Annotated in this window: 43 protein-coding genes and 1 pseudogene (1 of these 44 running past the window's edge); 26 read left to right on the forward strand and 18 right to left on the reverse strand. The window is 62.7% G+C overall.

The features are described 5' to 3' along the window. The coding region (locus PRZ03_RS07495) for an IS5 family transposase (RefSeq protein ID WP_273599713.1) at positions 1 to 758 on the reverse strand (758 nt) is incomplete at its 3' end. Positions 759 to 1,196: 438 nt separating this feature from the next. On the opposite strand from PRZ03_RS07495, the gene PRZ03_RS07500 reads away from it, so the two are divergent. Next, positions 1,197 to 1,700 (forward strand): DinB family protein, encoded by a 504-nt coding sequence (locus tag PRZ03_RS07500; protein WP_273599714.1) that lies wholly within the window; start codon positions 1,197 to 1,199, stop codon positions 1,698 to 1,700. Positions 1,701 to 2,068: 368 nt separating this feature from the next. Then, positions 2,069 to 3,331 carry a M28 family metallopeptidase gene (locus PRZ03_RS07505; RefSeq protein ID WP_273599715.1) on the forward strand — a complete coding sequence of 421 codons (1,263 nt, stop codon included), beginning with the start codon at positions 2,069 to 2,071 and terminating at the stop codon, positions 3,329 to 3,331. A 27-nt stretch (positions 3,332 to 3,358) separates the two neighbouring features. Here the strand turns inward: PRZ03_RS07505 and PRZ03_RS07510 are convergent, their stop codons facing one another. The 3 genes from PRZ03_RS07510 to PRZ03_RS07520 form a co-directional block, all read right to left on the reverse strand. After that, positions 3,359 to 5,827, reverse strand: coding sequence for an alpha/beta hydrolase family protein (locus tag PRZ03_RS07510; protein ID WP_273599716.1), 2,469 nt, complete (start codon positions 5,825 to 5,827; stop codon positions 3,359 to 3,361). Between the two features lie 14 nt (positions 5,828 to 5,841). After that, a complete protein-coding gene (locus tag PRZ03_RS07515; RefSeq protein WP_273599717.1) occupies positions 5,842 to 6,879 on the reverse strand; it encodes an AEC family transporter in 1,038 nt (345 codons plus the stop codon). A 74-nt stretch (positions 6,880 to 6,953) separates the two neighbouring features. Further along, positions 6,954 to 8,510 (reverse strand): alkaline phosphatase D family protein, encoded by a 1,557-nt coding sequence (locus PRZ03_RS07520; protein WP_273599718.1) that lies wholly within the window; start codon positions 8,508 to 8,510, stop codon positions 6,954 to 6,956. 58 nt (positions 8,511 to 8,568) lie between these two features. On the opposite strand from PRZ03_RS07520, the gene PRZ03_RS07525 reads away from it, so the two are divergent. The 5 genes from PRZ03_RS07525 (at position 8,569) to PRZ03_RS07545 (ending at position 16,888) form a co-directional block, all read left to right on the forward strand. Beyond that, positions 8,569 to 10,647, forward strand: coding sequence for an ATP-dependent helicase (locus tag PRZ03_RS07525; protein WP_273599719.1), 2,079 nt, complete (start codon positions 8,569 to 8,571; stop codon positions 10,645 to 10,647). 155 nt (positions 10,648 to 10,802) lie between these two features. After that, positions 10,803 to 13,088, forward strand: a complete 2,286-nt coding sequence (locus PRZ03_RS07530) for a SulP family inorganic anion transporter (RefSeq protein WP_273599720.1) — start codon at positions 10,803 to 10,805, stop codon at positions 13,086 to 13,088. Between the two features lie 44 nt (positions 13,089 to 13,132). Beyond that, positions 13,133 to 13,609 (forward strand): FKBP-type peptidyl-prolyl cis-trans isomerase, encoded by a 477-nt coding sequence (locus PRZ03_RS07535; RefSeq protein ID WP_273599721.1) that lies wholly within the window; start codon positions 13,133 to 13,135, stop codon positions 13,607 to 13,609. A gap of 861 nt (positions 13,610 to 14,470) precedes the next feature. Beyond that, complete coding sequence (locus PRZ03_RS07540) at positions 14,471 to 15,829, forward strand: metal-dependent hydrolase family protein (RefSeq protein ID WP_273599722.1); 1,359 nt, start codon at positions 14,471 to 14,473, stop codon at positions 15,827 to 15,829. 618 nt (positions 15,830 to 16,447) lie between these two features. After that, positions 16,448 to 16,888 carry a hypothetical protein gene (locus PRZ03_RS07545; protein WP_263533579.1) on the forward strand — a complete coding sequence of 147 codons (441 nt, stop codon included), beginning with the start codon at positions 16,448 to 16,450 and terminating at the stop codon, positions 16,886 to 16,888. 195 nt (positions 16,889 to 17,083) lie between these two features. Here PRZ03_RS07545 and PRZ03_RS07550 read toward each other — a convergent pair whose 3' ends face one another. The 8 genes from PRZ03_RS07550 to PRZ03_RS07585 all read right to left on the reverse strand — a co-directional run bounded on the left by PRZ03_RS07550 (position 17,084) and on the right by PRZ03_RS07585 (position 27,845). After that, the gene (locus PRZ03_RS07550) at positions 17,084 to 17,728 is read right to left on the reverse strand and encodes a hypothetical protein (RefSeq protein WP_273599723.1); all 645 of its coding nucleotides are present in this window, start codon (positions 17,726 to 17,728) and stop codon (positions 17,084 to 17,086) included. A gap of 165 nt (positions 17,729 to 17,893) precedes the next feature. Continuing rightward, entirely contained in the window at positions 17,894 to 18,841 is a 948-nt protein-coding gene (locus tag PRZ03_RS07555) for a carbohydrate kinase family protein (RefSeq protein ID WP_273599724.1), read from the reverse strand. Further along, positions 18,838 to 20,085 carry an AGE family epimerase/isomerase gene (locus tag PRZ03_RS07560; protein ID WP_273599725.1) on the reverse strand — a complete coding sequence of 416 codons (1,248 nt, stop codon included), beginning with the start codon at positions 20,083 to 20,085 and terminating at the stop codon, positions 18,838 to 18,840. The genes PRZ03_RS07555 and PRZ03_RS07560 overlap by 4 nt, the downstream gene beginning before the upstream one ends. 346 nt (positions 20,086 to 20,431) lie before the next feature. Further along, complete coding sequence (locus PRZ03_RS07565; protein WP_273599726.1) at positions 20,432 to 24,028, reverse strand: ABC transporter permease/M1 family aminopeptidase; 3,597 nt, start codon at positions 24,026 to 24,028, stop codon at positions 20,432 to 20,434. Positions 24,029 to 24,039: 11 nt separating this feature from the next. After that, positions 24,040 to 24,942: an ABC transporter ATP-binding protein gene (locus PRZ03_RS07570; RefSeq protein WP_273599727.1), complete on the reverse strand. Its 903-nt coding sequence runs from the start codon at positions 24,940 to 24,942 to the stop codon at positions 24,040 to 24,042. 168 nt (positions 24,943 to 25,110) lie between these two features. Beyond that, positions 25,111 to 25,986 carry a LytR/AlgR family response regulator transcription factor gene (locus tag PRZ03_RS07575; RefSeq protein ID WP_273599728.1) on the reverse strand — a complete coding sequence of 292 codons (876 nt, stop codon included), beginning with the start codon at positions 25,984 to 25,986 and terminating at the stop codon, positions 25,111 to 25,113. 9 nt (positions 25,987 to 25,995) lie between these two features. Further along, positions 25,996 to 26,421, reverse strand: a complete 426-nt coding sequence (locus PRZ03_RS07580) for a hypothetical protein (protein WP_273599729.1) — start codon at positions 26,419 to 26,421, stop codon at positions 25,996 to 25,998. Then, entirely contained in the window at positions 26,418 to 27,845 is a 1,428-nt protein-coding gene (locus PRZ03_RS07585; RefSeq protein WP_273599730.1) for a sensor histidine kinase, read from the reverse strand. Before PRZ03_RS07585 ends, PRZ03_RS07580 begins: the two co-directional genes overlap by 4 nt. 317 nt (positions 27,846 to 28,162) lie before the next feature. Here PRZ03_RS07585 and PRZ03_RS07590 point away from each other — a divergent pair, with 317 nt between their 5' ends. The 3 genes from PRZ03_RS07590 to PRZ03_RS07600 all read left to right on the forward strand — a co-directional run bounded on the left by PRZ03_RS07590 (position 28,163) and on the right by PRZ03_RS07600 (position 31,494). Beyond that, a complete protein-coding gene (locus tag PRZ03_RS07590; RefSeq protein ID WP_273599731.1) occupies positions 28,163 to 28,837 on the forward strand; it encodes a DVUA0089 family protein in 675 nt (224 codons plus the stop codon). Between the two features lie 101 nt (positions 28,838 to 28,938). Next, positions 28,939 to 30,147, forward strand: coding sequence for a DNRLRE domain-containing protein (locus PRZ03_RS07595; protein WP_273599732.1), 1,209 nt, complete (start codon positions 28,939 to 28,941; stop codon positions 30,145 to 30,147). 636 nt (positions 30,148 to 30,783) lie between these two features. Further along, positions 30,784 to 31,494, forward strand: coding sequence for a PEP-CTERM sorting domain-containing protein (locus tag PRZ03_RS07600; protein WP_273599733.1), 711 nt, complete (start codon positions 30,784 to 30,786; stop codon positions 31,492 to 31,494). Between the two features lie 73 nt (positions 31,495 to 31,567). Here PRZ03_RS07600 and PRZ03_RS07605 read toward each other — a convergent pair whose 3' ends face one another. From PRZ03_RS07605 to PRZ03_RS07615, 3 genes are all read right to left on the reverse strand, one after another. Continuing rightward, positions 31,568 to 32,137, reverse strand: coding sequence for a YceI family protein (locus PRZ03_RS07605; protein WP_273599734.1), 570 nt, complete (start codon positions 32,135 to 32,137; stop codon positions 31,568 to 31,570). Between the two features lie 64 nt (positions 32,138 to 32,201). Further along, on the reverse strand, positions 32,202 to 32,762 hold the full coding sequence (locus PRZ03_RS07610; protein ID WP_273599735.1) for a YceI family protein: 561 nt from the start codon (positions 32,760 to 32,762) through the stop codon (positions 32,202 to 32,204). After that, positions 32,759 to 33,343, reverse strand: coding sequence for a cytochrome b (locus tag PRZ03_RS07615; RefSeq protein ID WP_273599736.1), 585 nt, complete (start codon positions 33,341 to 33,343; stop codon positions 32,759 to 32,761). Before PRZ03_RS07615 ends, PRZ03_RS07610 begins: the two co-directional genes overlap by 4 nt. Positions 33,344 to 33,523: 180 nt before the next feature. On the opposite strand from PRZ03_RS07615, the gene PRZ03_RS07620 reads away from it, so the two are divergent. Further along, a complete protein-coding gene (locus PRZ03_RS07620) occupies positions 33,524 to 34,111 on the forward strand; it encodes an HD domain-containing protein (protein ID WP_263533605.1) in 588 nt (195 codons plus the stop codon). Between the two features lie 255 nt (positions 34,112 to 34,366). Here PRZ03_RS07620 and PRZ03_RS07625 read toward each other — a convergent pair whose 3' ends face one another. Further along, positions 34,367 to 35,317, reverse strand: a complete 951-nt coding sequence (locus PRZ03_RS07625) for an MBL fold metallo-hydrolase (RefSeq protein WP_273599737.1) — start codon at positions 35,315 to 35,317, stop codon at positions 34,367 to 34,369. A 305-nt stretch (positions 35,318 to 35,622) separates the two neighbouring features. Here PRZ03_RS07625 and PRZ03_RS07630 point away from each other — a divergent pair, with 305 nt between their 5' ends. The 9 genes from PRZ03_RS07630 to PRZ03_RS07670 all read left to right on the forward strand — a co-directional run bounded on the left by PRZ03_RS07630 (position 35,623) and on the right by PRZ03_RS07670 (position 48,732). Continuing rightward, positions 35,623 to 36,999, forward strand: coding sequence for a TolC family protein (locus PRZ03_RS07630; RefSeq protein WP_273599738.1), 1,377 nt, complete (start codon positions 35,623 to 35,625; stop codon positions 36,997 to 36,999). 15 nt (positions 37,000 to 37,014) lie between these two features. Further along, a complete protein-coding gene (locus tag PRZ03_RS07635) occupies positions 37,015 to 37,986 on the forward strand; it encodes an HlyD family secretion protein (protein WP_273599739.1) in 972 nt (323 codons plus the stop codon). Positions 37,987 to 37,989: 3 nt separating this feature from the next. Beyond that, positions 37,990 to 39,144 (forward strand): ABC transporter permease, encoded by a 1,155-nt coding sequence (locus tag PRZ03_RS07640; protein ID WP_273599740.1) that lies wholly within the window; start codon positions 37,990 to 37,992, stop codon positions 39,142 to 39,144. Between the two features lie 20 nt (positions 39,145 to 39,164). Further along, complete coding sequence (locus tag PRZ03_RS07645; RefSeq protein WP_273599741.1) at positions 39,165 to 40,289, forward strand: ABC transporter permease; 1,125 nt, start codon at positions 39,165 to 39,167, stop codon at positions 40,287 to 40,289. 200 nt (positions 40,290 to 40,489) lie between these two features. Next, a complete protein-coding gene (locus PRZ03_RS07650) occupies positions 40,490 to 42,778 on the forward strand; it encodes an Orn/Lys/Arg family decarboxylase (RefSeq protein ID WP_273599742.1) in 2,289 nt (762 codons plus the stop codon). 66 nt (positions 42,779 to 42,844) lie between these two features. After that, positions 42,845 to 44,182, forward strand: coding sequence for a putrescine-ornithine antiporter (gene potE / locus PRZ03_RS07655; RefSeq protein ID WP_273599743.1), 1,338 nt, complete (start codon positions 42,845 to 42,847; stop codon positions 44,180 to 44,182). A 23-nt stretch (positions 44,183 to 44,205) separates the two neighbouring features. Then, a complete protein-coding gene (locus tag PRZ03_RS07660) occupies positions 44,206 to 45,120 on the forward strand; it encodes an amino acid ABC transporter substrate-binding protein (protein WP_273599744.1) in 915 nt (304 codons plus the stop codon). Between the two features lie 40 nt (positions 45,121 to 45,160). Beyond that, entirely contained in the window at positions 45,161 to 47,464 is a 2,304-nt protein-coding gene (locus PRZ03_RS07665; RefSeq protein ID WP_273599745.1) for an Orn/Lys/Arg family decarboxylase, read from the forward strand. A gap of 146 nt (positions 47,465 to 47,610) precedes the next feature. Next, positions 47,611 to 48,732 carry a hypothetical protein gene (locus tag PRZ03_RS07670; protein WP_273599746.1) on the forward strand — a complete coding sequence of 374 codons (1,122 nt, stop codon included), beginning with the start codon at positions 47,611 to 47,613 and terminating at the stop codon, positions 48,730 to 48,732. A 77-nt stretch (positions 48,733 to 48,809) separates the two neighbouring features. On the opposite strand, the gene PRZ03_RS07675 is transcribed toward PRZ03_RS07670, so the two are convergent. Beyond that, entirely contained in the window at positions 48,810 to 52,379 is a 3,570-nt protein-coding gene (locus PRZ03_RS07675; RefSeq protein WP_273599747.1) for an indolepyruvate ferredoxin oxidoreductase family protein, read from the reverse strand. A 288-nt stretch (positions 52,380 to 52,667) separates the two neighbouring features. On the opposite strand from PRZ03_RS07675, the gene PRZ03_RS07680 reads away from it, so the two are divergent. The 5 genes and pseudogenes from PRZ03_RS07680 to PRZ03_RS07700 all read left to right on the forward strand — a co-directional run bounded on the left by PRZ03_RS07680 (position 52,668) and on the right by PRZ03_RS07700 (position 56,917). Beyond that, positions 52,668 to 53,171 carry an Lrp/AsnC family transcriptional regulator gene (locus tag PRZ03_RS07680; protein ID WP_273600069.1) on the forward strand — a complete coding sequence of 168 codons (504 nt, stop codon included), beginning with the start codon at positions 52,668 to 52,670 and terminating at the stop codon, positions 53,169 to 53,171. A gap of 157 nt (positions 53,172 to 53,328) precedes the next feature. Then, entirely contained in the window at positions 53,329 to 54,933 is a 1,605-nt protein-coding gene (locus tag PRZ03_RS07685) for a S41 family peptidase (RefSeq protein ID WP_273599748.1), read from the forward strand. 385 nt (positions 54,934 to 55,318) lie between these two features. Further along, positions 55,319 to 55,585, forward strand: a pseudogene (locus PRZ03_RS07690) (Lrp/AsnC ligand binding domain-containing protein); the annotation flags it as partial. Positions 55,586 to 55,621: 36 nt separating this feature from the next. Then, positions 55,622 to 56,224, forward strand: coding sequence for a hypothetical protein (locus PRZ03_RS07695; RefSeq protein WP_273599749.1), 603 nt, complete (start codon positions 55,622 to 55,624; stop codon positions 56,222 to 56,224). Between the two features lie 81 nt (positions 56,225 to 56,305). Next, positions 56,306 to 56,917: an Lcl domain-containing protein gene (locus PRZ03_RS07700; protein WP_273599750.1), complete on the forward strand. Its 612-nt coding sequence runs from the start codon at positions 56,306 to 56,308 to the stop codon at positions 56,915 to 56,917. Between the two features lie 83 nt (positions 56,918 to 57,000). On the opposite strand, the gene PRZ03_RS07705 is transcribed toward PRZ03_RS07700, so the two are convergent. Beyond that, positions 57,001 to 57,159 carry a DUF3149 domain-containing protein gene (locus PRZ03_RS07705; RefSeq protein WP_263533619.1) on the reverse strand — a complete coding sequence of 53 codons (159 nt, stop codon included), beginning with the start codon at positions 57,157 to 57,159 and terminating at the stop codon, positions 57,001 to 57,003. A 143-nt stretch (positions 57,160 to 57,302) separates the two neighbouring features. Here PRZ03_RS07705 and PRZ03_RS07710 point away from each other — a divergent pair, with 143 nt between their 5' ends. Continuing rightward, positions 57,303 to 57,671 carry the 5' end (the start) of an EamA family transporter gene (locus PRZ03_RS07710; RefSeq protein WP_273599751.1) on the forward strand. The gene runs 531 nt beyond the window's last position, so 369 of the gene's 900 nt are visible here — the first part of the coding sequence; the start codon lies at positions 57,303 to 57,305; its stop codon lies beyond the right edge, outside the window.

A 57,671-nucleotide genomic window follows, 5' to 3' on the forward strand; every position in this document is an offset into this window, starting at 1 on the left:
GTCATCTTGCGCTGCACTTCGCGCAGTAGCACGCCCAGGATCGTTCGCTGACGCCGCACCACCTGACGCAGACGCTTGAATTGCTTGGCGTGAGCGTAGCCGCCTGCGCGGCGGCGCAAGGTCCTGCCCTCGCGTTCGTGCGTCTTCTTGAGTTGAAGGCCGGCGCGTTTGGCGAGCTGGGCAATCTTGGCTCTTGCGACTTCCAGCAGTCGGCTGTCGGTCGGGTGGGCAATGGCCTTCTCCTGCACGGTCGAATCAACAATCACGCGTTCCAACTCGACGGATTTGACGGCCTTCATCGCCACGGCCGCCTCGATGGTGGTCTTGAGCAACTGCTCCACGCCGGCTTCGCCGAGCACGCGCCGGAAGCGGCCGATCTGCGTGGCATCACAGGGCAGCTTACTCTGGTAATACTCCATGCCGCTGAAGAGTTGCCAGACCACGTTCTCGCTCCAGCGCTCGACCAGGGATTCGTCACTCTCGTTGAAGGCGTGTTTGAGGTACAGCAGCGCGACCATCAGGCGGATCGGCAAGCGCGGCCGGCCGGCTCGACTCACACCGCCTGCGGCCACCACCAACGTGGGCCCAAACATGTCGGCGTCATCGCGCGACTTGCCCAATCGGGCCTTGCGCGCAAACAGCGGCGCCAATGAGGTTTCAATCTGAGACCAGGGCAGGCGCCGAGCTAACACCGCCAGCGGGTGCTGGGGATCCACCATCCCGTCCAACCGTGCGCGGAAGAAGTCGTCGGTCGCCATCGTTTTACCCTCCAGAACTCCCAAAAATCAATAGCGATTGAATATCTTTTTGGGAGTTCTGGCCATTGGCATTCACCCCGAGATGTCAGTAGCCATGGGGGTTGGCGGGGTTTTGCAGGGCCGACTAAGAAGTGTCATTCGGACATATGGCCAGCCAACATAGTGACCGTGACTGCGGGGCAACTCAGTGCCCGTTGGAGTCATCAGTAATGGGGCCTGGTCATTTGCAGGCATTCATTCAGGTCCGCTGTGTGGCAACGGCAAGCAGGTCAGCGCGTCAAGCGGACTGCGCACACATGAGCCGCCCAGCTTCAGCGCAAGCGTGTAACCTTGCGCACGAATGGACCTCCTAAAACTGGCCGCGCTAGGCTGCCTGTATATTTTCAGCACTGCGCGGCAAGCTGGCTCCGGCCCCTCGGCGTCAACGTTAGGCATCAAATGGAAATTTCATTGCTACTGAAGGCACTTGAATACAAGAGCTGGGCGGATCGAAGAACGCTGGATGCAGTAGGAACACTTGATTCAGTCCAAGGCGCCACATCCCTCGCGTTTGCTCGACAACAACTCAATCACATGGTGAGAGTCGAAGAGAACTTCAGGGCGCGCCTCCTGTCGAAACCCGGTCTGCACTCGTCTACAAACACCGAAGTGGTCCCCGACCTCGCAGATCTTGATCAACGACTGACAGCTTCAAATGCATGGTTGGCAAGCTATGCAGCGGAACTGCGACCAGATCAGGCTCACCAGAAACTGAGCTTCACATTTGTCGATGGCTTGCGGGGATCAATGACACCAGAGGAAATTCTGTTTCATATCGTCAATCATGGAACATATCACCGCGGTGCCATCGGTCATGCACTCGATCTCGCGCGCGCAAAGCGACCCGCCGATACATATACCGTATTCATTCACGCACTCGAGCCACAGCGCCGTGATACCTAACCATTTTTTCAAACGGATCCGTTGCGGCATGCGGTTGACTCGAACGTTGAACGAGTGCAGCCGAGTGATACACCGCACGCTGGAAACTTCAGCTTTTTGGTTGTCAGCATCCTAGCGGCCTTATGGCGCGAATGTCTGTATTGGGCAGGGAGTTGCCCCTCTCTGGCACGCTCGCCGTTTCCGCCTGCGGCGTCTTGGTGCTGTTTCGCAGCTTGTGAAAGCTGTCGTTGGTACAGCCTGCGTCTCGCGCCTAGTGATTTGTGCGCTTTTGCTGTTTGTTTTCTGGTTCGCTAACAGCCCTGGAATTGCCGGTATAAACCTAGCTAAGCGGCCAAATGTCTTGGCTTCACTCAGCCCGAGCCCACGATATGGCCTTCCAAACTACCCGTGCCTGCGCCAAGCAACGCTTGGCTGTCATCTTCCTTGCGCAGACCTGCGCCGGCTCAATGGCCTTTGCGCAAGTGCAGCCCGCCCCGCTGGCCGCCTCAGCGGACCCTGTCGCCGCACTGGTCAGCCAACTTGATCTGGAAAAGTACAAGGCCACCATCAAGGGTTTGACGCAGTTTGGTGACCGTCGCCAAGGCACCGAGCGCAACCGCAAGGCCTTGGACTGGATCGAGGCCCAGCTCAAGTCCTATGGCTGCAGCAATACCGAGCGCTTGCAATACCAATACACCGAGCCGGCCAAGCGCACGCCTGCCGCGCCGCAGCCTGCGCGCGCCGGCGGCCCCGCAGGGCAGGGCGGCAGCACGCTGTTCGGCCAGCGCGCCCCGACGGGCGTGAACACCGACCCGATGGCCCAGCCCGATGAGCGTCTGCGGGCACTCAATGCCGAGCCCACGCCGGTCGGCACCTCGCTGCGCGAAAACGTCTATTGCACCAAGGTCGGCAGCAGTCGCCCCGACGAGATGTACATCGTCGGCGCGCATATGGACGGCATTGGCTGGGGCGAGGCGGCCAATGATGATGGCTCGGGCACCGCCTTGGTGATGGAGCTGGCGCGCATCTTCAGCCAGCCCGGCGTCGCGACCGAGCGCTCGATCCGCTTTGTGTTGTGGAACAACGAAGAGACCGGCCTGCAGGGTGCTTCGGCCTATGTGGCCCAGCGCAAGGACTTGCAAGGCATCGAGTCACCCAAGGGCTCGGGCCTGTATCCCGAGCCGAAATGGCTGGGCATGATCCAGCACGACATGATGTTGTTCGACCATGGCATGCCGGTGGCGCAAGTGGACGCCAAGGGCAAGACAGTGTTTGCGCCGCCCAAGGCCCAGCGCGCCGAAGCGGACGTCAATATCGAGTACCAATCAAGCTCAAAGTATGCGGACGGTGCCGCCGCGCTGGCCTGGGCCTTTCGCGCCGCCAATGACAAATACGCCAGCCATTACCCGGCCGCCGTCGGCTTTCATATGACGAACACCGACTCCACTCCGTTCATGGACTGGGTACCGGCGATTTCGCTGCGCGAGAACGAGCGTGGCATGCAGATAGGCGCCGGCTGGAACCCGCATTGGCACCAGCCGACCGACCTCTACTCGGCTTTTTCGGACCAGGATTTTTTACTCGGGCTCAACGCGGCTCAAACCACCTTGGCCGCCGTCGCGCAGTTGAGCGGGGCCAAGCTCAAGCCCTGAGTGGCCTGGTTTGGATAAACCCAAAACTCAGTGCAAGTCCCTGGGGTCGCCCAGGTGGGCGCGCAGCCATTGGCGCATTTCCCACTGCACATGGCCCACCGACTCGCGTGCGGTATAGCCATGTGCCTCCAGCGGCAGCAGCACATAACGCGCTGTGCCGCCGGTGCCAGAGAGCGCCTGGTAGAGCCGCTCGGACTGCATGGGCAGGGTGCCGGCGCGATCATCGACCTCGCCGTGGATCAGCAGCAGCGGCTCTTTGATCTGGTTGGCATACAAGAACGGCGATAGCTTCAAATAGCTGTCGCGCGCGTCCCAGAGTGAGCGCCGCTCGCTCTGGAAACCGAAAGGCGTCAGCGTACGGTTGTAGGCCCCGCTGCGCGCGATGCCGGCCTTGAAGAGATCGGTGTGGGCCAGCAGATTGACGGCCATGAAAGCGCCATAACTGTGGCCGCCTATGGCTACCCGTTTGGGGTCGGTGACGCCCAGGTCCTCGGCCTTGTCGATGATCGCTTTTGCGCTCAGCGTGATCTGTTCGATGAAATCATCGTTGACGGATTTGGCATCGCCGACGATGGGCATGGTCGCGTCCATCAGCACCACATAGCCGTCCAGCACCAGCATCAAAGGGCTGAGGCCGCTGAAGTTGGGGTAACGGTTGCTCGAGCCGCTGAGCTGGCCGGCCAGCGCCGGATCATTGAATTCCAGCGGGTAGGCCCAGACCAGCGTGGCCCGGGCTTCGCCCTCTTTATAGTCGGGCGGCAGATACATCCAGAAGGACATGTCCACGCCATCGGCGCGCTTGAAGCTGATCAGCTCGCGGCGGATCTTGCGCATCAGCGGGTGCGGTGCGCGTGCCTTGGTCAAGGCTTGCGAGGCCACCCCTGGCGAGCCCAGTGCCTGCACATGCAAGCTGGGCGGCTGATTGGTGCTTTCTTGCAGGCTCAGCAGGCGGCCGTCACCGAGCAGCTCAAGCGGCTGCGTGTAGACGGCTTCGCCGGATTGGAACAGGCGCTGCACGCTGCCGTCCTGCAAATTCAAGCGGTCCAAAAAGGGCCGGTCGCCCTTGGGGCTGGCGCCCGCGCCTTGCAGCAGCAGGCCGCCGCCATGGGTTTGCGCCAGCAGGTGGCCGCCTGGCGACATGCGCATCATCGGGCTGCCGGGGTGGCGGTAGCGCTCGCGCTGGGAATGATCAAACACCGTGCGTATGCTGCCGCCGCGCAGGGCCAGCAGGTAGCTGCGGGTCCAGGCGCGCAGGCCGTCGTCTTCAGTGACCAAGGCATGCTGGCCATCGTCGATGAAGCGCATGGTGTTGAAGCGCTGCGGCAGGCGCAGCAGCTCCTGCGCCTCGCCCGTGTAGGGCGCGTCCAGGCGCATCAGGCGGTCGCGGTGCGCGACGCGGTTATTCGGGTTGCCGCCGTCCAGCGCCTCGACCCAATAGACCGCCGCGTCTTTGTTAGGCGAGGCGTAAAAAAGCCGCGGCCCCGGCAGCACGCCGTTGATCGCCACGCCGCGCTTGAGCGGCAGCCGGGCAATCTCGCGCTGCACCACCCCGTCCGGGCGACGCACCTCCACCACCTGCGGAAAGTCATCCCAGGTCAGGCTGTAGCTGAAGGGGCGGGTGATGCGCTCGGTCAGCAGACCCTCGGCATCGCCCAGGCTGGCGACGCTGAAGAACAGGGCCGGCGTGCCGAGTCTTTTGGTCTGCAGGCTGCGCAGGTCAACACGGACCAGCTGCGACAGCGCGTGATACTCCAGCAGGCGTTCGTCATGCGGGTTTTGCAGCAGGTCAGCATGGGTGCGCTCCGGCGATGCGCGGCCGGTGGTTTCCCGGATCAAGGGCGCATTCGGCACGCTGGGCTGTTTGGGTGCTGCGCCGCGCCGCTCGACTTGGGCCAGCAGCACCAGCTCGGACGCATTCAGCCAGGCCAGCTCCCCTTGCGCCAGGGCGTTGTTGAGGCGCAGCCCCTTGATTTGTTGCAGCTCGCCGCTGCCGGCGTTGCCGACCCAGAGTTCATTGGCCTTGTCGCTGCGGCGTTCCAGCAAAAAGCGTTGGCCGTCCGGTGACCAGCTGAAGCTGTGGAAAAAGCTCTTGTCGGCGGCCTGGCCTTGGGCCAAGTCGATGATTTGCTCGGCAGCCTGCGGCTTGAACAGCGGCCGCAGGCGCAGGCGTGCGATGGCCGTGGTCTGGCTGGGCACGCTACTGGCCTCGTCAAAGCGCAGGCCGGCCAGCTTGAGCGTCGGGCGGGCCAGCTCGGCCAGGCTGTTGAAGCGGCGCGGCTCCAGCAGGGCCAGATATTGCTTGTTGGGCGAGACCAGATGCTTGGGCAAAGCCGGCGTGTCCAGCAGCTCGCGCACCGACGCAGGCGCTTGCTGGTAGATGGCCTGCTGCGGCGCGGCCATGGCGCTCACGCCCAGCAGGGCCAGGCCCGCACCCGTCAAAGCAAGACGGGCAAAACGCTTGAAGCGAGGCAGCAAGAAGGGGAGTGAGGACAACATGGCGGCAAAGCGTATCAGACCGGGGCAGTCTGGCCGGCGGCCATCAGCCACCAAGCCAGCGCCGAGAAGCTGGCGAAGGCCAGCACCGTGGACGCCATGATGATGCGGGCCACGCGGCCGTTGTCGGCGCCATAGCGCTCCGCCAACAGCGACACATTGCTGGCGCTGGGCAGGGCGGCGGCCAGTGTCAGCACGGTCAGCTGAAACCCACTCAAAGGGGCGCCCAGGGCCTGCACCAAGCTGCCCAGGCCAAAAACCAGGCTCGGATGCAGCAGCAGCTTGAGCAGGGCCACCGGCAGATAAAGCCGCACAGGCGTGCGGCTGTGCGCATGCTGACCTGCCCGCCAGAGCACCGCGCCAATGGTGAACAAGGCCACCGGCGAGGCCGCGTCGCCGAGCATATTGACCACCGTCATCAGCGGCCCCGGCAAGCTCAGCCCCAAGCCAGCGACGCCCAGCCCCAGGGCAATCGACCAAGGCAGCGGATTGGAGAGCGCGCCGCGCAAGGCCTGCAGCAGCGCGGTTTGAGGCGCAGCCGGCGCGGCGTCATGGCCGTCCGTTTGGCCGACCGTTTTGTCGTTCGCCTTGCCGCTGGTGTTCCCGCTTGTATTCCCGCTTGCCAGCGCGATGCACAAGGAACTGGTCAGCAATAGATCGACCAAGATGGTGCAGATGACAGGCCCGGCCGCCGCCGCGCCCAGCAGCGCCACCAAGAGTGGCACGCCCATGAAACCGGTGTTGGGGAAAGCGGCTACCAGCGCACCGAAGGCTGCGTCTTTCATCGGCACCCGCTCGGACCGGGTCAGGCGAATCGTCAGCGCCACCATGATCAGCGCCGCAGGTACATAAACCGCCAGCACCGCAGGGCTGAGCATGACGGCCAGCGAGGTGTTCAGGCCGAAGCGAAACAAGAGGCAGGGCAGGGCGAAGAACAGCACAAAGCCGTTCAAGCCGGGGATCGCCGCTTGCGCCAGCAGGCCGCGTTGGGCGGCCAGATAGCCGCACAAGATCAGCGCAAAAAAGGGCAGGGTGACGACAAGGATGGCTTGCATGCAGGGCGCGAGTATCGCAAGCCCGGCTTGCAGGGGGCTGAACGGGCCGCCCGCCCGGCGGGCGGATTGCCTCTTTAAACCGGGCTGGCGCCGGCCCGCCCAGCTTCCACCGCAAAGCGCGCCGATATATCGACCGGGCTGTTGGCGTCCCAGAGTTCGCGCACCGTGCGCAGTTCGACGCTCAGGCCGCCGGCCGCCAGATCGAAGCACATATAGCCATGCTGATCACCTCGGCCATAGCGCAGATGCGGGTTGTGCGGCAGCGCGCGATCAATGCGGGCCTGGTCCAGGCCCTGGCTGCTGATGGAGGTGCCGCAGAACTCGGTCGCCACCACCCTGCTCTTGGCGTGGTTGAAGTCCTGCTTCAGGTCGGCCACGTAGTTGGCGTGCACGTCGCCGCCCAGCACCACCGCGTTGGCCAGTTTCTTGTCGACCAGGCCTTGCAACAAGCGCTCGCGCGCGGCGGGGTAGCCGTCCCAGCCATCGGTCCAGTGCACACGCGGCTCGGCCGGATCGGTTTGCCAGTTCATCTGCGCCATCAAGGTCGATTGCGCCAGCAAATTCCAGGGCCGCGTTGCGTCCCAGCTCTGCGCCAGCCAGCGCTCTTGCGGCAGACCCAGGAAGGTGCGCTGGGGGTCTAAAAAAGCCGGGCAGTCCTTGATCGACAGCGTGTTGGAGCCGCCGCGCCCCGGCTTCGGGCAGACCTGTGGGTCGCGGTACTGGCGGCAGTCCAGCGTCATGATGCGGGCCAGCTTGCCCCAGTCATAGCGCTCATGAATGCGAATCTCGTGCCCCTGGGGCCGCATCGCTTTCGGGAACGGCATGTGTTCCCAATAAGCCTTGGTGGCGGCCACGCGGCGCGCCGGGAAGTCAGGCTCCAGGCCTTGCGAGCTGTCGCCGGCCCAGTCGTTGTCCACTTCATGGTCATCCCAGGTGATGACCCAGGGTGCGCGCGCATGCATGGCTTGCAGAGCCGGGTCGCTCTTGTACTGGGCATAACGCTGACGGTACTCGGGCAGCGTGCGGCACAGGCCGCCTATATGGACGCGCGGCGATGGGCCGCTGGCCGAGGCGTTCGAGATGGCCGCGCTTTCGTAGATGTAGTCGCCCAGGAACAGCACGAGATCGAGATCTTGTTTTGCCATATCGGCCCAAGCCGCATAACGGCCATGGTCCCAGCGCTGGCAAGAGGCGATGGCGAAGCGCAGCCGCGAGACGTCGCCATCGGCGGCGGGCGCGGTGCGCGTGCGCCCGACCATGCTGCGCGCGCCCAGGGCGCTGAAACGATAGAAATACCAGCGGTCGGGCTTCAAGCCTTGGGCTTCGGCGTGCACGCTGTGGGCGTCTTCAGATATCGCTTGTTCGATGCCGCGTGCGGCAATGCGGCTGAAGGCTTCGTCTTCGGCCAACTCCCAGCTCACCTCGGCCTTGGGCGGCAGGTCGGCGCCGGTCAGCCTGGTCCACAAAACCATGCCGCCCGGGCGCGGGCAACCGGAGGCCAGGCCCAGAGCGAAGCGATCGACCGCGTCGGCAGCGAAGGCGTGGCGGATGAAGAGCGGCGCGCTGGCGGCGGCAATGGAGGCTTGCAGCAAGCGGCGGCGACGGGAGTCGGGCGTGGTGATGAGGCTCATGGCCTACAGCATAGCGTCCCCGCATGGCTATCATGCTGGGCTGCCCCCGCTCAAAGCCATGTCCGCCAAACCCGCCACCACGCTCAATCCCGCCCAGCTCGAAGCCGTCCATCATCTGGACGGCCCCTGCCTGGTGATTGCCGGTGCGGGCTCGGGCAAGACCAGCGTGATCACGCAAAAAATCGCGCGCCTGCTGCAGGCCGGTTACGCAGCCAAGCACATCGGCGCCATCACCTTCACCAACAAGGCCGCGCAGGAAATGCGCGAGCGTGCCAAGAGCCTGATCGGCGCGCGCGCCGCCAAGGACCTGGGTATCTCGACCTTTCACAGCTTGGGCGTGCGCATCCTGCGCCGCGAGGGGCCGCTGGTCGGGCTGAAGGAGCAGTTCTCGATTCTCGACAGCGATGATGTGCAGGGCGTGCTGCGCGACGCCGGCGGCACGCTGGACGCCAACCAGGCCAAGGCCTATCAGTGGACGATTTCGGGCTGGAAGAACCAGGGCTTGACGGCCAAGCAGGCGCTGGCCATGGCCAAGGACGAACACGAGCGCGCCGCTGCTATCGTGATGGAGCGTTATCAAGAGCGGCTGGCGGCTTATCAGGCGGTTGACTTTGATGACCTGATCAGCCTGCCGCTGCGGCTCTTGAACGAACACGCCGAGGCGCGCGGGCGCTGGCAAGACCAGCTGCGTTACATCCTGGTGGACGAGTACCAGGACACCAACGCCGTGCAGTACGACTTGCTCAGGGCCTTGGTCGGCCCGCGCGCGATGTTCACGGCGGTGGGTGACGATGACCAGAGCATTTACGGCTGGCGCGGTGCCACGATCGAGAACCTCAAGCGCCTACCGGTCGATTACCCCCGCCTGAAGGTGATTCCGCTGGAGCAGAACTACCGTTCGACCGGCGCCATCCTGCGCGCAGCCAATAACGTTATTGCGGTCAACCCGAAGATTTTCGAGAAAAAGCTGTGGAGCGAGTTCGGCGACGGCGACCCGGTCTCGCTGGTCGAGTCAGACGGCGAGGAGCATGAGGCCGAGCGCGCGGTGCAGCGCATCCAGGCTTTGCGCTCGGAGGGCAAGGCGCAGCACTTTGCCGACTTCGCCATTCTTTACCGCGCCAACCATCAGGCCCGCAGTTTCGAGAAAGCGCTGCGCAAGGCCGAGATCCCCTACAAGGTGTCCGGCGGTCAGAGCTTCTTCGACAAGAGCGAGATCAAGGATCTCTGCGCCTGGTTGCGCCTGCTGGTCAACCAGGATGATGACCCGGCTTTCTTGCGCGCCATCACCACGCCCAAGCGCGGCATCGGCCACCAGACCCTGGGCTCGCTGAGCCAGTTCGCGGGGCGCTGGAAGAGCAGCATGTTCGAGGCGCTGTTTGCCGAGTCCCTGGGCGAAGTGATGAGTGCCAAAGCACTGGGCTCGCTGCATGAGTTCGGCCGCTACATCACCGATCTGGAGTTCCGCGCCAAGCACACCGAGGGCAGCGAGCCGGCCAAGGCCTTGCTGCTGGAATGGGTCAAGGACATTGGCTACGAAGAACATCTGCTGGGCAGCGAGGACAACGAGAACGTCGCGATCGCACGCTGGAACAATGTGCTCGACTTCATCGATTGGGTCGCCAAGCGCTGTGGCGGCCAAGTGACGCAGGACGGCGGCGCCACCGTCGAGAGCGAAAAGCAAACCGTGCTGCAGGTCGCGCAGACCATCAGCGTCATCATCTCCTTGGCCGAGCGCAATGAAGAGCAAGACCAAGTCACGCTGACCACGCTGCACGCGTCCAAGGGTTTGGAGTGGCCGCATGTCTTTCTGGCCAGCGTCAACGAAGGGCTCTTGCCCTTCAAGGCCGACGATGAAGAGATGACTGCGCAGCGCTTGGAGGAAGAGCGCCGGCTGATGTATGTGGGCATCACGCGGGCGCGCAGCACGCTGGCTGTGGGCACGCTGCGCCGGCGCAAGAAGTCGCGCGAGACGGTGATGGGCATCCCCAGCCGCTTTATCACCGAGATGCGCTTGAATGAAGGCAGCACCAAGGAAGACCCGCGTGAGAAGCTCAAGCGGCTGCGGGAGTCCTTTGCCGCCAAGGGTGCGGCCTCAAACGCGGCGCAGGCCGCCGAAGGCAAGACGGGGCCGAATTAAACGCGGTCTTGCAGCGCAATGCCTGCATGGCTTGACGGCATTGCGGAAACAGGGTCAAGTCTTGCCCTCAGACTTCGTCCGTCCGTGCTTGGTGATTTTTCCAGGTCCTCAAGCTTGTCCTTCATGCCCGCAGATCGCAATCGACCGCAGCCGCTTTGACTTCGCCAATTGCCACCCCGAGCCGCCGCCTCGCCTCTGTTTTAGCCTCGCTGCATGCCTTGTTGGGCGGTGCGGTGGGTGCGGTCGTAAGCCTGGCCATCGTGTTGACGCTGGGCGTGCTGGCGCTGGCGCCCATGGGCAGCCGGGCGGCTTTGATAGGTGTTCCCGCTGCCTTTGCCTGCGTGATCGTCGGCGCCGGGATTTTCTCCATTTGCAGCCGCAGTCGCATGGCGGCCGGCGGCCCCAGCTCTCCAACGGCCCTGATCATTGCCTTCTTGCTCAGCCAAGTCTTGCGCCAAGAGCAGGCCAGCGGTGGCGCGATGGCGCTGACGCTGGTTCTGGCGGTCTTGAGTGCGGCGGTCATGGTCATGGGCCTGTTGCAAATGCTGATGGCGGCCATGAAGCTCGGGCGCCTCGCACGCTTTGTCCCGCAGCCGGTCTTGGCCGGCTTTATGAATGGGGTTGCCTTGCTGGTGCTGCTGGCCCAAGTGCCGGCCTTGCTGGCTGTGGCGCCCGAGCTGTGGCCGGGCCATGGCTGGCAGGCGCTACAGCAAGCACATCTCGGGGCCCTGGCTCTGGGCCTGGGGACGGCCGGGCTGGTTTGGCTGCTGGCTTGGCGGGCGCCGCGCTTGCCGGCGGCCTTGGCTGGCATGCTGCTGGGGCTCTTGAGCTTTCACCTGGCTAGCGCTACTTGGCCCGCGCTTGACCTCGGCGCCACGCTTGGTGCCTTGGAAGCCGAGCAGTTTTTGTCGGGCTTGTTCGCCGTTTGGGCCGAGCCCGTGGCAACCCTGTCCTTGCTGGCCCCGCATGCCCGGGCCATAGGCCTAACGGCTGTTTTGCTGGCCATGGTCGGCAGCCTGGAGTCTTTGCTGAATCTGCGCGCCGCCGATCAGCGCAGCGGCGAACAAAGTGATGAAAACCGCGAACTTTGGGCCTTGGGCCTGGCCAATATCGGTGGCGGCTTGTTTTGTGCTTTGCCAGTGACGCGTTCCCGAAGCCGAGCGATGGCCATCGAGATGGCAGGCGGGCGCGGCGGCCTTGGCGCCATCGGGGCGGTGCTTTGTTCGGCCTTGTTGGTCGGCTATGCCGGCGCATGGTTGGCCTATTTACCGCGCGCCGTCTTGGCCGGTGTGATGCTGACCGTCGCCTTCAGCCTCGTGGACCGCCGCTCGACCCAGCTGCTCTTGCAGCAACTGGGTCGGTTGAATAGCCCATTCCGCCAAGGCAATTCAGATGGCAGGGCCAGACGGGAAGGCCTGCTCACCATGAGTCTGGTCTGTCTGTTGACCCTGTGGCAAGGACCGGGTGCGGGCGTGATCCTGGGCTTGCTCTTGTCGATCTTGTTGTTCTTGCGTGGCCTGAACCGCAGCTTGGTGCGGGCTCGGTTTTCTGCGCAGCAGCGGCCCAGCCGGCGTGTTTATCCGCCGCAGGTGGAGCTGGCTTTGCGCGAGGCGCGGCCGCATATCTGGGTGGTGGAATGGGAGGGCGCGCTCTTTTTTGGCAATGCCGACCGTGTTCAAGATGAAGCTCGGCATGTGCCCGCCGACGCGCGCTGCTTGATCGTCGATTTGCAGCGTGTCTTGTCGATTGACGAGTCCGGTGCGATGGCCTTGCTGCAACTCCATGCCGCCTTGGCACGCAGAGCTTGTCGCCTGCTGCTGGCCGGGCTGGGGCCCAACAGCCCGCTGCGTAGCCAGCTGATGGACCATTTGCCCGAGGCCAAATCTGCCACTTCGGGTTTGATCTCAAACCAATGCCACCTGGATGTGGATCACGCGCTCGAAGCGGCCGAGCGGCAAGCCTTGCAGACAAGTCTTGGCTCGGGCCAAGTGCATGAATTGGGCGGCGCCGTGCCCCTGGCACAAAGCAGTCTCTTGCGAGACTTGTCCGCCGCGCAGCAGACCGTCGCCACGGCCTACCTGCAGCCGCTGAGTTTGAAGGCTGGCGAGCGCCTGTTCAGCGAGGGTGAGCTCGGCAATGGCGTCTATGTGCTAACGCGTGGTTCGATCAGTATTGTGAGCGGCAGCGGCCAGCGTTTCATGAGCTTTTCTGCCGGCACGATGTTGGGCGAGCTGGCCCTGCTGGACGGCCAAGGCCGCAGCGCCGACGCTGTGGCCGACCAAGATGCGGACCTCTTTTTACTCACGCCGCAAGCGCTCAGTGCCATGGCTGCCGCCGACCCTTTGCTGTGCAGCCAGCTCTACCGCAATATGGCGCTTCATCTGGCCACGCGCCTGCGGGTGGCGACCAGCGCTTGGCGCAGTGCGGCCGGGCTGCAATGACTTGCAAGCCTGCGATGATGATCGCTTTGCCGGAAACCCAATCTATGTCCAAGTCAACACTGGCCGTTCTGGCCTTGCTCCTATCGTTTGGCGCTGCGGCCGCCACTGCCAAGAAGCCCGCCAAAGCTGCCTCCGCCCCCGAAGTGTCTGCATCCGCGCCGGCCGCGACCGCAGCCCAGGCCGTGACGACCGCCTCCGGCCTGCGCTACGAGCCGCTTACCGTGGGCAAGGGGCCGCACCCGACGGCCACCGACAAGGTGCGCGTGCACTATGTAGGCCGCTTCCTGGACGGGCGTGAGTTTGACAGCTCGATCAAGCGCGGCGAGCCGGCCGAGTTCCCGCTCAACCGCGTCATCAAATGCTGGACCGAGGGCGTGCAACTGATGCAGGTCGGTGGCAAGGCGCGCCTGCATTGCCCCTCAAGCATTGCCTACGGCGAGCGCGGCGCGGGTGGCGGCGAGATCCCGCCGAACACGCCGCTGGTGTTCGAGGTGGAACTGTTGGCGATTGTGGGCAATTGAGAGCTAGCCCGGATGTTTCACGAGGGACGCGGGAATTGCGGGAGTCCAGGCCGCAGCCAATGGCGCTGAGACGGCCGCAGCCGATGCCCCGTGGCATCGGCGAGGAGTTGAAGCGTCAGGGGCAAGGTCTGGGCCGAGCAAGCCCGCGTAGGACCTGTAGCCAAAATGGATAGAACGTCGAAGCGAAGGAACGTCGTGCCCATCGGTGCTGTGGACCAGCCGGGGCCGACCTCGTGAAATATCCGGGCTTGCAGGGCGGCTTAGCGCTAGGCGCGCCCTCGCTGGCTCCTTGATGGCGCTTCAAAGGCCGTTCTGCGCCCTAATGCGGCCATTCCTTTCGGCTCGATGTGCTCAAACAATTCGCAAAAAGAATATCTAGATTATTTAAATCGCGGGTTGGTGGTGAACAAGGTGAGCCTGAACGGCTGCCGCGATAGGCGGCCAGTGGTGGGACTTGCTTTGCAATGCTGAGGTTCGCCGCACTCACCCTAACTCATGTTGACGAGTTGATGATGGAGGGCCGAGGGCATACCCCTGACCTATGCTCTGCCGCCACAGACATAATGCGCGAAATATAGGCAAGGAATTTGTCCAGGCCCATCGTCCTTTATCAATGCTTCTTCGGTCCTATCGGTGCTTCAATTCCAGATGGGTATCCACCTTAAACACCGCCTGTCTTTGAGCGCGGGTACTTAATGCCAACTGCTCAACGCTGCCTCGCCAAGGATGCGACGTGCAGTGGCCCGGTGCCATTTCAGCTCTTGCCCGCCCTGCCGCTGCGCGGGGATCAACTTGAACCTTGAGTGTCCAAGAACGCTTGAACATTCTTTCTTTGTCGTTATCGAACTCTGGAGCCAGGCAATGCGAACCACGATCTCTTGGGCAATTTCTATTGCAGTCTTTTTGGGCGCTGTCGCCCCCGTTGGCGCACAAACACCCACGCCGGGTTCCACGCTGTTCCAGAATGTCCGCATTCTCGACGGCAAGGGGCGGCCGCTCTCAGGGCCGTCGCATGTGCTTGTACGCGGCGGGAAGATCGAGCGTATTTCGACAACGCCTATCGTCAGCGACCGCCCTGCGGATGCCGTCGTGATTGACGGCGGTGGCCGCACGCTGATGCCCGGATTGATTGACATGCACTGGCATACGTTGATGGTGCGACCATCTCCCGTGGCGTTCCTCACGGGAGACGTCGGGCACTTGAACCTGCTCGCGGGCGCCGAGGCATCGGCGACGCTGATGCGAGGCTTCACAACCGTTCGCGACATGGGCGGACCCGCCTTCGGCTTGAAACGTGCGATCGACGAGGGGATTGTTACCGGTCCTCGGATTTATCCCTCGGGCGCCATCATCTCCATCACCGGTGGTCATGGCGACTTCCGCCAGCCCTTCGAGCTACCACGTGCCCTTGGGACGACGCAGTCGCGCGGAGAGCAGATCGGCGCCGCGATGATTGCGGACAGCCCGGACGAGGTCCGTGTACGCGTGCGCGAACAGCTCCTGCAAGGTGCGACCCAGATCAAGTTGACGGCTGGCGGCGGCGTATCCTCGCCCCACAGCCCATTAGACGCCTCCACTTTCACCGAGGCCGAGCTACGCGCCGCTGTCGAGGCCGCAGAGAACTGGGGCACCTATGTGGCCGTGCATGCGTACACGCCCGTGTCAATCAAACGTGCGATCGCAGCCGGCGTCAAATGCATCGAGCATGCGCACCTCATGGATGAGGCGACGGCGAAGCTGATCGCCGACAGCGGTGTCTGGTTGAGTACCCAGCCCTTTGCTGACGATATTGTCGACGTCTACCCTCCCGGATCGTCGGAGCGTGCGAAGGCGAAGTCGGTACTCGATGGCATGGACAAGACCTTCACGCTCGCCAAGAAGTATCGAATCAAAGTCGCATTCGGGACGGACATTCTGTTCTCTGCCAAACAGGCTCAGGATCAAGGGGCGATGCTGAGCAAGCTGACCCGTTGGTACAGCCCGGCAGAAACGATCGCGATCGCGACTGGGGGCAATGGCCAATTGTTGGCGCTGTCCGGTGAGCGTAACCCCTACCCCGGCAAACTCGGTGTCGTCGAAGAAGGTGCGCTGGCTGACTTGTTGTTGGTGGACGGCGATCCGGTCGCCAACATCAAGTTGATCGAAGATCCGGCGAAGAACCTGCTGGTGATCATGAAGGACGGAAAGATTCACAAGAACACGCTGACGAATTCGCTTTAGGCCTGGTGGAGAGGGGGACCGAGCCCCCTCCCGGCAGTGTGCAAACTCGGGGACAAGGGTTGGTCCTTGCCTTTTGCTGCCCAAGTGTCAATTCTGAACGACTGTTCCGGGCATGTGCCGGCGCCCGCTCTCCGCATCCGAGTGACAAGAACTGGTCGGAACCGTGGGGGCCGCATCATTGCCCGTAAGCCGACGTTGACCAAAACGGTTGGAGAACCGAACGCCAGCTTTGCTGCGCCTGTTCGAACTGTCGGCCTGGCGCAGACTAGGATGTTTCAAGGGCACTGACGGCCAGGCAACTCAGCGCCCATAGCGGCCGGCCACAGTGCGTTATGGACCTTTCTCGATCATTTGCAGCCGGCCGGTGGCGGCTTCACTCGGGCCAGGTCCAGTCGACAGCTCGCCTCTGATAGGAGCTGTTCGAGTCGGAGAGGCCGCCGCATGGCTCCAACCTCCACGAATCAGCATCTAAGGATGTCCGCAGCACTTGTCGGCGACCACCCCGACCCTCGGGCCCTTGACGACCCCTCGGCTTGCCTACAGGCACAATCCAGCTGATCGGGGCGATCCTGGCGTCAGGCCTGCCGGGAAGCCCGCCGTAAAAATGGAGCAGCATCAATGGCACTGACGAAGAAGGGCGAGTTCTGGTACGGGACGACGTCCGGCGACACCCAAGCCGAGCTGCGCAGCTATAGCGTTGCGAATCGCCATGAGGCCGTCCGGTTTGCCGCGTCCAAATGCGATTGCGGGTGCCGGACCTTCGCGTTGCAGACCGATGAAGAAGCGGGCGTGGCGATCCGCACCTGCACCGACTGCGGGCAGGAACACCTGATGGGCGACAGCGCGGACCACCTTGAACAAGCCGCGCCCGAAGCGCACGAGTGCGTGTGCGAGAACGAGGTGTTCGAGCTGATGTCCGGCGTCTCCGTGTACGAGGGCACACATGACGTACGTTGGTACTACATCGCTTGCCGCTGTGTGGAATGCAATCTGGTCGGGGTCTTCGCAGACTGGAAGTGTGAAGCGGGTGATGCGGCGGCCTTCCTCGCCAAGGTATGAGCGGCCGAGGGCTGTCATGAAGTGATCGGCGGACTTGGCTGTATCAATGACGGCTAGCGCACCCAGCTGTTCCCGGCTCCAAATTCGATTTCATCGAAGCTCAGCACCAGGCTGACAGCGGCCGCTCAAGGAATTCGCAGCGCTTTGATTCTTGCGCCAGTTATTCCCCTCTTTTTAGCCGCGCAATGAACTGCTTCAACTGCGCATCCGGAGCCCCAGGCCGGCGCATCTTCTCTGCCTATTGAATGGCCAGCGCACGCTGGCCGCCTTGCGCTGGCCCAGGCCTTGATGGACCAGGCCCAAGTTGTAATGCACCTTTGCGCGCTCGGGCGGCAGTTTGGCGGCGCGGGTCAGCGCGCTTGCCGCCTCGGGCATGCGCTTCTCTTCGGCCAAGAGCAGACCCAAGGAAAAGGTCAACCACTTGCTGCCGACGCTGTTGTCGAACAGCTTGGTGCGACCTTCAGCACTGCCGTTTTCGCCCGAGGCGGTGATTTGGGCGGCGACGGCGCTGGTCAGGTCGACCGGCGTGGCGACCAGCGCCGAGAGACTGCGGCTGCCGGTTCGCGTAGCGTCGCAAGGCTGGCCGCCCAAGGCACGGGCGCTCGCCTCGGCCAGCGTGCTGGCACTGCCATTGAGCACATGGACCGAAGCCAGCTTGACCCGGATTTGCTCAGCACTGCAGCCCGGCGCATGGGCCTGCCAATAGGGCAGGTTTTGCTCGCTGACCAGGTCACTGGCATGTTGGTGCGCTGCCGCAGTCGCGGCCAGAGGGTAAGCGGCGCCGGGCAGGGCTGTAAGGGCCAGGGCCTGGCGCGACAAAGTGAAGCGGGAAGATTTCATCAGAGGACTTTCGCTGTGGTCGAAGGGGGACGGGCAGCGGCGCATACATCGCAATAGCCACCCTGCAGCGATTCTGGGCAGCCCAGGCCCAATCTCCAAACGAGTAAACAGCGCGGCCAAAAGCAGTATTTCTCGGCCTCAACCTGTCAGTTCTGACAGTTGAATTCAGACCCGAACACAGCTATTCGACACCTCGCTGACCACAACTTGACCCGCCAACAGCGCCAGTTGCTGCAGGCTCAAGGGCGCCGCCCCCGCCACTTGGCAAGCGGCCGCGCCGGCCGCAACCGCCCAACGCAGATGTTGCTGCGGCGGCGCTCCGATGGGTTCGCGCAGCAGACTGAACAGCAAGCCGGCCATGGCGGCATCGCCGGCGCCGATCGTGTCAACCACGTCAATCGCCGGTGGGCGCGCCTGCACTTCTCGCTCAGCATGAAATAGACTCGCCCCGTCTGCACCGCGCGTTAGCAGCACCAGCGCATGTGGATTCCAATCGGTGATTTGCGCCAGCCCGAGCCTATGGTCGGGGCTGCGGAACAGGCCGCAGAGGTCTTCGTCCGAGACCTTGATCACGTCGGCGATGCGGCACATGCGCTGTAGCGTAGCGTCGTATCGCGCATCCATGGCCATGGCGCGGAAGTTCGGGTCATAGCTGATGCGCTTGCCCGCGCTTTTCAGCGACTCGGCCAAATCCAGCAGGCGCGCAGCCAAGGGTTCGCGCGTCAGGCTGATACCGCCGAAATGCGCCCACAACAGATCGTCGCGCCAGCCACGGGGAAGCGCATCCGGCTGAAAGTACAGGTCGGCGCTGTCGTCGCCGACAAAGAAATATTGCGGCGGCGCGGTTTCGTGCACCACGGCCAGCAAGGGCGACTTATGGGCTAACTGCTGAGTGAAGCGCATATCGAGGCCGGCGGCTTGGGCTGCCTGCCACAGCGCCTGGCCGAACACATCGGCGCTGATCGCTCCGCCAAAGGCCGTGGGCACACCCAAGCCCGCCAACGCTCGAGCCAAGTTCCAAGGCGCTCCGCCGCAGACCGAAGTCCATTGCTCGGGGCCGCTGCGGATCATGTCGGTCAGCGCCTCGCCGAAGGAAACCACGCTTGGCATCATGATGCCGCCCGCTCCAGCGCCGCCAGCATCTCATAGCAGGCGCCCATGGTGTGATAGTCAGTCTTGCCGGCCGGGCTCTTCTCGTCGCTATAGGCGCTGTTGTCCGGCTTGAGGATGCGAAACCATGCGCCGTGCTGATGGTCGATCATGTGATCCCAGGCGTAAGACCAAATCAAGTCGTACCAGGCCCAGTACTGGGCCTCGCCGGTGCGCAAGGCCAAGAGGCCGGCGGCGGCCAAGCTTTCGGCCTGCACCCAGAAATACTTGTCGGCATCGCAGACCTCGCCGTCCGGCGCAAAGCCGTAGACCAGGCCGCCATGCTCGCGGTCCCATGCGTGGCGCATCGCCTGGCTGAACAAGGCCTGCGCACGCGGCAGCAGCCAGTCGCCGTCGTCTGCCAGCAAAGCGCGGTGGCGCTCCAGCGTCAGCAAGAGCTTGGCCCATTCGGTCAGGTGGCCCGGCTGTATGCCCCAGGGGCGGAAGATATTCGTTTTGTCGTCGCGGTTGTAGTCCCAATCGGGCAGCCAGTCGGATTTGTAATGCTCCCAGATTTGGCCATCGGACAGTGCTGCTTGGCGCATGGTGATATTGCGCGCCAGGGTTTCGGAGCGAAGCAAATAGCGCTGATCGGCCGTTGCGTCAAAGGCCGCCAGCATCGCTTCACAGGCATGCATATTGGCGTTCTGCCCTCGGTAGGGGTCAAGTCTTGACCAATCTGCGCTGGCCACGTCGGCATACAAGCCGGCCTCGGGGTTCCAGAACCGCGCCTCCATCAAGGCCCAGGTGTCGTCCATCCAAGCCACGGCTTCGGGCTCACCCGCCAGCGCAGCATGGGCATAGGCCAGCATCACAAAGGCCAGGCCGTAGCAATGGTTGTCGGCGTCAATGGGCAGGGCAGCGCCGTCTTGCCAGCGCAAGCACCACAGGTAGCCGCCAGTGTCGGGTTGGCGATGGGCGTCGCGCAGGAAGCGCAGACCGTGGCGCATCATCTGCCGGTATTGCTCGCCCCCAAAGTGACGATAGGCCATCGCATAGTTGAAAACAAAGCGAGTGCTGCTGACCAGATGGCGGGTCTGTGAGTCATAGACCCTTCCGTCATCGCGGTAGAAGTGGAAGAAGCCGCCACTTGCATCGACGCACACCGGATCGTAAAAACTCAAGGTGTGGCGCACATGGGCGCGCAAGGTGGCGGAGTCGCGAAAATTCGGGGAATCCGGCTGGCCGGTTTTTGCAGGCGTATTCATTCGGCAATTAGAAGCCAGGATAGGCCCCAATAGTGACTGCACCCTGCGAGGCTTGCTAGCCCATATCCTTAGAAATGCTGCGCTTTGAATTTGCCAAAGGGCTGCTTGCGGACCTGCTTCGGACATCCGGCCGCCGAGTCGCTGAACGGCCGAACTCGAAGGAAGCTGCTATGGAATACCTGAAAATGAGCGGCAGCAATTGGCCTAACGCTGAATTTGGGCGAGCTTAGACATAGGGCACTTTGATGCCATTTTCCGCCCTTTTCCGCCCTTTTCCGCCAATTTCCGCCCGCATCAGCGCTAAGTTGGCTGCTGGCTGGCTGGCTGGCCGCCAACAGCCAGCCCCTTATTGCACCTCCACCTTGCTCAGGTTGTCATCCGAGTTCCGGTCGATCCGCATGTTGTAGGGGTCGACGCCGACCCAGGCAGGCGCTTTGTCGAGCAGCAAGGTGATCTGCTGCTTGCCCGACTTCAGCGGCCGGCGCTCCATCAATAACACCGAGTCCCGTGTGAAGCCCTTTTTGCCCGGCTCGGCGCTGAAGGCGCCAATGTCCAGCGCCTCGTTCAGCGGGCTCTCGGTCTCGCGGCCCTTGCCATCGGCATACAGCTTCTTGGCCTCGACGGTGAAGCTGACTTCGAACTTGCCGTCGGCGCGCTTGCTGGCTTTGGCGTCCGTCGCCTTCAGATCCAAGAGCGTGATTTTCTCGAACAGATCAACAATCAAGGCCTCATGTTCCGGCCCGGCCTCGGCGCGCAAGAGGCGCAGAAAGTCGCGCGTGTCGGCATAGGGCGCGGCCTTGAAGGCGAACTCGGCCAGCAGCTTTTGCAGCGCCCGGTTGACCTTCTCTTCGCCTATCAGCTCTTTGAGCGAATACATCACCACCGCGCCTTTGCGGTAATGGATATAGGCCTGGTTCTCGACGCGGGCCAGTGGCAGCTCTTCCACCGCCTCGCCGGCACGTCCGCTCAGGTAACGGTCCAGTTCATATTTCAGGAATTTGCGGATCTGCGCCTTGCCATAGAGCTTCTCCATCACGAGCAGCGCCGAGTACTGGGCGAAGGACTCGCTCAGCAGCGTCATGCCTTGCTTCTCGGCACCATTGATTTGGTGGCCCCACCACTGGTGTGCCATCTCGTGGGCGGTGACGAAGGTGACCAGATCCACTTTTTCGTCACGATCCGCGTCCTTGAAGTTTTGGATGAAGCCTATCGCCTCGGAGAAAGGCACCGTGCCCGCGAACGCCTGGGCAAAGCGCTCATAGGCGGGGAACTCCATGATGCGGGCCTGGCCGAACTGGTAGGGCGAAAACTGCTCGCTGTACAGATCCAAAGAGGCCTTCATCGCCGTGAACATGCGCTGCACATTGGTGTTGTGGGCCGGGTGGTGATAGATCTCCAGCGCCACCGCTTTGCCGTCCTTGCCGGCCCAGCTGTCCTGCGCTTTTTGATAGCGGGCCGATTGCATCGAGAAGAAGTGGGCGGTCGGCGCATCGCTGCGGGTGACGATGGTGCGCCGGCCATGGGCCGTGCTGTCGCTGATGGTGGTGCCGGGGGCGATCGGGGTTTGATCGGCATCGGTGCTCAGCGTGATCTCGGCGTTGACCAGATCGCTGTCATGGCGCAGATAGTTGTGGGCATTGGCGCCCTCGTCCTCCAGTTTGGCGACGCGCAACTCGGGCGGCAGCCCGTGCTTGCGGCGAATGGCGCGGTCTTGCAGCAGCAGGCCGCGCGGCACGCCCAGCATAGGCGCGAACTGCTGGTTGCTGATGAAGCTGCCGTTGGGAGCGATCTGCGTCTGCGGCCTGCCGTTGACAAAACCTTCTTGCTCCATGCGGATGGCAAAGCTCAGGCCGAGCTTCTCGCCCGCTTGCAGCGGTTTGCTGAGTCGGTAGATGCGGTGCGCCAGGTCTTTGTATTCCTTCTCCAGCACGGCATCGTCCAGCGCCATGGCCTGCACCTTCAGACCCGGCGCCCATTGCACATGCACCTGGCTGATGGGTTTGCCGCTGCGGTTCTCCATTTGGTAGCTGCCCTCAATGTCGGCGCGGGCCTGGTTCGGGTAGAGCTCGACCTTGAGCTTGACGTCGGTGATGGTCGGCTGAGGCAGCTCAGCAAAGCCCCACAAGGTCTTCTCGTAGTCCGCCTGGCGCTGTTCCTGTGCGGGGGCGGTGACGTACTCGTTCAGCACATTGCTGTTGTAGTAGATGTAGGCGCCGGTGCCTACCCAAGCCAGCGTGGCCGCGCTCAAGAGCAGGCCCGGCGTGCCGGCCAGGCGTTGGCGCAAGAGGTTCAGGCGTGGCTGCAGCCTGGTCTCAACCCCGCGCCGCCACATCAGGTGGGTGGCGACCAGGAGCATGGCGCCAAAAGCCAGCCAATAGGCCTGGTGCCAGGCGCGGCCTATCCAGAAGCGGCCCATCTCGTTCATGTCCGACAGCGGCACCTCCGGCATGCCGGCATAGGTGTAGAGCTTGTGCTCAAACCCCATGCTGCCCATCACCATGCCCAAGACCATCAAGACCATCATCACGGCCCAGCCGACGAATTTGTGCGGCACCATGGCCTGCACAAAGATCGAGAGAATTGCCAGCAAGACCGCCGAAATCAGGCCCGGCAAGACCAGCCACAGCAGATAGGCCGCCGGTTGAATCTGGGTGAAGCCATGGCCCAGCTGGAACAAGATGCCGGTCAGCATGGCGGTCAAGTAACAAGCCAGCAGCACGCCACTGATGGCCAGCACTTTGGGCAGTAAAAAGGCCCAGTTCGGCGCCGCGCTGGCGTCCACAATCTCGTGCATGCGGCGCTCGCGGTCCCGCCAGACCAACTCGCCCGCGTAGTAGATCGCGATCAAGAGCGGGATGATGCCAAAGCTGCCTTCCAGCGCATCCACCACCGACCTTGTCACAGGCAAATAGGCAACGCCACGCTCCGAGGTGGTCAAGAGCAGGCCAGCCATTGCGTTCAACACGCCGATGGCCAGCAGCACAAAAAAGGCCGGACTCTTGAACACAAAGCGCATATCGAAGCGCGTCAGTGCGCGCAACTGCAGCCAGGCGGTACTGCCGCCGTGGCTGGGGCTGGCCAGACGCTGAGGGCTTGGCAATGCGTCGCTCTTGTCAATCTTCTCGGCCTTGGCTGCAGCTTTGGCGGGCGTCTCGAACTGGAACAAACGGTAGGCCAGGCCAAACAGCGCGGCGGCCACACTCAGCCAGATCAGCCGGTTGTAGAGCAGCATGCCGCTCAAGCTCGGCAGCAGGGTGTTGCGGTCGGCGGCAGTCCAATACTTGGTCACGCGGTTCAAGGCGCCGATGGCGAAGGGGTCGGCCAGGCCCGAGGCGAGGTCCAGCGAGGGGTCCTTCAGCAAGACTCGCGAGGCACCGAACAGGACGATGAAGGCGACAGCGCCGACATAGGTCCACATCATCGAGCGCGTGATCGTGGCCAGCGCGAAGAAGCCCGCGCCCAGCACCAGCAGCGTTGGCACGCTCATCACCAGCTGAGCAAAAACGTAATGGCTGAGCACCAAGGGGCCAATTTGCTCTGCGTCCAGCCAAGGCATCATGGAGCCGATCAGAATGGCCAGGGGCACGGCGGTGGTGACCAAGAAGGCCACAAACATCGCGCCCAAGAAGCGGCCAATCAGATAGTCGAATTTGCTCACCCGCGTGGAGCGCAGGATGGACGCGAAGCCGAACTCCTCGTCGCGGACCACCACATTGGCCACAAAGGCGGTGACGATGAAGATCGCCATCAGGTTCATGGTGGCGACGATCTGCAAAATGGCAAAAGGCGAGTTGAGATTGCTGGCACCCTTGGGGCCGCCGATCTGAATATCGGTCGAGACGATGGCGCCAAAGCTCATCAGGAAGAAGATCACAAAACTGATCAGGAACAGCGGCGAGCGCAGTTGGTAGCGCGCCTCGAAGGCGAAGATTTTGCTGAGCATCTCTTGCTCCCTCAAGCCGCAGTGGCTGGGTTTGCTGCACTGGACTTGCGCGCTTGCACCAGCGTGGCGAAGTAGAGGTCCTCCAGGTCGCCCTCGACCGCCTCAAAGCCGGCCTCAGGCGCCGAGTCGGCCAGCACATGGATGACGGTCTGGCCGCCGCGCAGGCGGTTCGAGATGACATTCAGTTCGACCTGGTAGCGCGGCAGCGAAGCGCTGTCGACCGTGCGCCGCCAGACCCGGCCCTGCAACTCGCGGCTCAACTCCAGTGGTGCGCCGGTCTGCACAATCTTGCCGTTATTGATGATGGCCATGCGCGGGCATAGATCGGCCACATCCTCGACGATATGGGTGGACAAAATCACCACCACGTTTTCGCCGATCTCGGCCAGCAGATTGTTGAAACGGTTGCGCTCCTCGGGGTCGAGGCCGGCAGTCGGCTCATCGACGATCACCAGCGTTGGGTTGCCGATCAAGGCTTGCGCAACGCCAAAGCGCTGGCGCATGCCGCCCGAATAGCCTGCCACCGCCTTTTTGCGTACGCCCCACAAATTGACCTGCGCCAGCAGGGTTTCGACGGTGTCTTTGCGCTCGCCTGCGTTGGCGATGCCTTTCAAGACGGCCAGGTGGTCGAGCAGCTCGTAGGCGGAGACGCGCGGGTAGACACCAAAGTCCTGCGGCAGATAGCCCAGCGTAGCGCGGAGCTTTTCGGGCTGCTTGACCACGTCAATGTCACCAAACTGGATGCTGCCGGAACTGGGGGTTTGCAGTGTCGCGATGCAGCGCATCAAAGAGGACTTGCCGGCGCCGTTGGGGCCAAGCAGGCCGAACATGCCCTTGGGGATCTCAAGATTGACGCCGTCCAGCGCTTTGGTGCCGTTGGGGTAGACGTGGGTGAGATTGGTGAGTTGTAGCATCGGTGAGCGCCTGGTGTTTTTGCTGAATCAGCGTTGAGTGGCGCCAGTTTGCTCGCTGCCGATTCGCAATTCCAAGGCCTTGCGACACACTGCAAAAAATTTGGCCCGAGTTGCATCTGGTGCAACTCGGGCCAAATAGGCTTGGTGTTCAGCGCAATGAAGCGGCGCTTACATGCCCTTGAACAAGTGCGTGTAGCTGCGGCTGACTTCGAGCTTCTCCGTCAGGCCTTTGACGCCGACCATCTGGCGGCCTCGGAAGTCGCGGGTGATGCCGTCGATGGCGCGGGCATTGACCAGGGTCGAGCGGTGCACCTGCCAGAACAGCGCCGGGTCCAGCTCGTCCACCAGCTCCTTGATCGGCTTGCGGATCAGGGCCTCGACGCGCGCCGTCTGCACCCGCGTGTACTTCTCGTCGCTGATGAAGAACAGCACGTCCTCGACCGGGATCATCTGGATCGCTTGGCCCACGGTGGCCTGAATCCACTGCAGATATTTCGGCGCGGAGGCGGGGTTGATTTGGGCGGAGAGCTTGTGCAGCAGTTGCTGCAGCGGTGCAGCAGCCCGGCTGTCGTCGGGCGCTTCGGCTGCGGCCGGGCCGTCGCTGCCATCGCGCATGGCCAGGCGTTTCTTGATGCGCTGCACGGTCAGCGCCAAACGTTCACGCTCGGCCGGCTTGAGCACATAGTCGGCCACGCCTTGCTCGAAGGCTTCGACCGCGTATTGGTCGTAGGCGGTGATGAAGACGATCTCGGGCAAGACCCAGTCTTCACCCTCGGGCACATCATCGCCGCCGCCCATCTGGGCGATCTGGCGTGCGGCGTCGACGCCGGTCAGGCCGGGCATGCGAATGTCCAGAAAGACCAGGTCCGGCCGGTGCTGCCGCACCAATTCGACGGCTTCGAGACCATTTTTGGCCTCGGCCACGATCTCCAGATCGGGCCAGACTTCGCTCAGGCGGGCGCGCAGTTGCTCGCGCATCAGGCGCTCATCGTCGGCCAAGACGGCGCGTATGCGCGGGGAGTCGGAATGTTGGGTTGAATTCATCGGGCAATGCTAGCGGGTGTTGGCGGTTGTGGGCAGATTTTGCCGCCGCTGCGACCTTGGACGCTTGTTTCTCAACACCAGCCACAGCAGCAGACCCAAAATGATGACAGGCGAGAACAACATCGCACCGAGGCTGAGCAGGCCCACGGCCACAAAGCCCAAGATCAGCACCGTCAGCAGCAGCGGCAAGCCGACGCTGAAGAGCAAGACCAGCGGTATCACCAGGCACAGCACGGCGCCGGTCGCCAAAACTCCCAAGACGGCGCCGACCCCGGACATCGCGTGCAGCCCCTCGATGTCCAGATCCTCGCCATTGATGCTGATGCTGACACCGGGCTGGGCCATCAACTCCTGCCATAAGGCGCCGCCCGCCAGCAGCCCCAGCAAGGCCAGCCCCAGGCTCAGAATCAGCAGCCATCTGAAAGTTGTTTTCATATCGAAGCTCCTTGCTTGTCATCAGAATCATGGCCGCGGCTGCGGTAGGGTACGGTGATCGTTACCTTGGTGCCGCTGGGTTGGTTTTCGCTGACGGTGACGCTGGCCTTGGCGCCGTAGAGCAGCATCAAACGCTCGCGGATATTGGCCAGACCGACGCCGGTGCCGCCGGTGGCAGCGCGGCCAAAGCCCAGGCCGGTGTCGGCCACGGTCACCGCCAGCTTGCCGTGGTTGATCTCGGCCTTGACCGTCAGCATGCCGCCTTCGGCCTTGGGCTCCAGGCCATGCTTGATAGCGTTCTCCACCAGGCTTTGCATCATCATTGGCGGGAACTCGGCCGACAGCAGGCCCTCGGGCACATCGATCGAGGTCATCAGTCGCTCTTCCATGCGCACCTTGAGAATCTCCAGATAAGGCTTGATGACGGCCAGCTCGCGGCCCAAGTCACGCACGCCGCTGGCATTGGCTTCGCGCATGGTCGGCATCGAGGCGCGCAAGAGCGCAATCAAATTCTTCTGCATCTGCGAGGCCCGCGGCGGGTCGGTTTCGATCAGATGATCAATCGAGGCCAGGGTGTTGAAGAGGAAGTGAGGCTCGACCTGCGCTTGCATCGCGGCCATACGGGCCTCGACGACTTGCCGTTTGAGCGACTCGGCCTCGGCCGTTTCGGTCGCCTGCGCGGCCTTCACTTCGGCCTGCAGCCGTCCCTTGTACGTCACCTTGATGAGGGCCGAACCGAGCGCAAAGAAGAAGGCCAGCTTGACCAGAAAGTCACCCAGATGCACAACCGTGGTGTGGCGGCGCGGCTGGCGCTGCGCTTCGCGAGCAGCGCGGCGGGCTTCTACGGCGGCTTCATGGGCGCTGGTCTTGGCCGCTTCAGCGGCAGCCTCCAATGCTTGTTCGATACCCGACTTGGCCTCTTCGATCGCCCGCTTGACCTCGGCCGACTTGGCCTCCTTGGGCAGCTTGATGGAAATCGAGGGCAGGTCAGGGTCGACCTCCGTGTTGTCGTCGTCAGCCGACTCGGCAGACGAGGCGGCGGCGTCTGGGGCCGAGGCGCCTGACTTGGCCTTGCGCGGCTGCACCTTGACGCCGTTCTCGTCGATGGTGATTTCGTAGTGAATCGGCTTGTCCGACTTGAGCAGCGGCTTGGCGGCGCGACGCGCCTCGGCCGAGGGCGCAGGTGGCGCTGGCGGCTCAGGTTCGGCGGGCTCGAAGACTTCGTCCGGCGTGATGGTGGAGCTGATGCGCCAAGTGAAGGGCGGCAGGTCCTGCAAGATATTGACGCCAATCATCAGCGCGATGGCGTAGACGACAAAGCGCTTCCAGCTGATGCTGACCAGCCAGCCGGCATAGACGTGAAAGACCCGCAGCACGGCGGCGGAGAGTCGTTGCCAGCGCTGATAAAGCGTGGGCTGATTCATGGACGAGGGACCTTGTTGCATGGCCCGCACTGTACTGAAGGCTTTGGCTGATGGCGGCCTGAGAGCGATACAGCGCAGGTCTGAGTGGCCGAAATGCACCGAAACGCGACAGTCGGCATGCCTTGTCGCGAGGCTCTGGCTTTCGAAAAGTCGGGCTGTCGGGCCAGTTGTCATGCGCTCAGGACGTCGGAGTGCTTTAATTTTTCTAGGGGACAAACCCTTCCCTAGAACGAGGGCAGGCTTGGGTATCGGCGCTGGGAGCTGGTCTATAGACTGCGTGCTGTGCCGAGGTCTTTGTCTGAAGATAGGAATCCGAAATGTTTGAATTTCGATTTCAAGGCCTGCTGAGCCAGGTGCTGGCTTGTTTGCTGGGCCTGTTCGGTTTGAGTGCTCCCGGCTTGGCCGCCACCAGCTCATTCCAAGGTGACTTCAGCTTGGACAATGATCTTGCAATATTCGCCTTCGAGCTTGTGGTGCCGGGCGATATCGCGGTGACTACCTTTTCTCACAGCGGCGGCGTCAACGCGGCAGGTCAAAACGTGGCGGCCGGTGGCTTTGCTCCCGTGCTGACCTTGTTCGATGCCGATGGCTACGCCGTCCACGGCAATGCGGGGTCCTCCAATGTTTGCGCGGGCGCGGGCAGCTTTTGTTGGGACGCCAGTTTCAGCTTGCAAGGGGCTGCTTCCGGGCATTACCTCTTGGTGCTTTCGCAGGATGACAACAATGTGATCGGCGGCCCGGTGACGATGCCTTTGATGGCCAGCTTCTTCTCCCATGCAAGCGACCCGCATTACACCTCGGGCTTCGCTGGTTTGCCTGACGACGACAGCCTGCACTTTGTTCGCATCGATGGCGATCAGCGCAGCGGGCACTGGGCGCTGGATGTGGACGTGGCCGCGACGGTTAGCCAAGTGCCGGAGTTGGCCACAGTGATTTTGTGGCCGTTTGGCTTGGTCGCCGGCCTATGGCTTGTGCGCCGCCGCGAGGCCTGAAGGCAAGCAAGGCTGCATTAGCTTGGCCGGCATTTCAATTCCATCCGCGAACTGGCCGTCGGCCGGTGTGTGTTTTTCAGCCTCATCGCAAGGAGTTCCCCATGACGAGCATTTGCACCGCAGCACGGCAATGCCGGCCTCAATTTCACCCTGCTCTGACCGCCTTGGTCTTGGGCGCGGGTGGTTTGTTGTTGGGCAGCGAAGCCCAGGCACTTGAGGCGCCGCTGGCCGCCGATTCGCACATCAGCATGGCTCAACCGGCCGCCAATTTTGGCGCCCAGCCAACGCTGAACGTTGGCGGCGGCACATCGGCACTGCTGCGCTTTGATCTGAGTACCTTGCCGCCGGCCGTCACGGCCGCCAAACTGGTCAAGGCCAGCTTGGTGATGTATGTCAACAGGGTCGGTGCGCCGGGTGCCATAGACATCAATCCGGTCAACGCGGCTTGGACCGAAGCGGGCGTGACCTTCAATACCCAGCCGGCTTTTGGCGGCATAGCTTTGCTGGGCGTGCCGGTGCCGGTTGCGGGGCAATTCATGGCTTTGGATGTGACCGCGCAGGTGAAGAGTTGGATCAGCAATCCCGCTACCAACAGCGGATGGATCATTGCCGCTGCCGGCACCTCACCCGGCACCGTGGTGTTCTTTGACAGCAAAGAGAACACGGCCACCGGTCATGTGGCTCGCTTGGACCTGACGCTTGCAGATCAGGGCCCGGCCGGTCCGCAGGGGGCATCGGGACCGATGGGACCGGCTGGAGCACAGGGGGCAGCCGGCGCAACAGGGGCGATTGGCCCGATAGGTCTGACCGGCGCAACCGGCGCAACCGGCGCAACCGGCGGATTTGGCCCCGTCGGCGCAACGGGCGCAACCGGCCCGCAAGGCCCACAGGGTCCGCAGGGACCATCGGGGGTGATCGGCATCAAGTCCTGGAATGGCCAGGCGACGCAGTCGGTCCTGAGTGCTGCAAGCTACAGCGGCATCGGGCCGAATGCCTCGTTGACCTTGGGCGCCGGCCAGCGCATCAGCGCAACCGGGTCTTGGACCTTTGTTCCCACCGTCAGCAACAATGTGCGCATCGACATCTGCTACCGGGCTAGCGCCTCAAGTATTTGGCAGTCACCGGCTGAAGGCTACAAGGTGATTGCCGTAACGGCGAATTCGCGGGCGCTGGCGGCTGTCAGCAACAGCTTTGTCCCCGGCGCGGGTACCTGGGTGGTCGGACCTTGCGTACGCCAGAACAGCGGCGCGAATACGCTCAATGTCAGCTCCTACGACTGGAGCACCGGCTGGGTGATGATCAGCAACTGAGGCCATTGGCGTGGGCCTGCATAAACCCGGGTAGATCAGCTGGCTGATGCCTTGAAATGCCTAGTCAATAAAGCCCCTGAAGCAAGCAAGCAGGCAGGCAGACCTCGCATTGGGCGAGTCGAACTAGCGCAAGCTGCGGCGCATCTTGCTCAAGCTGCACGGTCATGAGGCTGCGCGTGACCTTTGGCAGGCCAGGAACATGGTGCCACTGTTCATATCGCTCACATCGTGCCCTCGGCCCAATCTGTGGATGGCGCGCCGCTGAATGACTGAGCTGCGGGCATGCGCGCGCCATTTCCCTGTGGCGCCCCCTGGCAGCGCAGTCCTTGGGGTTTGCTCGAACTTGCGCAAAAGCCTAACAGCAGATTCAAAGTGCGGTCAGCATCTGGCGTCGCTGCGGCGAGGATTAGCTCGGGCATGGCGCTAACGTCGCTCTAAGACGGGGTGATGTCAGGGCTCCAATTTGACACCTGCAAAGGAAATATTCACTTTACTCAGGGGCGCACCCCCTGAATGAGGGGGGTGTATGCGTTGGATATCGAGGTTAGATAAATATGATGCCGGCCGACGCAGAGTGGCTTGTGAGGGGGCCAAAAATTTGCGTCGAAAGTCAATTCAATAATCTCAGGGAAATTCATGAAACGTTCATTTATTCTGGCTATAGCCGCTGTTTGCAATCTGGCCCATGCAGACGTTCTTTTTATTAACGGGCCTGTTGTCGATGCCAATGGCAAATCGATCCTCGTGGCGCCCGACACTGCATTCGGCGTGGGTGCAAGACTCGGCACAACAACTGTTGCGGACGACTTTGAGATCACGGCCGGCAAGAGCTGGAACGTCACCAGCATCGACTTCTTCGCGTATCAGACCAACTTCCAGACTTTCGCTTTTTCCAAAGCCACATGGAGCATCGTCAAAGGTGATGTGAATACCGGCGCGGTGGTGGCCTCTGGCACGACGGCGGTGACGAATGGCGGCAAGGTGGGCTATCGCGTTACTCCCTCGACCCTGGGAAATACCGTCCGCCCAATTTTTGATCTGAATGCTGATATCGATGACACGACATTGGCTGCGGGTCACTATTGGCTGCGTTGGAGTTTGACCGGTAGTGGGAACCCTTTGGTTGCCTATACTGCGGACAGTCGTGCCGGCAATGCGGCTCAATCGGCCGGCGGGGCATTCAGAACACACCTGGACGGCGGGTCATCTAGGACGCATGAACTGCCTTTCGCCCTGAACGGCAATGTGGTTACTGCCGTGCCGGAACCGCAAACTTATGCCTTGATGCTGGGCGGCCTGGTCTTGTTGGCCGGCGCGGCTCGTCGTCGCGCGAGCAAGCAAGCCTAATTTGTGCGCTGAGTTTGGCAATTAGAAAAGCGACCCTCGGGTCGCTTTTTTTCTATCTTGAGCCGGTCTTTGTTTATTGCTTGACCGCTTCCACCTGAATGATCAGTTTGACGTTCTTCGGGAAGCCCCAGGCCAGGCCGTAGTCCACGCCCCACTGGGTGCGATCAATGGTGGCCTCGAAATCGCCGCCGCAGACTTCGCGCTTGAGCATGGGGTTGTCATAACAGTTGAAATGCATGGCTTTGAGCGTGACCGGGTTGGTCTTGCCCATCAAGGTCAGCTGACCCTGCACTTCGCTGACCTTGTCGCCGTCAAAGACGAATTTGTCGCCGACGAACTTGGCGGTCGGGAACTTCTCGGCGTTCAGCAACTCGGCGCTGAGCAAATGGGTGTTCATCGGTGCGAAGCCGGTGTTGGCCGAGGCGATCTCGAAGCTCACTTCAACGCGGCCGGTCTTGGCGGCGCGGTCAAACTGCACCGACCCTTCTTTCTTGTCAAAGCGGCCACGGTTGGTGGAGGTGCCGAAGTGGGTGATCTCGTAGGTCACAAAAGTGTGGCTGGGATCGATGGCATAGGTCGCTGGGGCGGCTTGGCAAAGGCCGGCGCTTGCGGCCAGGGCAAAAGTCAGAAGAAATTGTTTCATGCTGAGGGTCTCGTGAGGAGTGGGGAATTGAGGGTTGAGGGTCAAGGGGGAGGGAAGAGAAAAACTACAGTGCAGGGACGCCGTTGAAGGCCAGCTTGAACTTCACCTGCACCTCGTTGGCGACCAAGGATGTGTCGGCCCATTCGCCGTCGCCGATCTTGAATTCGAGGCGTTTGAGTACAAAGCCGCCGCTGGCTGCGGTGATGCTGCCGGCTTGCGCCAGCTGAACCGGTACGACGATGTCGCGGCTGAGGCCCTTGATCGTCAGCTTGCCGGCGACATCGAATTGATTGCTGCCGCGGGCCTTGATGGAGCTGCTTTGAAAATGCGCCAGCGGCAGCTTTTTGCTGTCAAACCAGGACGCTTTGGCGAGCTCGGACTCAAGCTCAGGCGCACCCAGGCTCACGCTGCCTAACTCGATATTGAAACTGACCTGACCGGCTTCGGGTTTCTTGGGGTCAAAGTTCAGCTTGGCGTCGAAGCGCTTGAAGCGGCCTTCTACCGGCACGCCCATCTGGCGGCTGGTGAAGCTGATTTCGCTCAAGGCCGGCGCCAAATCCGCCGCGCAGGCAGGGCCGGCCGCGCTGGCCAGGGCGATCAAAATAAGGGCAAGAAGGTTTCTCATGGTGCAGTTTTCCGCGTTTGCTTGAAAGGCGACATGCGTTGCAGCAGGCCGTCACGGTCGATGAAATGATGTTTGAGGGCGGCGCCCAGATGTGCCAAGATCAGCGCGGCCAAGCCATAGGCCAGCAGTTGGTGGGCCTGCTTGAAGCTGGCCGCCAGCGCCTTGTCAACCGGCACAAAATCCGGCAGAGGCAAGACCCCGAACCACACGATGGGGAAGCCCGCCGCTGAGCTGTAAGCCCAGCCCGCCAAGGGCACCGCAAAAAACAGCAGGTAGAGCAGACCGTGGGTCATATGCGCGGCCCGCGCTTGCCAGGCAGGCATGGGCAGCTCAGCCGGCGGGCGATGTGTCAGACGCCAAAGCAGGCGCAAGGCCGACAGCAGCAATATGCTCACGCCCGCCCATTTATGCCAGTTGTACAGCTTCAGCCGGCTGGGCGAGAAGGGCAGGTCGCTCATATACAGGCCCAGGCCCAGCGCGCCGATGATGGCGATGGCGAGCAACCAGTGCAGGGCAATTGCGATTGCGCTGTAACGCAGGGGCTTGGCCTTAGCGGTGATGGGTGTGAGCTGTTGAACCATAGCCTGCAGTGTGCGTGATGGACCTCTGCGCATGGTTCAGCAGGCTTGTGTCTACTGTTCATGGTTTTTGAATGATCCGCGGCGTAACCATTCACCTTCACCGCGAATTCACCGTTTTGTCACGGTGCGGTCATCGCACGGCAGGCAAGATGGCAGCACTGATTTTCAGAGGTGAGCGCAATGGACGTGGTACGCAAGATCGAGGCGCTGTTCGAGCGCCGGGGCGCATCGATTTACACCGGGCAGCGCCTGGAGCGGCGGGAAAGCGTGTCCGCGCTGGAGCATGCTTTGCAATGCGCGCAACTGGCCGAGTGGGCTTATGCCGACAACGCCTTGGTGGCTGCGGCTCTGCTGCATGATCTGGGGCAGTTGATCGATGCGCCGGCCGAAGCGAGCTTGTACAGCGACGAACATGAGCTGCGCGCACTCAATATGCTGGCGGCCGGCGGTTTCGGAAGCGATGTGCTGGAGCCTATCCGCTTGCACGTACAGGCAAAGCGTTACCTGATCTCCACCGACGAGCGTTACGCGGAGGGCTTGTCGGCGGCATCTCTGCATTCATTAGGCATGCAAGGTGGCCGCATGAATGCCGAGGAACGCCTCATCTTCATGGCCCAAACACAGTCTTCGCGCGCCTTGCAGCTGCGCCGCTGGGATGATTTGGCCAAACAGCCGGGCAAGCGCACGCCGCCGCTGGCCTATTACTTGAATCTGCTGGACGAGGTCTTGCGCGCAGCGCGTCAGCCGGCGCGGGTTGTGCTGGCCTGAGTGCCTGCGCAGCGCGCATCCTACTTGAGGGGGATGGCGCTTTGTCAGAGCAAGCCAGATACTAGCAACTGATCGATACGCCGCCTGGACCTCGGCGTGTTGGTTGAAGGGGGAGGACGACGACGCCGACAAGCAAAGCCCGCAAGGGCCCCGCTTGTCGGCTTAGTTTTTTGTGTCGACCGTTTTGTCTGCACCAGCGAGACTCGCTGCGGAGTCCTCATCGGGCCTTGAATGCCGCAAGCCGAGCCCACGGGCTCACCATTTCATTTCGCCCTTGTTGACCTTGGCGCCGATCTCCAAAGCGATGTCCAGGCCCGCCTGTGGGTAGGCTGTCTTCATGGTCTTGATCAGGGCTGCGGCGTCTGCTGCCTTCGGCAACTCGGTCTCGAAGCGCTGCAAATAGTTGATGGTGGCGGGGATGTGGCTGGCGTCCCAGTTGCTGCCCGGCAGCATATGACCGGGCACCACCACCTGCGGTTGCAAGGCGGCCATGCTGCCCAGCTTGCTGATCCAGGCGGCGCGTTCGGCGGCAGTTTGGGTGTCGGCAGTCCAGGCATGCAGGCCGCCGAAAACATTGACGCCGCCGACCACTGCCTTGATGGAAGGAATCCAAACATAGCTGCGATGCGCCAGGCTGTCGTCCAGGCCACGCACTTCCAGCGTCTGGCCTTCCAGTGTCAGCTGATTACCGACCAGGGCTTCTGGCAAGACCGGCGTGCGCGGCGCGTTGGCGCCCAGGCGTGGGCCCCAAACCTTGAGTTTGCTCGGCAAGGACGCTTCAATCTTCTTCAGGGTCGGCGCGGCAGCAAGGATGCGGGCCTGTGGAAACTCAGCGTGCAAGACCTCCAGGCCGAAGTAGAAGTCCGGGTCGGCTGCCGACACATAGATGGTGCTGAGCGTCTTGCCGCTGTCCAGCACCGCCGCTGCAACGCGCAGCGCATCGGCACGGGTGAAGCCGGCGTCCAGGAGGATGGCTTCCTTGGCACCCATCACCAGGACCGAGTTGACGTGGAAACTCTGGGGGCCGTGATTGATCACCTTGAGGCTGAGGGCGGCCGGGGTCGGGTTTGAGGGCGTGGCCGAGGCTGTGTTTGTTTGCGCCTGGGTGCCGACCATGCCGCTGGCCAAAAGCCCGGCGATGCCGAACTGCTTGAGCAGGCGAGGCAATTGCAAAAGCGTTGTGCGGGAGAGAGCTGGCTTGTTCATGTCTGATCCATTCGTTTGCGATGGGTCAGACTGTATTTGCGCGAAAACAATTGATAAACAGCGAATGCAGGACTAGTTTGTTGTCGAATCCGTGCGAATCGCTCGCGGCGGAGGCGCCTTGCGGGCTTTTTGGCGAGCGTCTGTTTGACGATTTTTAGCCACTTTTTTCCAAGCGCAATGAACAGGGCGACTTGAGGCGCCTGCTCGGCGGCCTGGGCGCTAGCACCCTGGCCGCAGCCCAGCCGACATCCAAAAATCAGCCCTGAATCGGTTATGCTCCGCGCCACCCTATGCTTAGCTTGCGGATGAAAACTGTCTCCATCTTGTCACTGTGTTTGCTGTGGGCTTCTGGCGTTAGCGCCGAGGCGCTGAGCTGGCATGAGGCCACCCAGCTGCTGCGGCAAAACTCGGATCAAATGGCCGGCGCCCGCGCTGCGGTGGACAGCGCGCAAGCCCGCTCCGAAGGCATCGCCCGCGCCGGCGGCCCCATTGTCAGCGTGTATGGTGCGGCCTACAGCTACAAGGCCAGTGTCGATCTGAATCTGGACCCGCTCAACCACGGCTTGGGCAATGTGATCAGCCTGCTGCCGCCGGGCTTGGCCAGCCAGTTGCCGCCCTTGCCACCGCTGCCGCACAACGCCACGCTCTCACACAGCAATACCAATCAAGCCGCCTTGGTGAATGCGGTGTGGCCTATCTACCTGGGCGGTGCGACCGATGCGCTGCGCGGTGTGGCGGCGGGGCAAACCGCCGAGGCGCAGGCCGAGCTGAGCCATACCGAAGAAGAGGCGCTGGCACTGCTGGCGCAGCGCTACTTCCAGACTCAGATGGCGCGCCGCGCTGCCAGCCTGCGCGAGGCGGCCGCCGCCGGCGTGTCCGAACATGACGCTGCGGCCGAGAAGATGCTGCAGGCCGGCGTGGCCTCCAAGCTGGAGCGCCTGCAAGCGCGCGCCGCCTTGCAAGATGCACAGCACCAGGCCCGCAAGGCGCGCAGCGACGCAGAGCTGGTCGCGGCCGCCCTGGCCCGAACCGTCAAAATAGACGGCGTGCCGACGCCCAGCACGCCTTTGTCGGTCAGCTCGCAGCCGCTGCCCCCGCTGCAAGACTTCATCAACACCGCGATGACCCTTCACCCTGGCCTGGCCAAGGTGGCCGCCAAGCGTACTCAGGCCGAGCAACTGAAGGCAGGCTCCAAGGCGCTGGAGCGCCCGCAGGTGTTCGCCTTCGGCCAACGTTCGCTGACGCATAACGGCGACTGGTTGGCGGGTGTGGGTATCCGCGTCAACCTCTGGGATTCGCTCGACCACGACGCGCTGGATCGGTCGCACCTGAAGCAGATCGCGCAAGTCGACGCGGCCGATGCGCAGGCGCGCAGCGACATTGCGCTGCTGGTCGAGCGCCAATGGCGCAGCGCCGAGCAGGCGCGCTCGCAATACCTGAGCCTGGCCGCGCAAGACGAATTGGGTCAGGAAATCTTGCATCTGCGCCGGGTAGGCCTCAAGCAAGGCAGCAGCACCACGCTGGACCTGATCGACGCCGAGCTGAACCTGGCCAAGCTGCGTACCGAGCGCGCGCAGGTCGCTTATGAACATGTGATGGCCTTGGTCGGCCTGTTGCAAGCCAGCGGTCAGCTCGAGAGTCTGGGCGACTACCTGGCCCGCGCCGATGTGCGCGTCGAATAAAACAAGAGATTGCCGATGAATTTGCCTAAATTTTTAGTGCCCGCCATTGCCGTGACCGCGCTGGGAGTTGCTGTCTACGCGATGCTGCAGCACAACCCTCCTGCGCCTGAGCAGCTGCAAGGCATGATGGAAGCGCGCGAGACCGATATCGCGCCCAAGCTGACCGGCCGAGTGCTTGAGCTCTTGGTGCAAGAAGGCCAGCGCATCGAAAAAGGCGCGCTGATCCTGCGCATCGACAGCCCCGAGGTGGCGGCCAAGATGGCGCAGGCCAGCAATGCGGCCTCGGCGGCAGCTGCGGTCGCTCAAAAAGCCAAGAATGGCGCGCGCCCTGAAGAAATCCGCATGGCGCAAGCCAACTTCGAGCGCGCACAGGTCGGGGTTGATTTGGCCCGCAAGAGTTTCGAGCGAGTTGACGGCCTTTACAAAGAAGGCTTGGTGTCGGCGCAAAAGCGCGACGAGGCGGAGGCGAATTGGCGTGCGTCGCAAGGGCTGGCCAATGCGGCTCGTGCCCAGGCCGATATGGCCCGCGCCGGCGCGCGCAGCGAAGACCAGGCCGCCGCTAACGCCCAAGCTGCTCAGGTGAAGGGCGCCGTGCAAGAGGTGGAAGTGGCCCGCGCCGAGACCGAGCTGAAAAGCCCGGTGGCGGGCGAGGTGGCCAAGCTTTTGGCCAAGGTGGGTGAGCTGTCGCCGGCCGGCGTGCCGGTGATCACGGTGGTGGATCTGGCCGATCAATGGATGCTCTTGAACGTGCGTGAAGATCAGCTGCAGCGCTTTGCCGTCGGCCAGGAGTTCGACGCCACGCTGCCGGCGCTGCCGAATCAGACCGTGCGTTTCAAGGTCCTTGCCTCGCAGGCGCTGCCCGACTTCGCCACCTGGCGCGCCACTCGCAGCAACCAGGGCTATGACCTGCGCACCTTCGAGATCAAGGCGCAGCCGCTCAAACCGATTGCGGGCGCGCGGCCCGGCATGAGCGTGCTGGTCAAGTAAATCATGGGCACTTTGGCGAGGGAATGGGCGCGGCTGCGTGCCAGCCCTTTCGATTTGGCCATGTTGTCTTGGTTGCCGCTGCTGATGGGGCTCTTGCTGATCTGGACCTTTGCTGCGGGCTTGCCGACGCGGCTACCGATTGGCATCCTGGACGCCGACCACAGCGCGCTGTCGCGCCAACTCGGTCGCATGCTGGACGCTGCACCCGGCCTGCAGCTGGCGGCGCAGTTCAGCGACGAAGGCGAGATGCAAAGGGCGCTGCGCGCCGGCCATGTGTACGGCGCGCTGGTGATTCCGGCCGGCATGAGCCGCGACATCAAGCAGGGCCGAGCGGCGCAGTTGGCCTTGCTGCACAACGCCCAGTTCGCCACCCACTCGGGCCTGATTCAAAAAGACGTGCGCACGGTGGTGGGCACGCTGTCGGCCGGCATCGAGATCGTCTCGCGCGAGAAGCGAGGCCAGAGCATGCAGGCGGCTAGCCAAGGCTTCGAGCCCATGCGCGCCAACCTGCAAGCGATCTACAACCCGACGCTGAATTATCAGCAGTTTCTCGCCGCTGTGCTGCTGCCGGCGCTGCTGCATATGCTGGCGATGGTGGGCGGCGCCTGGGCCGTCGGCAGCGAGCTGCGCGATGGGACGGCGCCCGCTTGGCTGGCCGCCGGGCGAGGTCAGGTTCTGCCTGCCGTCTTGCTCAAGCTGCTGCCGGCCATGCTGCTGCTGAACGGCGTCAATCTGATCTTGTGGTTGCTGATGCAGCAATTGGGGCTGGTACCTGCTGCTGCCATGCCGGTCTTGCTGAGCCTGCACGCGGTGATGCTGGCCTTGTATTGGGGCTTGGGTGGCTTTGTCGCCTTGGCCAGCAGCAGCTTGCGCACGGCGCTGTCGGCGGCCGGCTTCATCACCGCGCCGGCTTTTGCGTTCTCGGGCCTGGCTTTTCCCTTGATGGCCATGCCCGGCAGCGCGCGCCAATGGGCCGAGGCCTTGCCGCTGACCTGGGTGCTGGAGGGGCAGGTGGGCTTGCTGCAACAGGGTCGCGAGGCGGCTGCGCTCTTGCCGCTGGCCGGCTGGCTGAGCCTGGCTGCAGCGGGTTTGTTGCTGGCCTGCGCTGCGCTGCTCAAGCGTGCCGCCATCACGCCGTCTTGCTGGGGTAAGCGCTGATGGGCTCCTGGTTTAGAACCGTGTTGCAGACCTGGCGCAGCGCGCTGACGGACAAGGGCACTTTGCTGATGTTCATCGTCGCCCCCATCATTTATGCCTTCTTCTACCCCTGGCCCTATTTGACGCAGGAGTTGCGCCGCGTGCCGGTGGCCATCGTCGATCAGGACCATAGCAATATCGCCCGCCAGATCGGCCGCTTCACCCAGGCCAGCCCGCGTCTGGACCTGCGCTTTGTCACCAGCAGTGAGGCGGAAGCCAAGGCGGCACTGGCAAGGCGCGAGATTGAGGGCTATGTGTTGCTGCCCCAGGGGCTCAAGCGTGATGTGCTGCGCGGCCAGGCGGTGGTGGCACCGGTCTTGGCCGACGGGGCTTACTTTTTGATTAACAAGGTGGTGCTGAGCGGCTTCGGCGAGGTGCTGGGCACCGTCTCGGCCGGCATCGAGTTGCGCCAACTGCAAGCCAAGGGGGCGTCGCCCTTGGGCGCAGCAGCCAGCCGCAGCCCCTTGAATCTGAGTACGGTTGCGCTTTACAACAAGACCCAGGGTTATGGCAGTTATGTGGTGCCGGCGGTGGCGGTGCTGATCATCCAGCAGCTGATGTTGATCGGCACAGCGATGTGGGTCGGCACCTGGTTTGAGAGGAGGCGCCCAGAGGCTGACTCGCTCGCCACCTGGGCTGCCCGCACCTTGGCCTTTGCTTGTCTGGGCCTGCTCTCGGCGGCCTGGTTCTTCGGCCCGGTGTTCCGCTTTTTTGACTACGGTCACAGCGGCAATGTGGCCGGCGCGGCACTGCTGCTTCTGCCCTATTGCTGGGGCATCGCGGCCCTGGGCGTGGCGCTGGGCGCCTTGCTGGCCGACCGAGAGCGCAGCATGCAAGCCCTCTTGTGTACCTCGCTGCCGATCGCTTTTTTGAGCGGCTTTTCCTGGCCGCGCGAGGCGCTGCCGGCGCCGCTGTTCGCGCTGGGTGACTTCATACCAGCGGTTGTGGGCATCCAGACTTTTGTGCGGCTGAACCAGATGGGCGCCACGCTGGCCGAGGTGCGGCCGTTTGCTGAAATTCTGCTGCTGCAAGCGCTGGGTTTCAGCGTGCTGGCGGTATGGGCGCTGCGCAGGCGCCAGATGGGCGAAGCAAAGAACGTGGCCTGATTCGGAGCTGCGAACCGTCGGGCGCTTCAATGAGGCATCGGTACAAACCCTGGACTTTCTTGCTGGCCACAGAAAGTTCACTTTGACCTAGACGTTAGGCGTTAGCATCGCCATCAAATACAAAAAGAATAGGTCTGTCGTGGGCTAAATCCGGCCGAGCAGCACATCTGCCTGCAGGGCCAAAACCAGGGGTAGTGGAAATGGGTCAAGGCACATTGATCGTCGGCATGAAGGTGCTGGTCATCAGCGACGAGTTTGGCGGCCAGACGGCGGTGGGCCGCACGGTGCGCTCGCTGGCGCAGGCGCTCGCCGAGCGTGATATCGAAGTGTTGGAGGCCACCTCGGCTGAAGATGCGCGCGCGGTGATTCTCTCCGACCCCTCGATCCAAAGCGTCTTGCTGAGCTGGACGCTGGGCAGCCAAGACCCGCAGCATCACGCGGCGCAGGCCTTGCTGGATTTGATCCGCTCGCGCAATACCGATGTGCCTGTGTTCCTGATGGCCGACAAGGACGGTGCGGCGCTGACGGCCGCCGTGATGCGCCAGGTCGATGAGCTGATCTGGTTCCTGGAGGACACCACTGGCTTCATCGCCGGCCGCGTGTTGGCCGCCATCCAGCGCTATCGTGAGGCGGTGGCTCCCCCGTTCACCAAGGCGCTGATCCAGTTCGCGCAGAAGTATGAGTACTCCTGGCACACGCCCGGCCACGCCGGCGGCACCGCCTTCTTGAAGTCACCGGTGGGTCGTGCCTTCCATGACTATTTTGGCGAGAACCTCTTGCGCTCGGATCTGTCGATCTCGGTCGGTGAGCTCGGCTCCCTGCTCGACCACAGCGGCCCGATTGGCGAGAGCGAAAAGTATTGTGCCAAGATCTTCGGCGCCGACCGTGCCTACACGGTGACGAATGGCTCCTCGATGTCGAACCGGGTGATCATGATGTCCTCGGTGACCCGAGGAGATTACGCCTTATGTGATCGCAATGCCCACAAGTCCACCGAGCAGGCGCTGACCATGACGGGGGTGGTGCCGACCTATCTGGTGCCTTCGCGCAACCACCTCGGCATCATTGGCCCGATCTACGCCAAGACGCTCAGCGAAGAAGGTGTGCAGGCAGCCATCCAGCGTAACCCGCTGGCCAAGGACAAGGCGCAAAAAGCGGTGCACGCCATCGTCACCAACTCGACCTATGACGGTCTGATTTACCTGGTGCCGCGCGTGGTGGAGCTCCTCGACAAGAGCGTCGACCGCATCCACTTTGACGAGGCCTGGTACGGCTATGCGCGCTTCAACCCGCTCTACCGCAACCGCTTCGGCATGTATGGCGAGGCCAAAGACTACCCGCGCGACAAGCCGACCATCTTCACCACCACCTCCACGCACAAGCTGCTGGCTGCGATCAGCCAATCCTCGCTGATCAGCGTGCGCGACGGCCGCAACCCGGTGCCGCATGCGCGCTTCAACGAGAGCTACATGATGCACGGCTCGACCTCGCCGCTGTACGCGATCATCGCGTCTAACGAGGTCTCGGCGGCGATGATGAGCGGCGTGGGCGGCCGCACGCTGACGACCGAATCGATCCAGGAGGCCGTGTCCTTCCGCAAGGCGGTGCGCACGATCAAGCGCGATGCTGAAACGACCGGCGACTGGTTCTTCAGCACCTGGAATGCCGACACGGTGACCGACCCGGTGAGCGGCGCGCAAATCGCGTTCGAAGATGCGCCAAACGAGTTGCTGATCAGCGAGCCCGACTGCTGGACCCTGCATCCGGGGGCGGCCTGGCATGGCTTTAAAGACATCGAGGCTGGCTACTGCATGCTGGACCCGATCAAGGTCTCCATCGTCAGCCCCGGTGTGGCCAGTGACGGCACTTTCGAGCAGATGGGCATCCCGGCGATGCTGGTCACTGCCTTCTTGAGCAAGCGCGGCATCCAGGTCGAGAAGACCACCGACTTCACCATCCTGGTGCTGTTCTCGCTGGGCGTCACGCGTGGCAAGTTCGGCACGCTGGTGAATGCGCTCTTGCGCTTCAAGGATGCCTACGACGCCAACACGCCGGTTGCCGAGGTCTTGTTTGAGCATGTGGCCGATGCACCGGCGCAGTACGCGGGCATGGGCTTGCAAGATTTGGCCCGCGCCATGTTCGAGCAGATGAAGGCGAGCGACATCTTGCGCGCTCAGGCGCAGGCCTTCTCCAGCCTGCCGGTGCCGGTGATGACGCCGGCCGATGCTTATTCCAAGCTGGTGCACAACGAGATCGAGGAAGTGGCGCTGGAGAACCTGGCCGGGCGCGTGATCGCCACCGCCGTGGTGCCCTACCCACCGGGCATCCCGATGTTGATGCCGGGCGAGTTGGCCGGGCCTGCCGATGGCCCCTTCATCGGCTATCTGCGCGGCCTGCAGGACTGGGGCAATCGCTTCCCCGGCTTCGGCCATGACACCCACGGTGTCGAGGACCGCGACGGCCGCTACTACGTTCAGTGCCTGAAGTAAGGCCTAAGGCCCCGCGCCAAGGCATCAGCGTTGGCGCTGTCCAAGATATCCAAACAGGAGGCCTGCATGGCTGACTCCAGCAAGAAAATGAGCCTGATGGGGCTGACCACCATCGTGGCGGTCAATATGATGGGCTCCGGCATCATCATGCTGCCGGCAAATATGGCGCAGATCGGCGCTGTGTCGCTGCTCTCATGGGCGATCACCGCCGTGGGCTCGATGGCGATTGCCTACAGCTTCGCGCAATGCGGGCTGTTCTGCAGTCGCTCGGGCGGCATGTCGGCCTATACCGAAGAGGCGCATGGCAAGTCGGGCTTCTTCATGGCTTCCTTCTTGTATTACCTGTCCTTGGCGATCGGCAATGTGGCCATCGCCATCTCGGCGGTCGGTTACATCACCCCCTTCATCCCTTGGCTGGGCACTGGAGCTACTCCGCTGTTCGTCGGCGTGGTGGGGCTGCTATGGCTGACCACGGTGGCCAATTTCGGTGGCCCCAAAGTAACGGGCAAGATCGGCGCCATCACCGTCTGGGGCGTCATCATCCCGGTCGCTGGTTTGTCGGTGATAGGCTGGTTTTGGTTCAAGTCGGATGTGTTCGCGCAGGCCTGGAATCCGCATAACGTGCCCATGTCCGAGGCAATCTCGTCCAGCATTCCGCTGACGCTGTGGGCCTTTTTGGGCATGGAGTCGGCGGCCGCCAACTCCGACGCGGTCGAGAACCCCAAGCGCAATGTGCCACTCGCCTGCTTGTTCGGCACCGGCGGCGCGGCGGTGGTCTACATCCTGTCCACCACGGTGATTCAGGGCATCGTGCCGAATGCCGAACTGGCCAATTCGACGGCACCATTCGCGCTGGTCTACTCGACCATGTTCTCGCCCATGGTTGGCAATGTGATTCTGTTCCTGGCGGTGGCGGCCTGCGTGGGCTCGCTCTTGGGCTGGCAGTTCACGCTGGCGCAGGTGTCCAAGGCAGCGGCCGAGCAGCGCATGTTCCCCAAGTTCTTTGCCCGCGTGACAGCGGCCGACGCGCCCATCATCGGCATGGTGGTGGCAGGTGTGTTGCAGACGCTGATGGCGGTGTCGACGATGTCGCCAGACGCAGCGGCGCAGTTCGGCAAGCTGGTCAATCTGGCAGCGGTCACCAACTTGATTCCTTATGTGACGGCGCTGTCGGCGCTGATGATCATCATGCACAAGGCCGACGTCACGCCGGCTCTGTTCAAGCGCAATGTGGCGGTCTTGATGGTTGCCATGATCTACAGCTTTTACGCGCTCTATGCCTCGGGCCAGGAAGCGGTGTTCGGCGGCATGATCGTGATGGCGATCGGTTACTTGATCTACGGTTTCATTGCCAACCGGTTCATCGCGCAGCCAAGCGCGGTAGCAGCCGCAGCTCGGACATGAACCCCATCAGCAGGAATCCCATCATGAGTAACTTTCGCAAACTTTGTACCGGCCTGCTTGGCCTGGGTCTCCTGGCCAGTTTGGTCACGCCGTTCGCCGCCTCGGCCCAGACGCTGGATCGCATCAAAAAAGCCGACACCATCAAGCTCGGCTTCATCGACCGCGCCGCACCTTACTCATCGCTGGGCACCGATGGCAAGCCGGTCGGTTACGCGATCGAAGTCTGCCAAGTGGTGGTCGAGGCCATCAAAGCCAAGCTGTCCCAGCCCGGCTTGAATGTGCGTTATGTGGCGTTGAAGGCCGAAGACGCCGAGGAGACGGTCAGCCAGGGCGGCGTTGATCTGCTGTGCACCGCGACGGTTGAGACGCTCAAGCGCCGCGAGCGCATGTCTTACTCGATCCCTGTCGTCAGTGGCGGCATCGGCGTGCTGTTGCGCACCGACGCGGCGAGCAGCTTGCGCGATGTCTTGAGCGGCAAGCCGGCGCGCAGCGGCCCGGTCTGGCGCGGCACCGTCAACGGCGGTTTGGCCAACCACACCTACGCGGTACGCGCCGGCACCACCACCGAGGCGTGGGTGCGCGAGCAAACCCGCCGCCTGGGCGTGACCGTCAGCGCGATCACGGTGGACGACTACGGCAAGGGCATCGAGCTGGTGCGGGCCCGCCAGGCTGACGCCTTCTTCGGCGAGCGAGCGCTTCTGAAGGACTATGTGCAGCGCAACAAACTGAGCGGCGAGGTGGTGGTGCTGGAGCGCCGCTTTGCGGCCGAGCCGCTGGGGCTGGCGATGGCGCGCAACGACGATGACTTGCGCCTGTTGGTGGACGGTGCTTTGAGCCGCTTGCTCAAGAGCCCTGACTTTGCCAAGCTGTACGAGCGTCATTTCGGGCCGCTGGACGAAGCCAGTCGCTTGATTTACACCGGCTTCGCGCTGCCTTGAACTGAAACACTCATCCGCCATTCCGATCAGGACTTCAATCATGGCCAGCTCCAATTCCATCCCTTCCCGCGTGCTCTGTGTTGACGGCGATCTCGCCGGCGAATCGAGCACCGCCAGCCGGCGCATCCGCGCCATCGTGGACGCGCTGCGCGAGCATGGCGTTGAGGTGATCGAGTCGCTGTCTTATGAAGACGGGCTGGCCAATCTGGTGTCTGACACCGCCATTCACTGCCTGCTGCTGGATTGGTCCTTGGGGGCGAATGACGAAGGCAGCCATGCGGCAGCCACCGATCTCTTGCGCAAGCTGCGCAAGCGCAATGAGGCCATGCCGGTGTTTTTGATGGCCGATCGCAAGGCCTTGAGCGGGCCGATGACGGTCGAGGTGGCCAGCCTGGCGGATGAGTTCATCTGGACGTTGGAAGATAGCCCGGCCTTCATCGCCCGCCGCGTTGAAGCGGCGCTGGATCGTTACTTCGACGGGCTGCTGCCGCCCTTTGCCCGCGCGCTGGTCAACTACAACCGCGATGCCGAGTACTCCTGGGCGGCGCCCGGCCACCAAGGCGGCGTAGCGTTTACCAAGTCGCCGATCGGCCGGCTTTTTCACGATGCTTACGGCGAGACGCTGTTCCGCACCGATATGGGCATCGAGCGCGGCGCTTTGGGTTCACTGCTCTCGCACAGCGGCCCGATTGGCGAGAGTGAGCAATACGCGGCGCGTGTGTTCGGCAGTGATCGCAGCTACTCGGTCTTGAACGGTACCTCGGCGTCCAACCGCACCATCATGTCGGCCTGCATCGGCGAGCAACAGATTGCGCTGTGCGACCGCAATTGCCACAAGTCCATCGAGCAGGGCCTGGCTATCACCGGCGGCATCCCGGTGTTCTTGCAGGCTGGGCGCAACCGCTATGGCGTGATTGGCCCTATCCACCCCGATCAGATGACTCCCGCCGCGATTGCGGCCAAGATCGCAGCCAACCCGCTGGCAGCGCAAGCCAAGTCGCAGCGCGCCGTCTACAGCGTGGTCACCAACTGCACCTATGACGGCATGTGCTACGACGCCAAGAGCGCTGAAGCCCTGCTGGGCCAGAGCGTCGACCGCATCCATTTCGACGAAGCCTGGTATGGCTATGCTCGCTTCAACCCCATGTACCGTGACCGCTATGCAATGCGCGGCGCTGCGTCCAGCCATGCCGATGACGGCCCGACCGTCTACGCCACACACTCGACCCACAAGCTCTTGGCGGCGCTGTCGCAGACCTCCTTCATCCATGTGCGCGACGGGCGCGGCGCCATCGATCATGGCCGCTTCAACGAAGCCTATGGCGCGCAGGCATCGACCTCGCCGCTGTACGCGTTGATCGCCAGCAATGAAGTCGCGGCGGCGATGATGGCCGGGCCGTCCGGCGAGGCGCTGACGCAGGACGTGATCGATGAAGCGATTGCCTGCCGCCAGGCCGTGGCCCAGGTTCAGCGTGAGTTGGCCGCAAAGGGCGAGTGGTTCTTCACGCCCTGGAACGCGCCCGAGGTCACCGACCCCGCCACGGGTGTGCGTTATGCCTTCGCCGATGCGCCGGCCGACTTGCTCGCGCATGAGCCCTCGTGCTGGGTCTTGCATCCAGGCGAAAGCTGGCATGGCTTTGATGCATTGCCAGACGGCTGGTGCCTGCTCGACCCGATCAAGTTCGCCGTGGTGGCGCCCGGCATGCAGGCGGATGGCCAACTGGCCGAGCAAGGCATTCCCTGCGACTTGGTGACGGCCTATCTGGGCCAGCACGGCATCGTGCCATCGCGCACGACCGCGCACATGGTGCTGTTCTTGTTCTCGATGGGCGTGACCAAGGGCAAGTGGGGCACTTTGATCAACGCCTTGCTCGACTTCAAGCGCGACTACGACGCCAACAAGCCGCTGGCCGAGGTCTTGCCGCGCGTGCTGGCTGCTGCGCCGGCGCGTTATGCCGGCATGGGCCTGAAGGATCTGGGTGATCAGATGTGGGCCGAGCTGCGCGCCGGCCGCATGGGGCATTGGGAGGCCGAGGCCTATGCGCAGCTGCCCAAGCCGGTCTGTACCCCGCGCGTCGCCTTCCAGGCCTTGATGGCCGGCGAGGTGGAGTTGGTGCCGCTGAATGAGATGGCTAACCGCGTCGTTACCGTCGGCGTGATCCCTTATCCACCTGGCATCCCCATCGTGATGCCGGGCGAGAACATCGGCCCGGCCGACGGCGCCTGGATCAGCTATTTGCGCGTGCTGCAGCATTGGGCCGAAGCCTTCCCCGGTTTCGCCAAAGAGGTCGAGGGCACGATCGAGAAGGACGGCGTGTACAGCGTCTATTGTTTGAAGTCGTGATCTTTGGAACAGTCCGAGAAGAGCTGATTTAGGTCAAACCGCTAGCGCGCCCAAGCTTTATCGTTAGGGGGAAGGCGGCATCTTCGTGCGATTTGCCGCCCGAGTTCTCAGCTATGAACAAGGGGGCAAGGATGAAGCGCTTCTCAATGACTTTGCTGGCAAGCCATCTGTTGATGGCCTTGGGCGCAGGTAACGCGGCTGCGGCCAGCAACTGGACCATCACCGATCTAGGCTCGGCCTATAACGTGCAAACCATGGCCTTGAACGATCAAGGCGCGGTCATCCTGGGCAACCGCATTCTGAGCCCCGTGGCCGGCGGCGGCTACGCGGTCACAGAAGTTTTCAATGCGCAGGGCAATGCCAATAACTTCGCCCTCTACGGCATCAATAACAGCAACACCGTGATCGGGGTGGATCGCAACGCAAGCTCGGCGCAGGCTTTTGTCTGGCAGGCCGGTGTCAGGACCAATTTGCCGCAGAAGGCGAATTGGGCTGGCTATGTCTTTTCCGAAGTGCGGCAGATCAATGCCAAGGGACAAGTCATCGGCAACACCGGTGATGGTGCTGCGATCTGGACGCCCGATGGCAGCGGCGGCTATGCCATCACGGAACTGGATAAATGGAGCACGGGCAGTGCCATCAATGATGCCGGCATAGGCCTGATGAGCAATGTCAACTCGCCCACGGCGACTTTCCAAACCGGCTATTCAAACGGTGTCGGCGGCACGACTTTTGTGCCCGAGCGGGCCGGCTACAGGCCTGCGGGCGCGGCCATCAACAATTCGAACACGGTGGCCGGTGCGGCTTTTTATGAGGCGGCTGGCTATAGCTGGAACCAGACCTATGTGTGGCAGGGCAACCAGGTGACGCAGTTGCCGGTCAGCGCTACGGCGGCCAATTGGCAGCTGAATGTCGGCGGTGTCGGCGGCATCAACGAAGCCAACACCATCGTCGGTTATGGCTCTTACGGCCCCTATGACGAGCGGGCCATGATGTGGACACCGGGCGCCTTGGGCTGGAACGAGATCGACCTGAATACCGTGGCCTACACGGGGGCGAGCTTTGGCAAGCTGACGCGGGCCAGTGCTATCAACGAAAGCGGCCAGATCCTCGGCGCCGGTGACTATTTCGACAGCGCCAGCGGCCAGTGGAGCCAGCATGTCTTTCTGCTCACGCCGGTGCCGGAGGCGGCCAGTTCGGCGATGCTTGTGGTCGGCTTGCTGAGCCTGTTTGGGCTGATGAGGCGGCGCCAGCTGCGCGCCAGATAAGACTCGCAGCTTCCAAAAGAGAAACCCGCAGAGCTTGCGCGCTGCGGGTTTCCTTTTTTCCTTCATGCCGACTCAGTTCAAGCAGCGGCCTTCCACTGCGCCATCAGCCCGTCCCACTTGGTGCGGGCCGCATGCACATGGCGCTCCTTGACATGGCCGTAACCGCGAATCTCCTCGGGGATGCGGGCGATCTCGGTAGCCAAGCTCAGGCGCTCAGTTGTCAAGCCCTTGGCCAGAATCGCTTCGATGCTGGCGCGGTACTCAACGATCAAGGCGCGTTCCATCTTGCGCTCGGCCGTGTAGCCGAAGATGTCAAACGTGCCGCCGCGCAGGCCCTTGAACTTGGCCAGCAGGCCAAATGCCGGGCGGATCCAGCCGCCCATCTGCTGCTTGATCAACTCGCCCTTGGCATTCTTCTTGGCCAAGAGTGGTGGCGCCAAATGATGGACCAGCTTGTAGTCGCCTTCGAACTGGCTGGCCACTTGATCCAGGAACTTCTGGTCGGTGTGCAGACGCGCGACTTCGTACTCGTCTTTGTAGGCCATCAGCTTGAACAGATAACGGGCCACCGCTTCGGTCAGTTTGTGGGTCGGGCCGCCCAGCTTGTCTTCGGCTGCGCGCACCTTCTCGACGAAGGCTTTGTAGCTCTCTGCATAGGCCGGGTCTTGGTAGTCAACCAAAAAGTCGATGCGCTTGGAGAACATCTCGTCCAGCGCTGGGCGCTTGACGATGTTGATGATCTGGCGCGCCTCGAACAGCGCCCGCACGGCAGCCAGATCCTGCGCGCAGTGACGGCCCCATTCAAATGCGATCTTGTTGTTCTCGATCTGCACATTGTTCAGCTCGATCGCCCGCATCAGCGCCGCATAGCTCAAGGGCACGCGGCCCTGCTGCCAGGCATAGCCCAGCATCAGCGGGTTGGTGTAGAGCGAATCGCCGACCAGCTTGACGGCTACTTCCTCGGCGTCAAACATGCCAACGCCGGCCTTGCCAACGGCCGCCGCCACGGCGCTCTCGCAAGCAGCGCCTGGGAATGACCAGTTAGCGTCATTGACCAGCGCGGCGGTCGGCGAGCCATGGGTGTTCAGGGCGACAAAGGTGCGGCCCTCGCGCATCACCGCCAGCGTGGTCTTGTTGGCGGCGACGATGGAGTCGCAAGCGATCACCAGGTCGGCTTCGGCCGTGCCGACCTTGGTGCAGTGGATCGCGTCTTCGCTATTGGCGATCTGGATATGGCTCCAAGTGCTGCCGCCCTTTTGCGCCAAACCGGCCGCGTCTTGGGTGATCACGCCCTTGCCTTCCAGGTGCGCGGCCATGCCCAGCAGCTGGCCGATGGTGATGACGCCGGTGCCGCCGACGCCGGCGACGACGATGCCCCAGGCTTTCTCGGGGTTAGGAATCAAAGGCAGGGGCAGGGTGCCCAAAGCGGCGTCGAAGGGGCTCAGGCGCTTGTCCTTCTTGGGCTTTTTGAGCTGGCCGCCTTCAACGGTGACGAAGCTCGGGCAAAAGCCCTTGACGCAGGAATAGTCCTTGTTGCAGCTGTTCTGGTTGATCTGGCGTTTGCGGCCGAAGTCGGTGTCCAGCGGCTCGATGCTCAGGCAGTTGGACTGCACCGAGCAATCGCCGCAGCCTTCGCAGACCAGGTCGTTGATCACAACGCGCTTGGCTGGATCGACCAGCTTGCCCCGCTTGCGGCGGCGGCGCTTTTCGGTCGCGCAGGTCTGGTCATAGATGATGGCCGAGGTGCCGACGATCTCGCGGAACTCGCGCTGGATCGCATCCAGCTCATCCCGGTGATGCACGGTCACGCCGGGCAGCAGCGCCACACCGTCGTACTTCTGCGGCTCATCCGTCACGATGCTGAGTTTGGCCACGCCTTCCGAGATCACGCTTTGCATGATTTGCAAGACGCTGTGGCCTTCCGCGCGCTCGCCCACTTGCTGGCCGCCGGTCATCGCGACCGCATCGTTGTAGAGGATCTTGTAGGTGATGTTGACGCCGGCAGCGATCGATTGGCGGATCGCCAGGATGCCGCTGTGGAAGTAGGTGCCGTCGCCGAGATTGGAGAAGATGTGCTTCTCGTCGGTGAAGGCCGACTGGCCCACCCATGGCACGCCTTCGCCGCCCATTTGCGTGAAGGTGGCGGTGTTGCGGCCGGGCATCCAGGTGACCATATAGTGGCAGCCGATGCCACCCACTGCACGCGAACCTTCGGGCACGCGGGTGGAAGTGTTGTGCGGGCAGCCGCTGCAGAACCAGGGCGTGCGATCGGCGCCGGCGGCGGTTTTTTCCTCGGCCTTGAGGGCATTCTCTTTGGCGTCGATGATGGCGACGCGGGCGTCCAAACGTGCCATCACATCGGCGTCGACGCCGAGCTTTTTGAGGCGTTTGGCGATTGCGCGGGCAATGATGGCCGGCGTCAGATCGGCCTGTGGGCGTAAGAGCCAGTTCTTGCTCGGGCTGGCCATGCCCCATTCGCCGCCCAAGGCACCGCTGTCGGCGTCGTCATCGAACTTGCCCAGCACATGCGGGCGCACATCGGGGCGCCAGTTGTAGAGCTGCTCTTTGATTTGATACTCGATGACCTGGCGCTTTTCTTCCACCACCAGAATCTCTTGCAGGCCGTCGGCAAAGTCGCGCGTGATGGTCGCCTCTAATGGCCAAACCACATTGACCTTGTGGACGCGGATACCGAGCCGGCGGCAGGTGTCGTCGTCCAGGCCCAGATCGTGCAGCGCCTGGCGGGTGTCGTTATAGGCCTTGCCGGAGGCGATCAGACCAAAGCGATCCTGTTGGGTCGAGATCACGTTGTAGTTGAGCTTGTTGGCGCGCACATAGGCCAGGGCGGCGTACCACTTGTGGTCCATCATGCGTGCTTCTTGCTCCAGCGGCGCGTCGGGCCAGCGGATGTGCAGGCCGCCGGCCGGCATGGGGAAGTCCTCCGGCATGATGATTTTGACGCGGTCCGGGTCGACGCTGACCGAGGCACCCGACTCGACGATTTCCTGAATCGTCTTCATGCCCGACCACAGACCCGAGAAGCGGCTCATCGCAAAGGCGTGCACGCCCATGTCCAAGATGCCTTGCACGCTGCTGGGGAAGAAGACCGGGAAGCCGGCCGCCTTGAAGACGTGGTCGCTCTGGTGGGCGGCGGTGGAACTCTTGGCGATATGGTCATCAGCGGCGATCGCGATCACGCCGCCATGCTTGGAGGTGCCGGCCATATTGGCATGCTTGAAGACGTCGATGCTGCGGTCCACACCCGGGCCCTTGCCGTACCAGATGCCGAACACGCCGTCGAACTTGGCCTTCTCGGGGAACAGGTCGAGCTGCTGCGAGCCCCAGACGGCGGTGGCGCCGAGTTCCTCATTGACGCCGGGCTGGAACACGATGTGCTGCTTGGCCAGATGCTTTTTGGCCGATTGCAGCGCCTGGTCGTAACCGCCCAGTGGCGAGCCCCGGTAGCCGGAGATGAAACCGGCGGTGTTGAGGCCGGCCATCGCGTCGCGTGTGCGTTGCAGCATCGGCAGGCGCACGAGGGCCTGCACCCCGCTCATGAACGCGCGACCCGAGTCGAGCGCGTATTTGTCGTCCAGCGTGACTTTTTCTAGCGCGCGCAGGATGTGATCGGGCAAGGGTGCATTCATGGTGGTGTCGCTTGTCTCTTGGTTTGGGGCAGGGCTGGCGCAGGTCGCTTGTGGCGACTTCGCCCCCAACGGGTATGGGCAGTATTACCGGGTAGGGCAGTGTAGGGAAAGCGCGGCGTCAGGTGCTTGCTTTTTGCTGTTGCATTTTTGATTCAAGCGCAATAATCATGCTGTAAAAATCAAAAGGAGTGCAGATTGGCATCTCGAAAGCCAGAAACAGGGCATGGCCGAGCGAAAGCCTTGGCAAAAACAGCGCTGAACATTGCGCCGCCGGCGGCCAGCAGCCCAATGCTGGATGGTGAAGGCGCCAGTGGCGACACCCTGGATCGCTTCCACATCGCCATCCTGGCCGAGCTGCAACGCGATGCGCGCTTGTCGAATGCCGAGCTGTCGGCGCGCATTGGCCTGTCCACCGCCCCCACCTGGCGGCGCGTGCGTTGGCTGGAAGAACAAGGCTTCATCACCGGCTACCGCGCCGAGATCGACCGCCGCAAGATCGGCCTGGGCGTGCTGGCCTTTGTACGCCTGGACGCCGACCGCAACACCGGCGCCTCGACCAAGCCGCTGGAAGATGCGATCCGGCAGCTGCCCGAGGTGATCTCCTGCCACTACATCTCGGGCGCCGGCACCTTCGAGCTGCAGGTCTTGGCGACCGACCTCGATGCCTTCAGCCGCTTTACCATCGACACCTTGTTAAATCTGCCTAACGTCAAAGATGTACACACCAGCTTTTCGCTTGGCGAGGTGAAGGCCAGCGGCGGCGTGCCCTTGGCGCATCTGCAGCAGTCCTGACGGGCAGAGCGAAGGACGAATGGTTCGGTCTACTTTGCATCTGCGCATGACCTTGGTTATCGGTGCTGGGTCACGCTACATTCCCCAGTTGGCCCGCATCAGACCCTCAAGTCCTTTTCGCTCTTTTAGCCCATCCGCCAAACATTCCATGCCCAAAATGACAGGTCGCCCAAGCTTCTCCACGAATCTCTGCGCCGTGCTCGGCGCCCCGATTTGGGCCGTCTTGGCGCTGTCGCTGGCTGGACAGGCCGAGGCGGTAGAAGCCGCTGAGCTGGCCAAGCCCAGCCCGCCGAAGACCGCCGCAGCCTGGCAGCGCGCCGCGGTCCAGGACATCAACACCGCCTACCGCATCACGCTGGACAACCATCCCGGCGCGCAGGACCCGGCCAATCCCGGGTTTAAGAAGAATCTCGCTCAAGCCCGGCGCCAGGGTTTGGCGCTGGCCGCCAAGGTCGGCAATAGTGCCGGCTATGTGGCGGCCATGCAGCGCTTCAATGTGGGCATTCACGACGGCCATGCCGGCGTCTTCACGACGCTGGATGAGAAGAGCGTGGCGCCGCCCGAGCGCTGGCCCGGTTTTGTGACCGTCTGGCGTGGCGATGCGCTCTACGTCTACGCGGCGCAAGCGGGCGGCCCGGCGGTGGGTGCGCGGGTACTGTCTTGCGATGGCCTCGCGATCAAGGATCTCATCACCCGCAATGTGTTTGCCTTCAATGGGCGCAGTGACGAGGCTGGCCATTGGTGGGTCAGGGCACGGCGAGTCTTCGTCGATGCGGGCAACCCCTTCATCAGCCTGCCCAAGCGTTGTCAATTCGATGCCGGGGCCGGCAGCAAACGCTTCACCCAAACGCTGGTTTGGCAAGCCGCCAATGAGCAAAGCCGCCAGTGGATCAAAGAGAGCTATAACGGCGACGCGCTGGAGGTCGGGTTGACGGAGCCGAGGCCGGGCTTGTTCTGGGCCGCGATGCCCACGTTCCAGCCCGACGAAAGCCAGCGCGCGGCCTATCAGGCGATCAACAAGCAGGTCGGCGAGCAGCGCCAGAGTTTCCTCGATGCCGATGCGCTGGTGATCGATCTGCGTCACAACCAGGGCGGCTCGTCCACCTGGAGTCGAGACTTTGCCGCCGTGCTGTGGGGTGCCGAGACTGTTGAGCGCCGCATGAGCGCCTACCAAGGTGACATGGCGATTTGGTGGCGTGCGTCCGTAGACAACACCGCCTATCTTGGTGAACTTGTTGAGCGCTTGACCAAAGAGGGTCAGGCAGAAACCGCAGCCTGGGTCAAGACCATCTGTACCGGCATGCAGGCAGCCTTGGCGCGTGGCGACAAATTCTTCATCGAACCCAGCGAGAACGAGGTGGACAGCCAGCCGGCGAGCTCGGTCGCCTCTGCGGCGCACATTGCATCGGACCCTGCGGCCGATCTGCCCGCTGACTCGCCCGCCTATACCAAGCCGGTGTATGTGGTCGTGCCGGGGCAATGCGCCAGCGCTTGCCTGGACGCGCTTGACATCTTCACGCGCTTTCCCAACACCCGCCTGATCGGCGCGCCCAGCTCCGCCGACTCGACCTATATGGAGGTGCGCACGCAAGCGCTGGCTTCGGGTCTGGCAACGGTGATCATTCCTAACAAGGTCTATGTAAAACGCCCGCGCGCCAATGGGCAAATCTATGTGCCGGACATTGTCCTGAAGGAGTTGCGCTGGTCGACTGCGAATGTTGCAAAGGCGGTGGAAGCGGATCTGGCAGCGAAGCGGCCGTAGTTGGGGCGGGCAAGCAGAGGTGCTTCGCTAAGAAAAAAATGGTGCGGTCATGTTCAGCAGCACGCATTAGCAGCTCAGCTCCTGCGGCCTGGGCTGCTCCACTTGCTTGCAACTGGTAGCGTTCGCATGATGCAAAAACAGCGCCTCAAGAAACTGCAGAGCGTCGCTGCGTCCCCATGGGCCAAGGCGTCGCGCGCCAAGCTGTGGACCTGGCTTAAGGCCTCGTGGGCCTGCGCCAGCCGGCCCTGGGCTTGCTCCCCCTCGCCCAGACGCAGCAGTCACAAGCATCCCGCTCCAATTCCCGCGCCAATCTTTGGGCTGCCCGCGCCAGGTTCAAGAACCGTGTCACATTGCCATGCCAAAAGGCCAGCCACGCAAGATGGGCATGGACGCCGAAAGCAACACCGGCGCCTCGACCAAGCCGCTGGAAGATGCGATCCGGCAGTTGCCCGAGGTGATTTCTTGCCACTACATCTCGGGCGCCGGCACCTTCGAGCTGCAGGTCTTGGCGACCGACCTCGATGCCTTCAGCCGCTTTACCATCGACACCTTGTTGAATCTGCCTAACGTCAAAGATGTACACACCAGCTTTTCGCTCGGCGAGGTGAAGGCCAGCGGCGGTGTGCCCTTGGCGCATCTGGGTGGCGGCTGAGGCCGCAACTGTGTTTATGCTTGAAAAGGAATGCCTATGTTTGTGACCTCCCTAGGGGCCAAGGATTTGGAGGCGATGCCGAGGCTTGCTTGGCTAAAGAGTGGTTCACGCTGGGCGGGCGCCCTCTTGCTTTTGTCACTGTTCTTGATCCTCGGGCCCCTGCATTTGAAGGAACCCTGGAACTTCGTCCCCTACTTTGGAGCTTATTTCAGCGGCGTCGTTTTGCTGCTGCGCGTGTATACCTTGCCCGCCAAGCAGTGGTGGAAGAAGCTGATCAAGATTCTTGTGGTTCTGCTGATGGGCCTGATCTTGCTGATGCTTACTTTTGTGATTCCCTTGTCGCTTTCCCTCATGGCGACACCGGGCAGGATCCAAGACATCGATTGCGGCCCTTCGCTGGAATGCCGCGTGTACCACCGGGGTGCTTTCGGAAGTTACTGGCAAGACCTGGTCCAGCGTCAGCGCTATCTGGGCTTCATCTATGTGGAAACGCCATTGACGCAGTTTGACCGTGAGGTCGTCAACAGCTTGCGTTTCGATGCGCAGGCGCAAGGCCTGATTCTGGAGGTGGAGGAATATGGGCAGGCGCCGCGCACGGTGAATATTGCTTTGCCTCTGCCGGCCCGGGCGGCTCAGTGATCCGCGGCTCAGCTTTTCAGCGGCCTATTCCGGTATCAAGCCTACATTTGAAGCCCAAGACCTTGCCTTTGCTGCCCGCCCATGGAACTCCTGAAACCAACTTGGATGAGCGCTGTCGCAGCGGCAGCAGCAGCGATCGCTGTCTGGGCGAGCCCTGCAGCCTGGGCCGCCCAGTCTGAAGCGCCAGCAAACTGGGCGCCGTCGGAAGATGGTACAGCTGTGATCGACACAGCGACTCAGCAGATCTGGCAGCGCTGTGTGGCCGGGATGCAGTGGACGGGCAAGACCTGTGTTGGCGAGGCCCTCTTGATGACGCGTGCCGAGGCCGGCGCTTGGGCCCTTAGCGCGGCCAAGGCCGAGGGCCTGAGTTGGCGCCTACCCCGGGTGCCTGAGTTGAAGCGACTGGCGGCACATTCAGCCCATTCGGCCCATGCGGCCGAGCGAGCCGGCGCGCAGCAGGCACTCTTCCCGGCGGCGCCCAGCGGCTGGTATTGGTCCGTCACGGTCAGCATCAACACCACGCCCGTCAACCAATACGACTATGCCAATATCGCCCGAGGCCGGACGAACGAAAACGCCGACCGGCTGTCTGTTCGGCAAGGCTGGGCTGTCAACTTGACCAGTGGCGAAGCGCGAGCCGACACCGACAAGCAGCGCAAGCTGGCCGTGCGCCTTGTGCGCTCAGCGCCCTGAGGGACGCAATGTTGAGCGGTGGGCGCCTCGCCACTGTCCCTGCATCGCGCCGCGCGGCGGTTGGCGGGAACTAGGCATTTAGCTCAATGCCTTGGGCTTTGGGCTGCGGCGCGGGCTTCGTCCGCATGCATATGGGTGATGAAGTAGCGCACAAAGAAGGCGCCCATGCCAAGCACGATGCCGATGGTGGCGACGCTGAAAAGACCGACATCGCTGCTGAAGAGATCCATGAAGAGTTTCATCTGTGCGCCTTGGGGTTTGATGGTGTGAGCTGATTGGATGCCTCAGCGCGTGCCGCGTCTCTGACTTGGCGCAAGTTTTTTGCAGGCCTTGCGCTCCGACGAAAACTTTGGGCATGGCGTCGGCTAGCCCTCAGAATTCGCGCATGAGTTCAAGTGCCCGTCTACCTTTCAAGCATTTTTTGTTGGCCTTGGCCGTGGTGGCCATCTGGGGCAGTAACTTCGTCGTCATACGGCTCGGGCTGAACGCCTTGCCGCCGCTGCTGTTCGCAACTCTGAGATTCAGCTTCGCGGTATTGCCGGCGATCTTCTTCCTCAAGAAGCCCGATCTGCCTTGGCGCAATCTGGCCAGCTATGGGCTCTTGATCGGCGTTGGCCAATTCGGCCTGCTGTTCCTGGCCATGCGCAGCAATATCTCGCCGGGCCTGGCGTCACTGGTGATTCAGACGCAAGTCTTTTTCACGCTGATGCTGTCGATGCGGCTGAACAAGGAAGGCGTGCAGGGCTATCAGTGG

The organism is Roseateles albus, assembly GCF_028595345.1.
GTDB lineage: Bacteria > Pseudomonadota > Gammaproteobacteria > Burkholderiales > Burkholderiaceae_C > Paucibacter_A > Paucibacter_A albus.

Excerpts from the sequence above, each read along its gene's own strand:
- PRZ03_RS07560 (WP_273599725.1), bottom strand. The coding sequence starts at position 20,085 with ATGAATACGCCTGCAAAAACCGGCCAGCCGGATTCCCCGAATTTTCGC.
- PRZ03_RS07680 (WP_273600069.1), top strand. The coding sequence starts at position 52,668 with ATGCTGGATGGTGAAGGCGCCAGTGGCGACACCCTGGATCGCTTCCAC.
- PRZ03_RS07525 (WP_273599719.1), top strand. The coding sequence starts at position 8,569 with ATGTCCGCCAAACCCGCCACCACGCTCAATCCCGCCCAGCTCGAAGCC.
- PRZ03_RS07545 (WP_263533579.1), top strand. The coding sequence starts at position 16,448 with ATGGCACTGACGAAGAAGGGCGAGTTCTGGTACGGGACGACGTCCGGC.
- PRZ03_RS07665 (WP_273599745.1), top strand. The coding sequence starts at position 45,161 with ATGGCCAGCTCCAATTCCATCCCTTCCCGCGTGCTCTGTGTTGACGGC.
- potE (WP_273599743.1), top strand. The coding sequence starts at position 42,845 with ATGGCTGACTCCAGCAAGAAAATGAGCCTGATGGGGCTGACCACCATC.
- PRZ03_RS07640 (WP_273599740.1), top strand. The coding sequence starts at position 37,990 with ATGGGCACTTTGGCGAGGGAATGGGCGCGGCTGCGTGCCAGCCCTTTC.
- PRZ03_RS07590 (WP_273599731.1), top strand. The coding sequence starts at position 28,163 with ATGTTTGAATTTCGATTTCAAGGCCTGCTGAGCCAGGTGCTGGCTTGT.
- PRZ03_RS07650 (WP_273599742.1), top strand. The coding sequence starts at position 40,490 with ATGGGTCAAGGCACATTGATCGTCGGCATGAAGGTGCTGGTCATCAGC.
- PRZ03_RS07685 (WP_273599748.1), top strand. The coding sequence starts at position 53,329 with ATGACAGGTCGCCCAAGCTTCTCCACGAATCTCTGCGCCGTGCTCGGC.
- PRZ03_RS07595 (WP_273599732.1), top strand. The coding sequence starts at position 28,939 with ATGACGAGCATTTGCACCGCAGCACGGCAATGCCGGCCTCAATTTCAC.
- PRZ03_RS07620 (WP_263533605.1), top strand. The coding sequence starts at position 33,524 with ATGGACGTGGTACGCAAGATCGAGGCGCTGTTCGAGCGCCGGGGCGCA.
- PRZ03_RS07535 (WP_273599721.1), top strand. The coding sequence starts at position 13,133 with ATGTCCAAGTCAACACTGGCCGTTCTGGCCTTGCTCCTATCGTTTGGC.
- PRZ03_RS07520 (WP_273599718.1), bottom strand. The coding sequence starts at position 8,510 with ATGAGCCTCATCACCACGCCCGACTCCCGTCGCCGCCGCTTGCTGCAA.
- PRZ03_RS07540 (WP_273599722.1), top strand. The coding sequence starts at position 14,471 with ATGCGAACCACGATCTCTTGGGCAATTTCTATTGCAGTCTTTTTGGGC.
- PRZ03_RS07550 (WP_273599723.1), bottom strand. The coding sequence starts at position 17,728 with ATGAAATCTTCCCGCTTCACTTTGTCGCGCCAGGCCCTGGCCCTTACA.
- PRZ03_RS07635 (WP_273599739.1), top strand. The coding sequence starts at position 37,015 with ATGAATTTGCCTAAATTTTTAGTGCCCGCCATTGCCGTGACCGCGCTG.
- PRZ03_RS07580 (WP_273599729.1), bottom strand. The coding sequence starts at position 26,421 with ATGAAAACAACTTTCAGATGGCTGCTGATTCTGAGCCTGGGGCTGGCC.
- PRZ03_RS07565 (WP_273599726.1), bottom strand. The coding sequence starts at position 24,028 with ATGCTCAGCAAAATCTTCGCCTTCGAGGCGCGCTACCAACTGCGCTCG.
- PRZ03_RS07625 (WP_273599737.1), bottom strand. The coding sequence starts at position 35,317 with ATGAACAAGCCAGCTCTCTCCCGCACAACGCTTTTGCAATTGCCTCGC.
- PRZ03_RS07575 (WP_273599728.1), bottom strand. The coding sequence starts at position 25,986 with ATGAATTCAACCCAACATTCCGACTCCCCGCGCATACGCGCCGTCTTG.
- PRZ03_RS07615 (WP_273599736.1), bottom strand. The coding sequence starts at position 33,343 with ATGGTTCAACAGCTCACACCCATCACCGCTAAGGCCAAGCCCCTGCGT.
- PRZ03_RS07700 (WP_273599750.1), top strand. The coding sequence starts at position 56,306 with ATGGAACTCCTGAAACCAACTTGGATGAGCGCTGTCGCAGCGGCAGCA.
- PRZ03_RS07600 (WP_273599733.1), top strand. The coding sequence starts at position 30,784 with ATGAAACGTTCATTTATTCTGGCTATAGCCGCTGTTTGCAATCTGGCC.
- PRZ03_RS07500 (WP_273599714.1), top strand. The coding sequence starts at position 1,197 with ATGGAAATTTCATTGCTACTGAAGGCACTTGAATACAAGAGCTGGGCG.
- PRZ03_RS07585 (WP_273599730.1), bottom strand. The coding sequence starts at position 27,845 with ATGAATCAGCCCACGCTTTATCAGCGCTGGCAACGACTCTCCGCCGCC.
- PRZ03_RS07705 (WP_263533619.1), bottom strand. The coding sequence starts at position 57,159 with ATGAAACTCTTCATGGATCTCTTCAGCAGCGATGTCGGTCTTTTCAGC.
- PRZ03_RS07610 (WP_273599735.1), bottom strand. The coding sequence starts at position 32,762 with ATGAGAAACCTTCTTGCCCTTATTTTGATCGCCCTGGCCAGCGCGGCC.
- PRZ03_RS07570 (WP_273599727.1), bottom strand. The coding sequence starts at position 24,942 with ATGCTACAACTCACCAATCTCACCCACGTCTACCCCAACGGCACCAAA.
- PRZ03_RS07630 (WP_273599738.1), top strand. The coding sequence starts at position 35,623 with ATGAAAACTGTCTCCATCTTGTCACTGTGTTTGCTGTGGGCTTCTGGC.
- PRZ03_RS07555 (WP_273599724.1), bottom strand. The coding sequence starts at position 18,841 with ATGATGCCAAGCGTGGTTTCCTTCGGCGAGGCGCTGACCGACATGATC.
- PRZ03_RS07675 (WP_273599747.1), bottom strand. The coding sequence starts at position 52,379 with ATGAATGCACCCTTGCCCGATCACATCCTGCGCGCGCTAGAAAAAGTC.
- PRZ03_RS07660 (WP_273599744.1), top strand. The coding sequence starts at position 44,206 with ATGAGTAACTTTCGCAAACTTTGTACCGGCCTGCTTGGCCTGGGTCTC.
- PRZ03_RS07510 (WP_273599716.1), bottom strand. The coding sequence starts at position 5,827 with ATGTTGTCCTCACTCCCCTTCTTGCTGCCTCGCTTCAAGCGTTTTGCC.
- PRZ03_RS07505 (WP_273599715.1), top strand. The coding sequence starts at position 2,069 with ATGGCCTTCCAAACTACCCGTGCCTGCGCCAAGCAACGCTTGGCTGTC.
- PRZ03_RS07605 (WP_273599734.1), bottom strand. The coding sequence starts at position 32,137 with ATGAAACAATTTCTTCTGACTTTTGCCCTGGCCGCAAGCGCCGGCCTT.
- PRZ03_RS07515 (WP_273599717.1), bottom strand. The coding sequence starts at position 6,879 with ATGCAAGCCATCCTTGTCGTCACCCTGCCCTTTTTTGCGCTGATCTTG.
- PRZ03_RS07670 (WP_273599746.1), top strand. The coding sequence starts at position 47,611 with ATGACTTTGCTGGCAAGCCATCTGTTGATGGCCTTGGGCGCAGGTAAC.
- PRZ03_RS07695 (WP_273599749.1), top strand. The coding sequence starts at position 55,622 with ATGTTTGTGACCTCCCTAGGGGCCAAGGATTTGGAGGCGATGCCGAGG.